At 43.0% G+C, this 57,671-nt stretch carries 49 protein-coding genes and 1 CRISPR repeat array (2 of these 50 only partly in view); of the genes, 33 read left to right on the top strand and 16 right to left on the bottom strand.

Annotation, left to right across the window (positions count from 1 at the left end; genetic code table 11):
• Both LEP1GSC058_RS17275 and pepN read left to right on the top strand, forming a co-directional pair.
• Positions 1–909, top strand: the 3' portion of a protein-coding gene (locus LEP1GSC058_RS17275) for an MFS transporter (RefSeq protein WP_016550681.1). It extends 351 nt beyond the left edge of the window; only the last 909 of its 1,260 coding nucleotides appear in the window; the start codon falls outside the window, past its left edge; its stop codon occupies positions 907–909.
• 64 nt (positions 910–973) lie between these two features.
• Positions 974–3,502, top strand: a complete 2,529-nt coding sequence (gene pepN, locus LEP1GSC058_RS17270; RefSeq protein WP_016550122.1) for an aminopeptidase N — start codon at positions 974–976, stop codon at positions 3,500–3,502.
• 137 nt (positions 3,503–3,639) lie between these two features.
• Here pepN and LEP1GSC058_RS17265 read toward each other — a convergent pair whose 3' ends face one another.
• Positions 3,640–4,785: an alkane 1-monooxygenase gene (locus LEP1GSC058_RS17265; protein ID WP_016550455.1), complete on the bottom strand. Its 1,146-nt coding sequence runs from the start codon at positions 4,783–4,785 to the stop codon at positions 3,640–3,642.
• Positions 4,786–5,603: 818 nt separating this feature from the next.
• On the opposite strand from LEP1GSC058_RS17265, the gene LEP1GSC058_RS17255 reads away from it, so the two are divergent.
• The 3 genes from LEP1GSC058_RS17255 to LEP1GSC058_RS17245 all read left to right on the top strand — a co-directional run bounded on the left by LEP1GSC058_RS17255 (position 5,604) and on the right by LEP1GSC058_RS17245 (position 9,089).
• Positions 5,604–7,292 (top strand): putative bifunctional diguanylate cyclase/phosphodiesterase, encoded by a 1,689-nt coding sequence (locus LEP1GSC058_RS17255; RefSeq protein ID WP_016549388.1) that lies wholly within the window; start codon positions 5,604–5,606, stop codon positions 7,290–7,292.
• 337 nt (positions 7,293–7,629) lie between these two features.
• A complete protein-coding gene (locus LEP1GSC058_RS17250) occupies positions 7,630–8,223 on the top strand; it encodes a TetR/AcrR family transcriptional regulator (RefSeq protein ID WP_016550303.1) in 594 nt (197 codons plus the stop codon).
• Positions 8,220–9,089, top strand: coding sequence for a c-type cytochrome (locus tag LEP1GSC058_RS17245; protein ID WP_016549743.1), 870 nt, complete (start codon positions 8,220–8,222; stop codon positions 9,087–9,089). The genes LEP1GSC058_RS17250 and LEP1GSC058_RS17245 overlap by 4 nt, the downstream gene beginning before the upstream one ends.
• Positions 9,090–9,356: 267 nt before the next feature.
• On the opposite strand, the gene LEP1GSC058_RS17240 is transcribed toward LEP1GSC058_RS17245, so the two are convergent.
• Both LEP1GSC058_RS17240 and LEP1GSC058_RS17235 read right to left on the bottom strand, forming a co-directional pair.
• Positions 9,357–9,740, bottom strand: coding sequence for a DUF302 domain-containing protein (locus LEP1GSC058_RS17240; protein ID WP_016550986.1), 384 nt, complete (start codon positions 9,738–9,740; stop codon positions 9,357–9,359).
• Between the two features lie 60 nt (positions 9,741–9,800).
• Complete coding sequence (locus LEP1GSC058_RS17235; protein ID WP_016549810.1) at positions 9,801–10,160, bottom strand: sulfite exporter TauE/SafE family protein; 360 nt, start codon at positions 10,158–10,160, stop codon at positions 9,801–9,803.
• Between the two features lie 498 nt (positions 10,161–10,658).
• On the opposite strand from LEP1GSC058_RS17235, the gene LEP1GSC058_RS17230 reads away from it, so the two are divergent.
• The 10 genes from LEP1GSC058_RS17230 to LEP1GSC058_RS17185 all read left to right on the top strand — a co-directional run bounded on the left by LEP1GSC058_RS17230 (position 10,659) and on the right by LEP1GSC058_RS17185 (position 20,824).
• The gene (locus LEP1GSC058_RS17230) at positions 10,659–11,051 is read left to right on the top strand and encodes a hypothetical protein (protein WP_016550036.1); all 393 of its coding nucleotides are present in this window, start codon (positions 10,659–10,661) and stop codon (positions 11,049–11,051) included.
• A 432-nt stretch (positions 11,052–11,483) separates the two neighbouring features.
• Positions 11,484–13,196: a hypothetical protein gene (locus LEP1GSC058_RS17225; protein WP_016550576.1), complete on the top strand. Its 1,713-nt coding sequence runs from the start codon at positions 11,484–11,486 to the stop codon at positions 13,194–13,196.
• An 18-nt stretch (positions 13,197–13,214) separates the two neighbouring features.
• A complete protein-coding gene (locus LEP1GSC058_RS17220; RefSeq protein ID WP_016549597.1) occupies positions 13,215–13,670 on the top strand; it encodes an LA_3150 family lipoprotein in 456 nt (151 codons plus the stop codon).
• A 279-nt stretch (positions 13,671–13,949) separates the two neighbouring features.
• Positions 13,950–14,786, top strand: coding sequence for a phosphate ABC transporter substrate-binding protein (locus LEP1GSC058_RS17215; RefSeq protein ID WP_016549845.1), 837 nt, complete (start codon positions 13,950–13,952; stop codon positions 14,784–14,786).
• A gap of 19 nt (positions 14,787–14,805) precedes the next feature.
• Positions 14,806–15,879 (top strand): phosphate ABC transporter permease subunit PstC, encoded by a 1,074-nt coding sequence (pstC, locus tag LEP1GSC058_RS17210; protein ID WP_016550656.1) that lies wholly within the window; start codon positions 14,806–14,808, stop codon positions 15,877–15,879.
• A gap of 37 nt (positions 15,880–15,916) precedes the next feature.
• A complete protein-coding gene (pstA, locus tag LEP1GSC058_RS17205; RefSeq protein ID WP_016551038.1) occupies positions 15,917–16,861 on the top strand; it encodes a phosphate ABC transporter permease PstA in 945 nt (314 codons plus the stop codon).
• A 43-nt stretch (positions 16,862–16,904) separates the two neighbouring features.
• Entirely contained in the window at positions 16,905–17,672 is a 768-nt protein-coding gene (gene pstB / locus LEP1GSC058_RS17200) for a phosphate ABC transporter ATP-binding protein PstB (protein ID WP_016549484.1), read from the top strand.
• Between the two features lie 107 nt (positions 17,673–17,779).
• On the top strand, positions 17,780–18,325 hold the full coding sequence (locus LEP1GSC058_RS17195) for a hypothetical protein (RefSeq protein ID WP_016549841.1): 546 nt from the start codon (positions 17,780–17,782) through the stop codon (positions 18,323–18,325).
• Between the two features lie 7 nt (positions 18,326–18,332).
• Positions 18,333–19,409 carry an ATP-grasp domain-containing protein gene (locus tag LEP1GSC058_RS17190; RefSeq protein ID WP_016549634.1) on the top strand — a complete coding sequence of 359 codons (1,077 nt, stop codon included), beginning with the start codon at positions 18,333–18,335 and terminating at the stop codon, positions 19,407–19,409.
• An 89-nt stretch (positions 19,410–19,498) separates the two neighbouring features.
• Entirely contained in the window at positions 19,499–20,824 is a 1,326-nt protein-coding gene (locus LEP1GSC058_RS17185) for an adenylate/guanylate cyclase domain-containing protein (protein ID WP_039948499.1), read from the top strand.
• Here the strand turns inward: LEP1GSC058_RS17185 and LEP1GSC058_RS17180 are convergent.
• Positions 20,795–21,457, bottom strand: coding sequence for a hypothetical protein (locus tag LEP1GSC058_RS17180; RefSeq protein WP_051133812.1), 663 nt, complete (start codon positions 21,455–21,457; stop codon positions 20,795–20,797). The two genes, LEP1GSC058_RS17185 and LEP1GSC058_RS17180, sit on opposite strands and share 30 nt — an antisense overlap.
• A gap of 71 nt (positions 21,458–21,528) precedes the next feature.
• On the opposite strand from LEP1GSC058_RS17180, the gene LEP1GSC058_RS17175 reads away from it, so the two are divergent.
• From LEP1GSC058_RS17175 to LEP1GSC058_RS17160, 4 genes are all read left to right on the top strand, one after another.
• On the top strand, positions 21,529–22,395 hold the full coding sequence (locus LEP1GSC058_RS17175; RefSeq protein ID WP_016550966.1) for an alpha/beta fold hydrolase: 867 nt from the start codon (positions 21,529–21,531) through the stop codon (positions 22,393–22,395).
• Positions 22,396–22,685: 290 nt separating this feature from the next.
• Positions 22,686–23,513, top strand: coding sequence for a MetQ/NlpA family ABC transporter substrate-binding protein (locus LEP1GSC058_RS17170; protein ID WP_039948762.1), 828 nt, complete (start codon positions 22,686–22,688; stop codon positions 23,511–23,513).
• Positions 23,492–24,538 (top strand): methionine ABC transporter ATP-binding protein, encoded by a 1,047-nt coding sequence (locus LEP1GSC058_RS17165; RefSeq protein ID WP_016550680.1) that lies wholly within the window; start codon positions 23,492–23,494, stop codon positions 24,536–24,538. The genes LEP1GSC058_RS17170 and LEP1GSC058_RS17165 overlap by 22 nt, the downstream gene beginning before the upstream one ends.
• The gene (locus LEP1GSC058_RS17160) at positions 24,535–25,209 is read left to right on the top strand and encodes a methionine ABC transporter permease (RefSeq protein WP_016550016.1); all 675 of its coding nucleotides are present in this window, start codon (positions 24,535–24,537) and stop codon (positions 25,207–25,209) included. The genes LEP1GSC058_RS17165 and LEP1GSC058_RS17160 overlap by 4 nt, the downstream gene beginning before the upstream one ends.
• Before the next feature lie 73 nt (positions 25,210–25,282).
• Here the strand turns inward: LEP1GSC058_RS17160 and LEP1GSC058_RS17155 are convergent, their stop codons facing one another.
• Positions 25,283–26,650, bottom strand: a complete 1,368-nt coding sequence (locus LEP1GSC058_RS17155) for a hypothetical protein (RefSeq protein ID WP_016550995.1) — start codon at positions 26,648–26,650, stop codon at positions 25,283–25,285.
• A 51-nt stretch (positions 26,651–26,701) separates the two neighbouring features.
• Positions 26,702–27,889 (bottom strand): MFS transporter, encoded by a 1,188-nt coding sequence (locus tag LEP1GSC058_RS17150; RefSeq protein WP_016549758.1) that lies wholly within the window; start codon positions 27,887–27,889, stop codon positions 26,702–26,704.
• A gap of 115 nt (positions 27,890–28,004) precedes the next feature.
• Here LEP1GSC058_RS17150 and LEP1GSC058_RS17145 point away from each other — a divergent pair, with 115 nt between their 5' ends.
• On the top strand, positions 28,005–28,322 hold the full coding sequence (locus LEP1GSC058_RS17145) for an ArsR/SmtB family transcription factor (RefSeq protein ID WP_016550775.1): 318 nt from the start codon (positions 28,005–28,007) through the stop codon (positions 28,320–28,322).
• Between the two features lie 344 nt (positions 28,323–28,666).
• Here LEP1GSC058_RS17145 and LEP1GSC058_RS17140 read toward each other — a convergent pair whose 3' ends face one another.
• Positions 28,667–30,115: a RecQ family ATP-dependent DNA helicase gene (locus LEP1GSC058_RS17140; protein ID WP_039948758.1), complete on the bottom strand. Its 1,449-nt coding sequence runs from the start codon at positions 30,113–30,115 to the stop codon at positions 28,667–28,669.
• Positions 30,116–31,326: 1,211 nt separating this feature from the next.
• Between LEP1GSC058_RS17140 and LEP1GSC058_RS17135 the strand changes: the two genes are divergently transcribed.
• Complete coding sequence (locus tag LEP1GSC058_RS17135; protein WP_016549517.1) at positions 31,327–32,259, top strand: ABC transporter ATP-binding protein; 933 nt, start codon at positions 31,327–31,329, stop codon at positions 32,257–32,259.
• Entirely contained in the window at positions 32,256–33,017 is a 762-nt protein-coding gene (locus tag LEP1GSC058_RS17130) for an ABC transporter permease (protein WP_016549851.1), read from the top strand. The genes LEP1GSC058_RS17135 and LEP1GSC058_RS17130 overlap by 4 nt, the downstream gene beginning before the upstream one ends.
• A 36-nt stretch (positions 33,018–33,053) precedes the next feature.
• Here LEP1GSC058_RS17130 and LEP1GSC058_RS17125 read toward each other — a convergent pair whose 3' ends face one another.
• Positions 33,054–33,965, bottom strand: coding sequence for an AraC family transcriptional regulator (locus LEP1GSC058_RS17125; protein ID WP_016549362.1), 912 nt, complete (start codon positions 33,963–33,965; stop codon positions 33,054–33,056).
• Between the two features lie 130 nt (positions 33,966–34,095).
• Here LEP1GSC058_RS17125 and LEP1GSC058_RS17120 point away from each other — a divergent pair, with 130 nt between their 5' ends.
• From LEP1GSC058_RS17120 to LEP1GSC058_RS17095, 5 genes are all read left to right on the top strand, one after another.
• Complete coding sequence (locus LEP1GSC058_RS17120) at positions 34,096–34,947, top strand: NmrA family NAD(P)-binding protein (RefSeq protein ID WP_016550532.1); 852 nt, start codon at positions 34,096–34,098, stop codon at positions 34,945–34,947.
• Positions 34,948–35,265: 318 nt separating this feature from the next.
• The gene (locus LEP1GSC058_RS17110; RefSeq protein ID WP_016550676.1) at positions 35,266–38,247 is read left to right on the top strand and encodes a SpoIIE family protein phosphatase; all 2,982 of its coding nucleotides are present in this window, start codon (positions 35,266–35,268) and stop codon (positions 38,245–38,247) included.
• A gap of 294 nt (positions 38,248–38,541) precedes the next feature.
• On the top strand, positions 38,542–38,934 hold the full coding sequence (locus LEP1GSC058_RS17105; RefSeq protein WP_016549943.1) for a hypothetical protein: 393 nt from the start codon (positions 38,542–38,544) through the stop codon (positions 38,932–38,934).
• Positions 38,935–39,077: 143 nt separating this feature from the next.
• Positions 39,078–40,730 carry an outer membrane beta-barrel protein gene (locus LEP1GSC058_RS17100; protein WP_016549540.1) on the top strand — a complete coding sequence of 551 codons (1,653 nt, stop codon included), beginning with the start codon at positions 39,078–39,080 and terminating at the stop codon, positions 40,728–40,730.
• A gap of 42 nt (positions 40,731–40,772) precedes the next feature.
• Positions 40,773–41,573 carry a hypothetical protein gene (locus LEP1GSC058_RS17095; protein WP_016550502.1) on the top strand — a complete coding sequence of 267 codons (801 nt, stop codon included), beginning with the start codon at positions 40,773–40,775 and terminating at the stop codon, positions 41,571–41,573.
• A 395-nt stretch (positions 41,574–41,968) separates the two neighbouring features.
• On the opposite strand, the gene LEP1GSC058_RS17085 is transcribed toward LEP1GSC058_RS17095, so the two are convergent.
• Positions 41,969–42,424, bottom strand: coding sequence for a heavy metal-responsive transcriptional regulator (locus tag LEP1GSC058_RS17085; RefSeq protein WP_016550518.1), 456 nt, complete (start codon positions 42,422–42,424; stop codon positions 41,969–41,971).
• A 210-nt stretch (positions 42,425–42,634) separates the two neighbouring features.
• Between LEP1GSC058_RS17085 and cobT the strand changes: the two genes are divergently transcribed.
• Both cobT and LEP1GSC058_RS17075 read left to right on the top strand, forming a co-directional pair.
• The gene (gene cobT / locus LEP1GSC058_RS17080; RefSeq protein ID WP_156860699.1) at positions 42,635–44,377 is read left to right on the top strand and encodes a nicotinate-nucleotide--dimethylbenzimidazole phosphoribosyltransferase; all 1,743 of its coding nucleotides are present in this window, start codon (positions 42,635–42,637) and stop codon (positions 44,375–44,377) included.
• 71 nt (positions 44,378–44,448) lie between these two features.
• A complete protein-coding gene (locus tag LEP1GSC058_RS17075; RefSeq protein WP_016549498.1) occupies positions 44,449–45,045 on the top strand; it encodes a TMEM175 family protein in 597 nt (198 codons plus the stop codon).
• 439 nt (positions 45,046–45,484) lie between these two features.
• Here LEP1GSC058_RS17075 and LEP1GSC058_RS17070 read toward each other — a convergent pair whose 3' ends face one another.
• Positions 45,485–46,873 (bottom strand): flavin-containing monooxygenase, encoded by a 1,389-nt coding sequence (locus LEP1GSC058_RS17070; protein WP_039948496.1) that lies wholly within the window; start codon positions 46,871–46,873, stop codon positions 45,485–45,487.
• 151 nt (positions 46,874–47,024) lie between these two features.
• Between LEP1GSC058_RS17070 and LEP1GSC058_RS17065 the strand changes: the two genes are divergently transcribed.
• Positions 47,025–47,678, top strand: a complete 654-nt coding sequence (locus tag LEP1GSC058_RS17065) for a TetR/AcrR family transcriptional regulator (protein ID WP_016549572.1) — start codon at positions 47,025–47,027, stop codon at positions 47,676–47,678.
• Between the two features lie 10 nt (positions 47,679–47,688).
• Here LEP1GSC058_RS17065 and LEP1GSC058_RS17060 read toward each other — a convergent pair whose 3' ends face one another.
• On the bottom strand, positions 47,689–49,185 hold the full coding sequence (locus tag LEP1GSC058_RS17060) for an ABC-F family ATP-binding cassette domain-containing protein (RefSeq protein WP_039948495.1): 1,497 nt from the start codon (positions 49,183–49,185) through the stop codon (positions 47,689–47,691).
• A 557-nt stretch (positions 49,186–49,742) separates the two neighbouring features.
• On the opposite strand from LEP1GSC058_RS17060, the gene LEP1GSC058_RS17055 reads away from it, so the two are divergent.
• From LEP1GSC058_RS17055 to LEP1GSC058_RS17045, 3 genes are all read left to right on the top strand, one after another.
• Positions 49,743–51,353 carry an oleate hydratase gene (locus LEP1GSC058_RS17055; protein WP_016550879.1) on the top strand — a complete coding sequence of 537 codons (1,611 nt, stop codon included), beginning with the start codon at positions 49,743–49,745 and terminating at the stop codon, positions 51,351–51,353.
• 212 nt (positions 51,354–51,565) lie between these two features.
• Positions 51,566–52,570: an NADP-dependent oxidoreductase gene (locus LEP1GSC058_RS17050; protein WP_016549888.1), complete on the top strand. Its 1,005-nt coding sequence runs from the start codon at positions 51,566–51,568 to the stop codon at positions 52,568–52,570.
• Positions 52,571–52,809: 239 nt separating this feature from the next.
• A complete protein-coding gene (locus LEP1GSC058_RS17045) occupies positions 52,810–53,667 on the top strand; it encodes a VOC family protein (protein WP_016549371.1) in 858 nt (285 codons plus the stop codon).
• Positions 53,668–54,144: 477 nt separating this feature from the next.
• Here the strand turns inward: LEP1GSC058_RS17045 and LEP1GSC058_RS17035 are convergent, their stop codons facing one another.
• The 5 genes from LEP1GSC058_RS17035 to LEP1GSC058_RS17015 all read right to left on the bottom strand — a co-directional run.
• Positions 54,145–55,038, bottom strand: a complete 894-nt coding sequence (locus LEP1GSC058_RS17035) for an alpha/beta fold hydrolase (RefSeq protein ID WP_016550705.1) — start codon at positions 55,036–55,038, stop codon at positions 54,145–54,147.
• A gap of 2 nt (positions 55,039–55,040) precedes the next feature.
• Positions 55,041–55,523 carry an SRPBCC domain-containing protein gene (locus tag LEP1GSC058_RS17030; RefSeq protein WP_016550890.1) on the bottom strand — a complete coding sequence of 161 codons (483 nt, stop codon included), beginning with the start codon at positions 55,521–55,523 and terminating at the stop codon, positions 55,041–55,043.
• 4 nt (positions 55,524–55,527) lie between these two features.
• Positions 55,528–55,866 (bottom strand): ArsR/SmtB family transcription factor, encoded by a 339-nt coding sequence (locus LEP1GSC058_RS17025; protein WP_016549690.1) that lies wholly within the window; start codon positions 55,864–55,866, stop codon positions 55,528–55,530.
• Positions 55,867–55,974: 108 nt separating this feature from the next.
• On the bottom strand, positions 55,975–56,157 hold the full coding sequence (locus LEP1GSC058_RS20200; protein WP_016549780.1) for a hypothetical protein: 183 nt from the start codon (positions 56,155–56,157) through the stop codon (positions 55,975–55,977).
• A 175-nt stretch (positions 56,158–56,332) separates the two neighbouring features.
• Positions 56,333–56,665: a CRISPR direct-repeat array (repeat unit 29 nt; unit sequence CTATTCCCCACACACGTGGGGATGAACCG).
• 96 nt (positions 56,666–56,761) lie between these two features.
• Positions 56,762–57,671: the 3' portion of an IS481 family transposase gene (locus tag LEP1GSC058_RS17015; RefSeq protein ID WP_016549654.1), read on the bottom strand. It continues 242 nt past the right edge of the window; only the last 910 of its 1,152 coding nucleotides appear in the window; its start codon lies beyond the right edge, outside the window — the gene reads right to left on this strand; its stop codon occupies positions 56,762–56,764.

Below are 57,671 nucleotides of genomic sequence, written 5' to 3'. Positions count from 1 at the left end.
CCGATTTACTCGGTGATTTTTCTGTCCGGAATCGCGAGAGGATTCTTAAGCCCGAGCGTCGCAGCTTTCCAAACTCAACTCGTTCCGAAAGAAGTGTTCCCTAACGCGGCAACTTGGGGAGGAATCGCTTGGCAGGCATCCTCCGTACTCGGCCCTTTCTTAGGAGGACTATTGATCGGATTCAGCGGAATCGAATCCGCTTACTTTACCGATATGGCCTTGATGATTTTCGCCTTCGGCCTTTTACTATTCATTCCGTCCAAACCTCTGCCCGAAAGCGGTCCTAAGGAATCCATCTTAGTAAGTTTAGCTTCGGGATGGAAATTCGTATTTGGACATCAGGTTATCTTAGGAGCAATCTCTTTGGATCTGTTCGCCGTTCTTTTTGGAGGAGCCGTCGCACTACTGCCGGCTTTTGCGGAACAGATTCTTTCATTAGGACCGGAAGGATACGGAATATTAAGAATGTCTCCTGCGGCAGGAGCCGTTTTATGCGCGTTATTCATCGCCGCCAAGCCGCCTAAAAAAGATTCCGGAAAACTATTGCTCGCATGCGTATTCGGATTCGGCCTTAGCATGATTCTTTTCGCTTTTTCTCGTAATTTCTACCTTTCGGCATTTGCATTAATAGCAAGCGGAGCTTTCGATATGGTCAGCGTCGTGATCCGGCAAACGATCGTACAACTATATACTCCCGAACATATGCGCGGTCGAGTTTCCGCAGTAAATAATATCTTCATAGGCTCCTCGAATGAAATCGGTGCGTTCGAATCAGGAGTGATGGCCAAGTGGATGGGATTGGCTCCTTCAGTCGTTTTCGGAGGACTGATGACTCTAGTGACCGTAGGCTTTGTAGCAACGGTAGCCCCTCGTCTTAGAAAGTTGGACTTGAAGGACGTAACGGGATAAATCAGTCTTCCTAAATCGCAAGAATCCTTGCTTAAACCGAATGATCGAGGTCTAATTTCATCGAATGGATAATATCTTAACCCAACAGGAAGCGCTTTTACGATCCAACCAAATCTCGGACGTATCTTATTCCCTCAAACTTGAATTGGAACTAGGGTCTCAGGAATATTCAGGAGATTCGACTCTTCGATTCGTTTATTCCGGAGGAAAGAAAGGACAGCTCAAAGTGGACTTCGTTTCCCAAAAGATAGAAATTCTTTGGTTGAACGGAAAAGAAGAAAAGAATTACGAGAAAAAGGAATCCAGTCTTCAATTTCCGGCAGAGCTACTCTTAACGGGAAACAACGAACTAAGAGTAAAATATAAAAATACGTTCGATCATACAGGTTCCGGTTTCCATAAGTTCAAAGATCCTGCCGACTCCGCGGAATATATGCATACCGACTTCGAACCCTTCGAAGCGCACCGGCTATTTCCCGCTTTCGATCAACCCGATCTAAAAGCGGTTTATGATTTGGAAGTGACCGGCCCAATTCAATGGACCTATATTCATAATACTTTGCCTTTTTCGGAAGAGATGTTGGCGAACGAAAGAAAAAGGATTCGATTTACCAGAACCAAAAAGTTTTCCACATATCTATTCGCGTTGATCGTAGGTCCCTATGCGGTTTGGGAAGATAAGGCGGGCAATATTCCGTTACGATTGTTTTGCAGAAAATCTCTCGCCAAATTTATGGATGCGCCGAATATTTTCGCGATCACCAAGGAAGCTTTCGCCTTTTTACAAGATTATTTCGGGATTCCATATCCCTACGGAAAATACGATCAAATCTTCGTTCCGGAATTCAATATGGGTGCAATGGAAAACGTCGGTGCGGTTACGTTTTCGGAAAGTTACATATTTAGAGGTCCTAGAATCTATTCGGAATATCTAAATCGAGCGAACACGATTTATCACGAAATGGTTCATATGTGGTTTGGAAATCTGGTTACGATGAAATGGTGGAACGATCTCTGGCTGAATGAAAGTTTTGCCGACTATCTTTCGTACTACTCGATGTCCAAAGGAAAACTATTTTCCGATGCGCTGGAGCACTTCTATGTACGCGAGGAGTGGGCCTATCGGGAGGATCAACTTTCTACCACCCATCCGATCGCCGGGAAGGCGGAAAATACCTTGGAAGCGATCAGCAATTTTGACGGAATCTCTTATTCAAAAGGCGCATCCGTTCTAAGGCAGTTGATGTATTACGTCGGTGAGGAAAAATTTCGGGATGCGATGCGACTCTACTTCAAGCGTCATGCCGAGGGAAATACGGTACTCGAAGATTTTTTAGCAAGCATGTCTGAAATAAGCGGGATCGACGTTCGAGGTTGGAGCCGAGAATGGTTGGAAACAACCGGAGTCAATACTTTAAGTCCAGCAAACAAAAACGGAAGATCGTTTCTCCTACAAAGGCCGTCGGAAGGAAATAATCTTCATAGAACCCACGCTCTGCAAGCGACGCTGTACAGAGAAACCGACGGTAAGTTCGTCCAACTCGAAAGAAAGAGAATACTTATCAAAGGAGAAGAGACTCTTTTAGAGGAAAGCCTGCAACCTACGGCAACGGATCTTTTACTCTTAAATACCGAAGACTACGCTTATGCAAAAACATACCTTCCAACCGAATCGATTTCACTTTTAAAAAAACGTTTAGATACTCTTTCGGATCGCTTCTCTCGACGCATCGTTTGGGGAAGTTTATGGCAAATGGTTCGCGACGCAGAACTCTCTCCGAGAGATTTTTTGGACCTGGTCTTTGACCAAGGGATGAAGGAACCTGATCTCTCCGTTCGAAACAGTCACATACTAACCAAGGCATTGACTGCGATTTCCAATTATCTGCCGCAAGCGGAACGGGAAGTTTGGTCGGAAAAACTGAACGCAATCGCAAAAACGCAGCTCGCAAAGAGGACGAATCAAGAGCAGGAACAGATACTATGGTTTCGAATTCTGGAAAGCACTTCCCGTACGCAAAGCCAACTCGCATATTTAAAACTTCTATTACAAGGTAAGGATTCGATTTTCGGACTTCCGATCGACCAAGAACGAAGATGGGGAATTCTTGCCCGCCTAAGCGCCTTCGGAGATTCCGAGGGATTAAATCTATTATCGCAAGAAGAACAAAAGGACGGCTCGGATTTGGGAGCCAAGAAAGCTTATTTGGCTCGAATTTCTTTTCCGGATTCCAAAATTAAAAAAGAAGCGTGGGATCGATTTAAAACGCCGAAAGAAGGAGATTCCACCGACTTTCTACGTTTCGGTATGCGGGGATTTCAATGGGATCATCAAAAGGAAATATTGGCCCCATTCGTTAACGAATACTTCGACTCTGTGATCCAGATCTACGAAAAGAGAGACCCGCATTTTTCGGGAGCCTTCGGTCATATGTTGTTTCCTTCCTTTGAGCCGGACCCTGCCCTTCTTCAAAAAACCCAGGATTTTCTTAAAGATCATCCGAACCTTCCCGAGCTTTTGCGAAAAGATTTGCAGCAACAACGGGACGATTTGGTACGAACTTTAAGGATTTTGGAAAAATATAAGAAGTAAATGAGAAAGGGCCCTCGCGTTAGGGCCCGTGACTTCGAAGAAATAAGAAGAGTAGAAGAAACGAGAAAAGCGAAGAATTCTCTAAAAGTAATTTCTTTAGAGTGGAGTTCTTCGCCGATCTTTTGCAGAAACTATTTTTAAACTACCGCTACCTTCCCTTTCTGCATAGCGTCGCTATCTTTTCTTCGTTTATCACCGTCTGAAGAACCGTAGTATTTTTGCTTCCAATTCTCCAATCTCCAATCCATAATTTTGTACCATAAACTCGGGAACAAGGCAATCAGGATCATGACTTCGTAGCCGTAAGGAAGCTGTGGACTTTCGTCAAAATGTCGAAGGCTTTGATAACGGCGGCCCGCGTTTGCGTGGTGGTCCGAATGTCTTTGAAGCTGAAATAAAAATGCGTTCGATACGGCGAAGTTCTGATTCCAGGAATGAATCGGAAGAACCTTTTCAAACTTACCCGGCGATACTTCCAAACGCTTCAAACCGTAATGTTCTATGTAATTCACGAGTTCTAAAAGTGAAAAAGCGATCCAGCTTTGAACTAAGAAGAAGGCTAGGACTTCCCATTTTAGAATGCCGGTGAGGGCATAAAAGACTCCAAGCACAGCTCCGATAAAAAGCGCCGGAACGATCATGGAAGTGATCATCTCGTTTTCAAATGTCCAAACCGATCTTCCTTTCTTTTCCAACCGCTTCTTCTCAAGAAACCAAGCATCGGTAAAACTTCCCATCACTGTCCTCGGATAGAACGAATAAAAAGATTCCCCTTTTCGGCTAGAAGCGGGATCTCCATCGGTGGATACGTTAATATGATGCCCTCTATTATGCTCTATAAAGAAATGCATATAGCAAACGGTCATAAGAATAAATTTTGAATACCATTGCTCTACTTTCGTATTTTTATGACCTAACTCGTGAGCTACAGTGATTCCGATTCCACCCGTATTGATTCCGATCGCTAAGACAAAACCGGTCCATTCCAACCAAGTTAAATTATGTGTTTGGACTTCCCATAACGACCAGAGCACTAAGGCAAATTGAAGCCAGGCCCAGACGTAAGTCAAAAATCTAAAATAAAATTCCTGCTGCAATCCGACTACTTCCGCCTCATCAGGGTTAGATGGATCTGAGCCGACTAAAACATCCAAAATCGGTAAAATACCGAATACGACAGTAAACGTGAGGAAGTTAAATCCTCCTCCCAAATAGTAGCCGACAACCGCCAGCGCAGGCACTATGAATGCGACTAGGAACGCGAATCTCTTCCAGTTACTCATTACTCTCTCACCTCTTACCAGTATTCGAAGCAAATCCTATCGAACAAGCTTAGATATTATTTTATTTCGAACGTTTGATATTTATATTAAAAGAAGAAAAAGTTCAAGAAAAAAAACTGAAACTACCCCAGTTTCCCTCTTTTTTCTAACGATTGTTAGTAATAGTTTGATTTTACGCACGAATTTTAAAAAAACTCTGCCAGATCGACAGTATTCTTCAATGAATGCCAATCCATAAGGCTCTTTTCCGGAAAAAAGAGCGAAAGAAACTTGGGGTTTTGACCTGAGACAGAGCGGGCTATTTTCCGAATTTCGGACTATTTCCATCTTAAATTGTTTTGCTCCAAGAAAGAAATTTCCGAGTTCCGGAATTGAGATCGCTCTTACCCAATATTCGTTTCGAATCGAAAATCTCCCGATTCGGAGAGGAACCGCTCGCATTCCGTAATTAAATTCCCTGCAAGTAAAAACCAAAAACTGAATTTGCCTGTGTTGCAGCAAAAGAAAAAATCCACGATCCGAATCAATACCGACGATCAAAACAGATCTTTTCGAAAGAAATAAATACTAACTACGAATCGAGTGCCGGTTCGAACTGGTTTTACCTACGATTAAGCGAAGATGTCGATCCATTATTGATTCTATAACGATCAGTCTACGCCTAAAGAGGTATGCCTGAAGAGATTTTTTATCTTGTGAATGTGGTCAAGGCAGAAACGATGACTTGAAGGTCTGTCTCAGACTTTATAAGACGAAAAACGCAAGATCCAAAGCCAAGTTGAAAATCAAAAATAGTTTTCTGGTTATTCGAGGTCTTCGTGAATCACAAAGATTTTAATCTTTATTCATCATTCAATAAAATCCGTTTTTTAAAATCTTATACTAGTAAGATCATGATCGTAGCCTTTTTAGGCGCGCAAATCCCGCTAAGTTCTTTACTGTTCTTTTTCGCGATCTTTGCAACGGCCGATTCCCAAAACACGATTCATATTATTCTTCTCGCTCTTCTTTCAACGTTTATCGGCACGTTCATTACATTATTCGGATTGCGTAAACTTTTAGCTCCTATCGTTCATACGTCCAAGTCCTTACGCAGATATAAGTCGGAAAAGATTCTCCCGGATTTACCGACGGAATTTCACGACGAAGTCGGAACTCTAATGAGAGATACGGCGAGCACGGTTAAAAAACTAGACGAGCTTGTACATTATTTGGTAAATTACGACGGATTAACCGGTCTTCCGAATCGGACTCTTTTTCTAGAAAAATTTTCGATCGCTTTACGCGAACTTTCCGAAAAAGACAATGCGCTTAGCATGCCGATTCTTTCTTTAGAAGTCACTCGGATCAAAGAGATACGATTCAATTACGGCCTGCACGTCGGAGATTTGTACCTTCGCGGATTAGCTCAAAAGTTGGAAGTCCTACTCGGACAAGAAACCGTGTTAGCTCGCACTGGAGATGGAGAATTTTCTTTTTTCCCGGTTCTCCCCGACTCGAAAGTTTTATCCGATGCGGAGGAATGGGCTAAGAAAATTCAAGAAGCAGCCTCTTCTTCGATACAAGTAGTCAGTCAAAGTATCTCATCCGAAATCAAAGCCGGTATCGCCGTATACCCCTTCGACGGTAAATCATCCGATCAACTTCTTGTTAAATCGGAAACCGCATTAAACCAAGCAAAGCAATCCGGTTTCTCGAAAGTGCAGTCGTATTCGTCCGAATGGAAAATCCGTATGAAAGAGAAATACTTAATGGAGAAGGATCTTATACAATCCATAGCCAAAGAAGAATTATTTCTACAGTATCAACCGCGTATCGATCTACAAACTGGAAAAACTGTATCGGCGGAGGCTTTGGTTCGCTGGCAGCATCCCGATCTCGGAATTGTTTCACCGGCTGTTTTTATTCCGATCGCCGAGGAATCCGGCTTCATCATGGAGATCGGTGAATTTGTCTTGGAAAAGGCGTTGGAGGATTTGGCAAAATGGAAAAAAGCGAATCACTCGCCGATTCGTATTTCGATTAATCTTTCCGCAAAGCAGCTGGAAGATTCGCAGATTCCTAAAAAAATTCTCCGCTCCATCGAAAAATACGAGATCGAAGTAGGAGATATCGAGTTAGAGATTACGGAATCCAGTTTGATAACAAACATGACCTCTGCATTAGAAATTCTAGCTGAACTACACTCATGGGGAATCGCCCTCTCCCTCGACGATTTCGGGACCGGCTATTCAAATCTCGCCTATTTAAGCCGGCTTCCGTTGCGTACCTTAAAAATTGATCAGTCCTTCGTGCGCAGAATCCTAGTCGATTCCAACTCTCTTGCAATTTCGCGAACGATCGTCGCATTAGGTAAGAGTCTCGGACTTAGGATTACGGCAGAAGGAATCGAGACAGAGGACCAACTTAGAAAAATCCGCGATCTAGGTTGTGATGAAGTGCAAGGATTTTATTTTAGCCGACCCATTTCATTTCAAGATCTCATTGAATTTACTCACAAGAAATAGAAAGACGGAGGCTTTCAAGTAGAAGCGCCCGAACTCAGTCTTGGATTCTATGGAATGTCTTCTACCCGATTTTTAGACTCCGAAATGAAGGAGAAAATCTTGTCCTCAAAATATCTAATATTCTTTAACCTCTGCGAATGAAATTATTTCAGGTAAACTAATTGACATTTTTTCAGTTTACTTACTCTTAAGCTCTGTAAGAAATCATCGATGCCGATCTTCGTGCAGTTCCGGAAATACGGAATGGAAATGGTATCGGTTCGTCCCGATTAGCATGTCTCTTTTGCATCCGAAACTATTTCGATCGATTTTTTAAATCGATATTTTTCCGTCTTACATGAATCATAAAATTATTGAAAATAGCTTAGCTTTGTTTTTAGCGCGAGGATTTCATAAGGTGAATATGGATGAAATCGCTGAAGCCGCAGGGATAAGTAAACGAACATTGTATCGCTATTTCCCTTCTAAGGAAGAATTAGTGACTGCGACGCTTGAGCATTTTAAAACGCAAGTGCGTGCGAAATTCATGCTCGTTCTTTCTCAAAAGGAACTCCCACCTCTCCATCGATTCCGACAAATTCTAACTCAAGTTGCCCGTGAACTTTCCAAAGTTTCTCAAAGCTTGATGATCGATCTACAGCGAGAAAGATCCGATATATTCGCTCAGATGGTGGAGTTTCGGACCGCGAATATCAGAAGCCTGATCGGTCTATTAAAAGAAGCTCAAGAAAAGAATGAACTCACTCTCGATCTGGATATTCCGTTCGCAATCGATATGTTACTAGCCTCGATTAATACGTTGCTCGTTCCGGAATATCTCATCTCTCATAACTATTCCTTCGATTCGGGACTCGAGAGAATTACTCAAATTTTCCTTGAAGGAATTAAAATCAGGAAAAACACGTATTCGTCTAAAAGGAGAAAAAAATGAAGAAGATCGGAAAGGGGATAGGAGTATTCGTAGGTGGGATTTTGGCAATCCTACTCATCTCATTCGGATTTGTGTATTTATTAAGTTCGAATAGAATGCAGAAAAGATATTCCGCCGCGACGGGAAGTGAACAATTCACGATACCTACCGATCCGGCAAGTATCGAAGAGGGAAAACGGCTCTATTTTTCACGCGGTTGCGTTGATTGCCACGGAAAAAATCTGGCCGGAAATATCTTCGTGGACGATCCGGCGATCGGACGATTTGCAGGATCTAATCTGACTCGAGAAACGAATACATTCGGATTTGCTCGCGCAATTCGAAGAGGAATCGGAGTAGACGGTCGATCGCTTATCTTTATGCCTTCGACGGATTACAGTGGATTAAGCGACGAGGATACCGGACGTATCATTTCTTTTATCAAAAGCCAACCTAAAGTGGATCAACCTTCCATTCGACAAAATGTAGGGCCGATCGGCAGACTCCTCTTCGTTCTCGGTAAACTTCCTATTTTAGTGGCGGCTGAACTGATTTCGGACGAGAACAAAGCGCCGGAGCGGGTTCACCCTGCGGTTTCGATCGAATACGGACATTATATTTCCGAATCCTGTACCGGCTGTCACGGCTCAGATCTTTCCGGCGGTCCTATTCCCGGCGCGCCTCCGGAATGGCCGCCCGCGCAGAGTATCACCGGCAAAGCATTAAGTAAATGGAATGAACAACAATTCATTCAAGCTATCAAAACTGGCAAAAGACCCGACGGTTCGACTATGAAAGCTCCGATGCCTTGGGAAAATTTCGCTTACATGAACGATACGGAACTGAAAGCGCTTTGGTTGTATTTGAAATCCACCCCCTCGAATTGATAGCAGATGACATTCATAGTTTCCGATGAAAAATATTTTATCGTTTTCTAAAGTATCTAAAAAATGGGCGGCTCCCCTGCGGGGCCGGGCTACTCCGGGTTCGCGGAGCCCCGCTCATCCGAACGCTTCCCAAATGTAGAAAAGATATGAAAATTTCGGGCGTTCGGACTGGCGCCCTGCGCATCCCTGCCGCAACCATCGATTTTCAATAATCATTAAGCGAATTTTGGAATCTTTCCTTGAGCGGAAAAATGAAAGAAGTATCACCTACTTCGAAGAATCGATCATCTTTATCAAATCCGTTTCGACCTGCCTAGCAACTTCCGCAAGATGCGAGGAGTTCGATAAGAATCCCAAAAGAGCCGTAGGCTTGATCATTCCGATCTTCGTTTTTCCTTTTTCCGAATAGACCGAAACCCTACAAGGAAGCACCAAATTCAACTCCATATCGTGACTTAATACTTCATTGGCTTTCTGGGGATTGCAGATTTCGAATATTCGGCATTCATTCGGCAATTCCACACCTTTCTTCCTCATAGTTTCCTGTAAATTATGAATATGTAAAACGCCATATTTCATCTTTGTCACCGCATCCTGCAGATCTTCAGACGCCTTTTGAACGGACTTCTCGGTTTCTATGATATATTTCATTCCAATCTCCTTCTTATTTAATGAAAAACGGACCCGTAAACTTCAACCGAATTCATACATTCAGCTTCTATAAATCATATAGATTCCGATAAGGATCATACAACCTCCGAAAATCCTTTCCAAGAGTTGGGAGCTTATACTTTCGGCTATATTTGCGCCGAAATACCCGCCCGCTATAAAACCCAGAGCTATCCAGAATGCTGACGTCGTATCTACATCACCGGCTTTATAATACACGTATGCGGCTGCAATTCCGATCGGAGGTATCATGGCGGCTAAAGTAGTTCCTTGCGCTAATTTCTGTGTGAAGCCCAAGCCGAAAACCAAAGCCGGAACGATTAAAATCCCGCCGCCAATACCTACCAATCCCCCCAAGAGACCGGCCATAGATCCTATGATAAAAATTAAAATGAATTTCATTCTGTGTTTTACCTTTCCCGGTTATTTTTCAGCACTCGGAATCAAGACCGAAGATTGAATTCTTAAATTCGCTTAAAGGGAACCGCGTCTTCCGTCACTAATAATCGATAATTATCACATTCTTCCATCGGAGTGCAAGTCAAACAAACCGGGTTAAAAAGATATCATTTGAATCGCACGTTCCGAACTGATGCAAAGCCTATGAGCAAGCTCATGCGGCATATTCGGGAAAAAGCCGACTTGCAATCGAAGGCTTTTGTACTGAAATAAGTGATCATATGATACCGTCCTTTCTGACAAATATCAAAATATTCTGATACGATTAACGGGAATATGGCGTTGACTGACTCGACCTATGGATTAAAACAAAATAGCCGAAAAGTCATAAAAAAACTGTGATGAATCTCCCACATCTGAAGCCGGAGTTTCCGATTAGAATAGTTTTTTGGACGAACCGACTGATCGACACCGAATGAACTCAAAGAAAGGAAATTCACTATGAAACGATTATTACTGATAACGATGATCGGCCTCTTTACCTCCTTGTATGCCCAGGGCAAAATGAAGGGAAAACACGATATGGATATGAAAGGCAGCCCGTGCTATGACGATCGGCAGAAATACTGTAAAGGCATCGATCACGAACATGGAAAAATGCATGAATGCCTAAAGGCAAACGAAGCAAAACTTACCGCAGCCTGCAAAGAACATTTAGCCGACAAAGAACAGAGGCATAAGGAAAGTCCCTGTTACGAAGACAAAGAAAAATATTGTAAGGATGCCGAACACAAACACGGCAAAATGCATGAATGCTTAAGGGAGAACGAGACTAAACTAACCCCAGCCTGCAAGGAACATATCAATCAAAAGGAAATGAAGAAAAAGAAATAATTTTTTCCAAATTTACCCGCGGTGGGTTCCATTCCTAAAAACCGACCTACCGCTTTTTCTAATATCTAACTTTCTCGAAAATCGCCTGTAAAGATTACGAGCCATTCTTCATTTTTTTCTTAACTACGTTCGGAATTATTATTAAAAATTCTGTAATCATCGAGTTGATCGATTCTTCCGTAATATCATCTGATCGTTAATGCCGCCCGACCAGTTCTCCAAATTCTCGCCCGCATTAGTCCATTATTCTTGTTTTAAGAATTCCAAATAATTTTAGGACTCCAAAATTCTGAATTTTGGACAATTGTGACCTAATTCTTACTTCGGCGTAATTGATTCGTAACAAGATCCGGCCATTCTGTCACTCGAGACTAAGACACTTAAAATCACCCTCAGAAAAGGGTTCAAAATAAAAACACACGGTAACTCTAAATGAAAAAAAGAAGAAACGGAGAAATTTTACTCCGTCCGATTCAGGATTCTCTCTGCCGCTTGCTCCTACTGGGAATTTATATGATTTGCGTTTCCGCAAGTTTTGCCCAAGGAACTTCGGAAAAGACTCAACCGCAACCGACTGTTCAACCTGCACCGGCGCAACCCGCTGCACAAGAACAGAAAGAAAAGCCCGCTGAAGAATTTATGATCTATGAAGATTCCGAAGGGCAATTGTATACCAAACCGGCTCCCGGCCGAGTTCCGAGTAAATTGAATAAAGGAATCAATAAACACGATCCTAAATTCAATCCCTACCCGAACCACCTAACGAGTCGTCCGGCAGAGCCTCAAAAAGAAAAGCTGACCATTACGGGTCGTATTCAATTTCGGGGCGTTTCCGCACAGGAAGGTTCAAACTTCAGCAATGGACATTCGGATTTCGGTTCAGTGGATTGGAACTTCCGTCGACTCCGAGTCGGCTTCCAATACCAAGGCGCTTCTTGGTGGGGAGCTATTCTAAACATTCGGGGTGAAAACATGTTGAATAACCCCCAGTTAAATAGTTCGACGAATGCGGCCGGTCAGGTCACTTCCGTTTCCTTAAAAGATTCTCGCGGGTTCATTCAGGAAGCTGCAGTTTTCTTTAATCTTCCTTTTATGGGAGCTCGAGTTAGCCTAGGCCAGATACCTACTCAATTCCAGCGAGAATATCTAATGTCTTCGGCAAACTTCATCGCTCTGGAACGTTCTTACACCACCCAAGCATATCCGCAGTTCGACGATGGTGTAGGAATTCAACTTTCTCCATTGAAGGATATTTTCGACGGCAAGTATGAAAAACATCTTACGGTAAACCTGATGGTCGGTAACGGTAAAGGTGCCGGCGGTGACTTCGGAAACGGACGTCGTCAAGACCTTACTTATACTTTCGACGGAAACCAACCGCTGATTACTTCGCCTACCTATTACGGCCGCGTTCAGTGGAATGTCTTCGGCGGACTTATCAAACCGAACGGCGCGAATGTCGGCTGGCAAGAAGGAGAGGAAATATTTCAAAGAGAAGCGAAACTCTCCATCGGTGCGGCTCGTATGCAAACTAGAAATGCGGCATTCAGCAGTTCTCCCGGTTCGACTCTTGCAGTTGACGGTGCGGTTCCAAGAGGTTACGGAAACGTCACCATGTTAACCACTCAAAGCACTCCCGATTGCGGCACGAACGGAAACTTTAACGTTCAGAATAACCAAACGACGCCAGGACGCTGTAGACTAGACCTCGTCGGAAATACTTTCGACTATACATTCACTTGGAAAGGGATCTACCTAAGCGGAGCTTATACAAGATTCTCGGGTGGAGCCTCCAATAATATGATCGGCTGGCAACAAACCGTGGGGTATAATATCGCGATCACGGATAAGTTTTGGCTGATGCCGGTATTCCGTTACGACTATATGCAAGGCGATTTCAATAGAAACGGTCATATGGATCCGAGCGATTATAGAAAGTACTACTGGGTGGGCTTAGATTTCTTCGGAGACAAGCACCTCTTCAAAGCTCAGCTCTTCTATCAACTCCCTGTGCTTGAGCTAGGCGTAAATCCGAACAACGGAAACGCAACGGCAATCAACAACCAGACAGTTTATTTCCAACTCCAAGGAACCTTTTGGACTGGAGTCACTTCACCCGACTATCTGGACACACGTTTAGAATAAATGGAAAGGTACATACGTATGAAATTTCTTAAATTAGCGGTATTCGCTCTGGCAACATCCTTCTCCATAAACTGCCATAGCCATCAAGAAGATACAAGCTCCCTATTATTGGCGTTAGCGGGAGCTCAAACTGCGGACGGAAAGAATTCGATCGTTATTTTCGATACGACCGACGGAATCTCCTTCACCGGAAAATGCTATGACTCGTTCACTGTAGGCGGTCCGACCGGGGTAAGTGGACCGGCGATTTCTCCTACTGCTTACTTCAATATAGCATTGGGTGGAACTGCCGCAAATAACGACTTCCATAAACAGAACACGAGTTCAAGCACCTGCGCCTCCGGGACGACCAATTTAGGTTTCACCGGCGGCGGAGTTCCCGCAATCGGATCAAGTTTCGCATTTAAAGCGTATTACTGTGATCCGAACTATTCCGCCTGCAAATCGGCGCAATGGAAAGCGGCAGGCTTTTAAAGTCGATCACAGATCGGCCGGTTCGCTAACAACTCTATTCAATTCCGTTTAGAGTTGTTCGTTTCTTTTTAAGTTCGGGAAGTCCCCGGACGTTCTTATTCGTCTCGATCCATCTAACCGTGGATTCTTCCGGTTGAATGACAAATCAATCACATTTAGCCGGGAGAAATCGAGATCCTGATGACCGGGAAGAATGCGTAATCTCATCTTAATTCCGCGGAAATCAGTTTGTAATAATACTCGAATAAGGTTACAAATCACGAGGAGAGCTCTTTTTAGATGAAAAATATAACCCTAAAAGTCCTTTTGCTTACTACCGCGCTAATTACCAGCTCCGTAGTCGCACAAGATAAAAAAACAATCACTATCAAAGGTTCCGATACCATGGTCATCCTGGTCCAAAAATGGGCGGAAGCATATCCTGATAAAAAAGTACAATTTCAAGTCACTGGCGGCGGATCCGGAACCGGAATCGCAGCTTTAATCAACGGAACAACCGATATATGCTCCTCATCCAGACCTCTAAAACCGCAAGAGATTCAACAGTTAAAGGAAAAATACAATTCGAACGGGGTCGAAATCAAGGTTGCCGTCGATGGACTTTCCGTTTATGTGAACAAACATAATTCTATTTCAAAGTTAACTCTCGGACAAATCAGGGACATTTTCACCGGTAAAGTCAAGAACTGGAAAGATGTAGGCGGAGAAGATCATAAGATCATTCTATACAGCCGTGAAAATAATTCCGGAACTTACGAGTATTTCAAAGAGCATGTTTTGGAGAAAAAGGATTTCGATCCTGCATCCCAGCACATGGTCGGAACCGCCGCCTTAGTCAACGCAGTCGGTAAGGATAAATGGGGAATCGGTTATGGCGGAGCGGCTTATGCTTCCGACGTAAAGGATATCGCCGTTTCCATCGATGAAAAAAGTAAGCCCGAACTTCCGACCGAGGCAAATATTCTCTCGAACAAATACCCTATCTCCAGATACCTATACTTTTACCTAAGAGAAGTCCCGAAAGACGACACTAAAAAGTTCGTCGATTGGGTAATCGGGAAAGAAGGCCAAAAAGTCGTCCATGACGTAGGCTATTTTCCTTTAAAGAAAAAGTAAAGGGCGGCAAAAGAGTTTAATGGGCAAATTCGAGTCTCTTCTAAGATATCTATTTTATCCTAAAAAAAGAAGAGTGGATAGTATCGCCGAGGCGACGGTTAAGATCGTCGCCGGCACTTCGATTTTGCTCATTCTGCTTATTTTCCTTTTCATATTTAGAGAGGCCTCTTCTCTATTCTTCTCAAAATCGCCGTCAAACGTCTCGACGGAAAGTAATGCACCCGCCAGCTACGGCTCGGCCGCTCCGAGTGAATACAATCCGGACGGTGCATCTCAAACTCAACTTGGACCGAAGTTGGAAGCCAAAGAATCGTCCCAAACTGAAACGGAGCCTTCCCTTTGGGAAAATCTAACGAGCTCTATCTGGCAGCCTATCTCTACGATTCCTAAGTTCGGAATTTTACCGTTAATCGTTGGAACGGCAAAAACTACGTTTATCGCAATCTTGATCGGCGCTCCTCTCGCAATTTTAGCAGCATTGAATGTAACTTTCTTCTTACCGGGAAGAATTCGTGAAGTTATCAAACCGACAATAGAACTGCTCGCAAGTTTTCCGTCAGTCGTAATCGGATTCTTTTGCCTTATGGATGTCGCGACGGTAGTAAAAGAAGTCTTTGATTTGGATTTTCGATTAAACGCAATTACCGGCGGAATCGGCTTAGCAATAGCCGTAACTCCGATCATTTTCACGGTGGCCGAAGATGCGTTAAATACGGTTCCTCAGTCGTATAGACAGGCCTCCTTGGCTCTAGGCGCTACGGAATGGCAAACCGCATATAGAGTGATGTTACCTGCCGCTTTACCGGGAGTATTTGCCGCGATTTTACTCGGAATCGGTCGAGCTTTCGGCGAAACAATGATAGCCTTGATGGCGACCGGAAACGCTCCTTTAATGTCTTTCGGATTGTTCGATCCGACGCGGACGTTCGCTGCCACCATCGGCGCAGAAATGGGGGAAGTCATCTGGGGATCGAACCATTACAATATTTTGTTTTTACTCGGTGTTCTCCTATTCCTATTTACTTTTTCATTGAATGCAGTTACTGAACTTTACGTTAAGAAACGACTCATGAGAAAATTCCAAGGTTCCTAATGATTCTAAATCCATATACTGACTGACGGTTATCCCATTGAAATGGAAGAAAGTCCGCTTAAACCGCAAAAGACGACTCAAAGATAGAATCGGAACTATAATTGCCGAAGGCATTCCGATGCTGGCTACCGTATTGATAGTCTCCATAATACTTATCATGCTCGGAAATTTCGTATTTCGCGGAATCTTGAACGTTTCCTGGGAATTCTTAAGCGCCGTTCCTAAAAATAATAACCTCGAAGGCGGAATATTCCCCGCGATTTACGGAACCGTATATCTTGTTTTTATTATGATATTATTTAGTATTCCGATCGGTACGACGACCGGAATATTTTTGGCGGAGTACACCGCGCGAAATTCCTGGTTCACTTCAATGGTCCGCTTCGCAATCAATACCTTAGCTGGAGTTCCCTCTATCGTATTCGGGTTATTCGGAGTCGGTTTCTTCATTCAATTTGTCGGGAAGGGTGTCGATTCGATCGCAGGAAATCCTTCTCCGGTTTGGGGCAAGCCGGCTATCATCTGGGCCGCCGCAACCTTGGCCGTCTTAACCCTACCCGTCGTGATTATATCGGTAGAAGAAACGATGCGAAGCATTCCCAGGGAAATGCGGGAAGCAAGCCTCGCGTTGGGCGCAACGAAATGGCAAACGATTTGGAAGTTAGTGCTTCCGAATTCGCTTACCGGTATTTTAACGGGGGCAATTCTTGCGATAGGACGCGGGGCGGGAGAAGTCGCACCGATTCTCTTCGTCGGAGTCGTATATTCGCTTCCCGATCTTCCCACCAAATTAACCGACCAGTTTATGCAGTTAGGATATCATTTATTCGTATTGGCGACTCAATCGCCCGATGTGGATAAAGCTCTTCCGAAACAATATGCGACGACTTTAGTCCTTTTAATGCTCACGTTCGGAATGAGTTTCTTTGCAACGTATTTTCGCTATCGTATTCGCAAAGGGAAACACAAAGCAAATACATAGTAAATTCGCTTAACAAAAGAATTATGCGAGGAGAAATTCGCAGGTGAAAGACAGCCATAAGGTAAAAATCAAATCCCGCCACTTCAACTTTTTCTACGGGGAAAGCCAAGCTCTGCACGATATCTCCTTGGACATTCACGTAAAAAAAGTCACGGCTTTTATCGGTCCGTCGGGATGCGGAAAATCCACGTTCCTCAGATCCATCAACCGAATGAACGACGTCATCGACGGAACTCAAACCGAAGGAAAACTCGAGATCGACGGGATAAACGTCTATGATCCGTTAATGAACGTAGTCGAATTAAGAAAACGTGTCGGTATGGTGTTCCAGAAATCATTTCCGTTTCCCAAATCAATTTATGAGAACATTGCGTTCGGCCTGAAGCTGAATTTCAAACTTCCAAAGAGCGAAATGGATCAGATCGTGGAGGAAAGTCTTCGCAAAGCCGCGCTTTGGAAGGAAGTTAAAGATCGTCTAGACGACAGTGCCTTGGGACTTTCCGGAGGGCAACAGCAGCGACTTTGCATAGCAAGAGCGATCGCGATGAATCCCGAGGTTATTTTAATGGATGAACCTTGTTCCGCTTTGGATCCTATTTCGACGAAAAAGGTGGAGGAGTTTATCAATGAATTTAAGGACTCCTATACGATCGTAATCGTTACGCATAACATGCAACAAGCGGCTCGTATTAGCGATTATACCGGCCTCTTCTATATGGGAAAATTGCTCGAGTTCGATACCACCAAAAAAATCTTCAATGACCCGTCTAAAAAGGAGACCGAAGATTATATCTCCGGTAAATTCGGTTAGCCGGTATTTTCAATATTTATCATTTTTGAGACTAAAACCGATCCCAAAAATAGCTTTTCAAGCCGGGTGATGTAACCTATAAAAAGACCGGAACGAAGCTTGTTGTGATGCGTGTAAAATCTCCAAATCTAGTAGAATCTCTTTCCTCAGTTCTTCTGCAGCTTGCCGACGTCGTCGCGAAAGTTTCGACCGACCAGTATGCTCTCGCTTTACCGGTTCTTTCCGGCTCCTCAGTGGGAAAACATGTCAGACACTCTCTAGAGTTTGTCGAGGCTCTCTTAAAAGGGCGGGAAACGGAAATCGTTTCGTATGATCGTCGAGAGCGAAATCTTTTATACGAAAAATCACCGATTGCCGCGTCGGCAAGGTTAGTCGAATTAGCGTCCATCTTATGCGTTTCGACTTGGTCCGGACCGATGAGGCTCTCCTACACTGCGGACCCTTACTCGGGAGAAGAAGGTAGAACGGAATCTTTTTGGGAACGCGAGCTTTTATACGTGCAAGAGCATACGATTCATCACGATGCGATGATAAGAATCGCTTTGGAATATTTAGGCAGGAAGGATGTTCCCGATAGTTTCGGCTTCGCATTTTCCACGATACAATTCGAAAGATCCACACAGATTCTTTCGGGCTGGGATCCAGTTATATAAAATTCGGATGAATTCGGATCCTTGCGATGAGGAACTATTAAAGCTTTCGGACCCGATGGAATTTTGGCCGACTTGGAAACTGTATCTTCCCTTAATTCCTTGGATCGCTTTTTTGAGTTTCCGCTCGATTCGATTGGGTTCCCTATCCTCTTTGGGCTTCGGAACAATCGCGGCAGCCAATCCCGGGATACCGTTAGGCGGGTTAGTAGGCGAATCAAAGTTCGAAATTCTGAATCGGCTCGATCAAAATTACGTTTTAAAAAACTTTCTCATCGATATTCCCTTCCGCACTTCGGAAAACATTCTCGCACAAATGAAACTGATCGGCTTGAATTTTCCGATCGTCATAAAACCGAACGCAGGCCAAAGAGGTCAAGGGGTTAGACTTGCAAGGAGAATCGAGGACCTAAACTTCATCCTGTCCGAATCCAACGTTCCGTTACTCGTTCAGGAATTTCATCCGGGTCCGTACGAAGCCGGTATATTTTATTACCGCTTCCCTACCGAACCCGCGGGAAAGATTTTTTCCATCACTAGAAAAGCTTTTCCCCGAGTCACGGGCGACGGCCGCTCGACGCTGGAAGAACTAGTACAAATGCATCCTAGATTTCGCATCCAGATAAAAGTTTTCAAAGAAAGATTCCCTCAATTCTGGAACCGAGTCTTACCAAATGGAAATATTTTTCAACTCGCCGAGGCCGGCAATCATTGCCAAGGAGCCTTATTCCTTGACGGAAAGGATTGGATTACCCCTGAATTGGAAAGGTCGATAGAGGAAGCGACTCGACCGTTCGAAGACTTTTACTTCGGAAGATACGATATTCGCTTTTCTTCGGTGGAAGAATTAAAATCCGGAAAAGGATTCAAAATCATCGAGCTGAACGGAATAACTTCAGAATCGACCAATTTATACGATCCACGATTTTCCTTCAGAGAGAGATACGCGATCCTATTCAAACAATGGCAACTTCTCTTCAAAATCGGAAGAGAATCCAAAGGAAAGAAAGCCGGGCTATTTCCTATTTTACGAGCATTATGGGAATTCTATAAAGGAGATAGAAAAGTTCCCGACCTTTCTAATTAAGAAAGGAAGGAATAAAAAATTGCTTTCTTCGATTTGTCTTAATGCGAATATAAGAATCTTTTTCTCGATCGGATCCGGAGGCTAAAACTTTGAAACATAGGTTCTTAAACTTAATTTTCTTCCTCGTCGGAGACCCTAAAAAAAATTCCCTCGAACATAGATTGTTCAACTCCGTCGCCCTGATCAACGGAGCACTCAATATATTAGGCTCGATTTTTCTTCCGGAAAACGAATATTATCTTCGCATATTATTCTTAAATTTAATATCCGGAGCGGCCTTGCTTCTAATGTATTATCTTTCGCGAGTGAAGAGTATTTATTATGCATTGTATTGGCCGTTTAATCTCACGATTCTAATTTACCTTTCGTCCGTTTGGTTTCTGAACGGCGGTTCTCAAGGCGGAAATCACTATTATTTTATACCGGCTTTAGTAATCGCGACGATTCTGCTCAGGGATCATAATGTATTCTTAGTCTATGGACTCTATGCATTGTTCACGATGGCTTTGTACGGAATAGAATACGTTCATCCTAATTTCATAGTGGCGGCGGAAACTAGGGGGATCAAATACTCCGACCTAGCGGGAAATTATCTTTTCGTCCAAATACTTACAGGAATATTAATATTCATTTTGGCGCGAAATCTGAACGTGGAGCGGGCCAAGTCGGACAATTTGCTTCTAAATATTCTTCCTGAGGCGATCGCGGACGAATTGAAGAGAAACGATAAAGTCCTTCCGGTGCGTTATGAAAACGCATCCGTACTTTTTACGGATATGGCCGGATTTACGCAAATCGCGGAGACTATGACTCCGGAAGAACTCTTAGGCGAGCTGGATTCGTTCTTCAAATATTTCGATCGAATCTCCAAGCGTTACGGTTTAGAAAAAATTAAAACGATCGGCGATGCCTATATGGCTGCCGGCGGTTTGCCGGTTCCGAATTTTACTCATGCAGTCGACGCGGTACTTTGCGGACTCGAATTTCAGGAGTTTATGAGACAGCAGAAAATAGAAAAGGATAGGGAGGGATTGCCGAGCTGGTCATTGCGCTTGGGAATTCACACCGGAAGCGTAGTTGCGGGGGTGATCGGTACGGAAAAGTTCGCGTATGATATTTGGGGCGATACGGTTAATATAGCAAGTCGAATGGAAAGTTCTGGAGTACCGGGGGAAGTTAATATTTCGAAAGAGACGTATGATCGAGTGAAAGATTTCTTCGATTGCGAATCAAGAGGATTGGTAAAAGCGAAAAACAAAGGGGAAATAGAAATGTATTTAGTCAAGGGAATCAAAGCGGATCTTTTGGACCAGGGAACCAAGGATACTCCGAGCCATGCTTTCTGGCGTCTCTATTCCGCTTTGGAAGCGAAAGAAAAAACAAGATCAGTTGAAGTGATCCCATCCTCCGAGTAAGGAGGAAGAATCGACCTTTGCATCGTAGGGGATCTCCTCTTCGTAACCTGGGTTTTTTTCTTTGTACTCGTTTCGCTCGTTGATTTGATTTGCAAAACGTTCCTCCACGTTTGGGGAGATTGATTGAGGCGGAAATCGATCCGGATTATCCTCGATGTAACGAAGATAAGAACCGAGAATCTGCAAGAGGAGGTCCAACTCGGAGGAAAAAAATCCGTAGATATTTCCTAAAGCCATATTTCCGCTGCGGTAGGAAAATACGGATGCTAGAGAGAATAGTTTTTTGGGCGCAAGAATCTCCAAGCTTCTCCACGCGTTTGTATCTCTCGTTGCTAAGGAAAATGAGAGAAACTCGGCGTTGATTTTGGAAATCGTTACGATAGGCGCATTTTGACCGATATACGGTTGATGGGAACGGACGATACCGTCGATTTCGGCAGGATCATCCAAAATGAAGGAGAGACAAGCTTGAGAATAAACGTCATCCAATCTTCTAGCGACGAGACCTGCGAGATACACACAAATCTCACCGCCCGGCTTCGAAGACAAAGGGCTCAAAAAATTTTCGAGCAACAAAACGTGGCTCTCGAAGGTTCCTTTCCAAGAACCTTTAGGAAGTTTCGACAGGTCCATACGATCCTCCCAGTTCCTTTCTATAAGAACGATCCTTTTCGCAAAAAGTTAAGCAAATTTCGAATTTTTTTATGAAGCTTTATAGATCCTTTACTCTAGTTTTGATTCTTTTTTCGTTAGAAAGCTGTACATCCTTTAAGGAATGGAGAATGACCGAAGAGGAAGCCTTCGAAGATTTTTCCAAATCCGGGATTCCGTATCGGGATATCGCCTCATCCGATCAAAGCCTGGATACGATCCATTCGGTAGTAGTCGGGTGCGACTATAATTCTCCCCGAGATATTATAGTCTTTGTGCATGGTTCTCCTGGAAATTGGATCCACTATTGGAGCTATTTAAAAGATTCGGAATTGCTTCAAAGATATTGTATGATCAGCATAGATCGCCCCGGATTTGGACGATCCGGAGATCCATTGCCTGATATTAATCTTCAGGCTAAACGAATTATAGATTCCTTATCTTTACTCCGGCTTCCTCCTCCGAAAAAAAAATATGTGCTGGTCGGACATTCCTACGGGGGCCCCGTCGCGGCCAGAATTGCGGCGCTGAAAGAAAGTAAAATCACTCATTTAGTTTTATTGGCTGCGGCCCTAGATCCGGAGAAAGAGGAATTAAAATGGTACAATCGGATCGCGGACACGAAAATAGCGCGCTTGCTGCTTCCATCCTCTTTGATCGTAAGTAATGAAGAAATGATCCCGATGAAAAGGCAGTTGAAGGATATTGAATCGGATTGGAAAATGATCCGATCCGCAACCTATATCGTGCAAGGAGGAAAGGATACGTTAGTGGATCCCGAAAATACGGAATTCGTTCGACGCCTATTTCCCAAGGGTTCGGTTAAGGAGGAAATTCTCTTACCGAATGGGGATCATTTTCTACCGTGGAACAGTTTTCCGCTTATTAAACGAATCCTATTAGATATTGCCCGAGAATGAAAGGATAAGTCGAAAATTTCGGTTATAGCCGATTCCTTCCCTTCTCTGAAAATGAAGCGCGAGAAGCAAGCGCGTCGATCAACAAGATACTCCATTGGAACGAATCCGAAGACGACTCCGTCGGGAATTTCGGCTTATACTTTCGGGTTTTGTATTTACGTTTCTTACGAATATGGAAACACTATCCGGATTGAAATTTCCTTTCCGAAAAATTGAAGCACAGTGAAACTATGTAATACTTTATCGCTTAAACGAATGAGAAAAAGAAAATGTATTTTGGAGATTTTATTATGAGCAAAAAAATAATAATCGCATCGATTATCGCCTTCGCATTTTTATTCGGATGTAAAAAAGGTGAGGCGCCAAACCTGCCGGGGGATAGAAAAAATTTAAAAATCGGAATCTGCCCGGGTCCGTACGGTGATCTACTTAAGAAGGCTGTTTTTCCGATTCTGGAAAAGAAAGGATATCGTTTCGAAATCGTCCAATTTAGCGATTACATTCAACCAAATTTAGCGTTGGCAAGCGGGGATATCGACGCAAATCTTTTTCAACACGTTCCGTATTTGAAAAAGTTCTCCGCCGATAAAGGGTTAAAGTTGGCGGCCATTATCAACGTTCCGACTGCACCAATGTCCGTCTTCGCCGGAAAGACGAAACACCCCAAGGACTTAAAAGACGACGGCTCTATTGCTCTTCCTAACGATCCGACAAACCAACTTAGGGCGTTAAAGCTTTTCCAAGAACTCGGCTTCATTAAAGTAAACCCGGAAGCGAACCCTGCGAAGGCTTCTCTAAAGGATATAGCGGAAAATAAAAAACGGATCAAATTTTTGCCCTTGGAAGCCGCTCAGCTTCCTCGCTCGCTGGAAAGCGCGGATTTTGCCGCTATCAACGGAAATTTCGCAATCGCATCCGGATTAGATCTGACAAAGGCGGTCATCTTGGAGACTTTAGCGGAGGAGCACAAAAACATTATCGTAGTACGGGACAGTGAGAAAGATTCCGTTTTTGCAAAAGATATCGTAGAGGCGATAAAATCCTCCGAATTCGCCGCAGTCATAGATAAAGATTTTAAGGGATTCCAAAAACCAGAATGGTTCGGACAGAAAAAATAGACGGGTCAAAGAACGGAAAAACGATATTAGAATTTCAGAATGTATCAAAATCGTTTTTAAAAGCGAATAATCACGCCGTAAACGATGTAACTCTTTCCGTTCGAAAAGGAGAGATCTTTGGAATTATAGGGCAAACCGGAGCGGGTAAAAGCACCTTGCTTCGCTTTGCGAACCTTTTGGAAACGCCTGATTCCGGCCGAATACTATTCGAAGACAAAAATATCACACGATTAAAAGGCGCCTTACTTCGAGAGCATCGAAGAAACGTCGGGATGGTATTCCAACAATTCCAGCTTTTTTCCAATAGACGGGTATTCGATAATATAGCTTTACCTCTCAAAGCGGCAGGTTGGAAACAGAGCAATATCAATGATCGGGTCTTCGAACTTTTGTCCTTGGTTGGCATTCACGATAAAAAAAATTCATACCCCGCGCAGCTAAGCGGAGGCCAGAAGCAGAGAGTCGGGATTGCAAGAGCCCTTGCAAATCGTCCGCATCTCCTACTCTGCGACGAGCCGACGTCGGCCCTCGATCCTGAAACAACTAGATCCATTCTAAGCCTATTAAAGGAGATCAACAAAACTCTAGGGGTGACCATCCTCTTAGTCACTCATGAAATGGATGTAGTGCGCGACGTTTGCGATACTGTTGCAGTTATGGAACAAGGAAGGGTCGTGGAAAGCGGTTCCTGTTATTCCCTTTTTGCCGATCCCTTAAATCAAGCTACGAGAAGACTTACCGGTAGCGTATTATCGCAGTCTATTCCTGCAGAAACTCTCGCCAGAACTACGGGGAGAATTTTACGTATCGTCTTGAAAAACGAAGTTGCGACTCAGCCGATTTTAGGAAGGGTAATTCAAGCGACGAATATCGTCCCGAATATTCTGCACAGCAACGTGGAATATATTTCGGGTCAACCTATCGGGATTTTCTATTTAGAAACTGATCCGGATGAACGAATCACTGAAACGATTCGATCAGCTTTTATCCGGTACGGAGCAATCGTGGAGGAAATCTCTAAGTGAACTTAGCAAAATGGTACGAACTATTGCCGGACCTCTATCAGGCATTCGGACAAACGTTTCTGATGCTTGGGATTTCGCTGACTGCGGCATTGATTCTCGGAATCCCGCTCGGGTTTCTGATTTTTTTAACCGATAAAGGAATCTTCTTAAGAAATAAAATGTTGAACGGAATATTAGGCACGCTTGCCAATCTTGTCCGATCGATACCTTTCGTTATACTATTGGTCGCCTTGCTTCCGATAACGTTAACCATTACAGGAACTACAATCGGCCCGGTCGCAGCCTCCGTCCCTCTCTCGGTTGCGGCTATTCCGTTCCTTGCCAGACTTGTCGAATCCTCTCTGCGAGAGATTCCTGACGGAGTTTTAGAAGCCGCAGTATCGACGGGTGCCCATCTGATTTTAATCATTCGCGAAGTCCTTTTTCCGGAAGCATTGCCCGGAATCCTTTCCGGAATCACGGTGACGACGATCAGTTTACTCGGTTATTCGGCAATGGCAGGCATCGTCGGGGGCGGAGGAATAGGAGATTTGGCGATTCGATTCGGGTATTATCGTTATGAAGACGACATTATGTTTTCTACGGTTGCTGTTTTAATCGTAATCGTTCAGCTCTTTCAATGGGCTGGCGATAAGTTGCGCAAGAAGAGCGACAAACGGGTGAGAACATAGACATCTTGGCGAGCCGAATGAATGATATCCTTTGCGATAACTTAACGCGAGGGATATCATTCTTGGATCATCACTAAATTCGAATTGAGTATCCGAAAGCCCAGATGACGCTGTGAAGCGGTATTTTTTGCGCCAAATGATGATTTACTAACGCTTGTTTTATGTTCGGATCCAAATTCGAATTTGCGATCGAACTTAGTACGAACTCATTCGCTGTACCGTAACTCTTGGACGGATCGACCGTCAAACCGTCGTTCGTATTTGCCGGTAAAGGCAAGACCGTACTTGCACCCGGAACAACGCCGACGCTTTGCCCGCCTACGATATTCGGATAATAATAGTTATTATCTATCATATAAGTGTTCGGCCTATAAACGTCGGTCAAAGAAGCGAAGAAAGAAGCATATTTTACCAAGAGTTTAAAATCTATATTTTTGAACCCTGACCTTTTATCGATATTGTCGTTATAATACTGATATCCTGCGTCGATCCCGGGCTGAACCTTAAATTCTTTCGTTATCTCGTATTCATGATGCACGGAAAACCGATGAAAGGTTGTTCCATTGAACGCATTCGTGGGATAACCGGAGTCCGTATCGTTCTGCCCGCCTACCGAAGCTCCGCCTATTCTTTCGGAAGTGAATCGAATATTAAAGAAATAGGAAGGATTTAGATACGTCAGAAAGGGAAGATTCCAACCTACCGTAAATAATCCTAATGCGAAAGTAGGCTGATTATTCGCATAATAAATCATTCCCGCATTAAAGTCCCCAAGACGATTTGTTTTCCATTTATACATAAGAATGGTAGCCAACGAGTCCCTTAATCCGTTTAGCTCCTTTCTTTGTTTATATACCCCGGGATTCTGCAAAGCTTGATTTAAGTTCACGTCCGGAGCATACGGAGCTGCTTGAAATCCCCCGTCAACATCCCGATTGGACCTTCCGTTCAGCGGCGAATACTCTCGAATCGTAAGATGCAGTCCTTCTAAATTCGTGGGAATATTGACCGCCGTATCCAATATAAGAGACTTGGGCATGCTGGAGTATTTAAGATCCCCCCGTCTAGCGTACGCGTTTCCATACAAGCTATTCCCGTTTATGAAAACGTCGTTTGTCACCGACTGACTCCACGTTAAGTCGAAGTCCCGCTTTTTTTCCGATCCGGGAATTTCCATAACTTTCACGGTGCTCGTGACGCTTGTCGGCTGTTCAATCGTTTCCGATTTGATATGACTAACTATATCCGACTTAGGGATTCGAATCGGAATCCCGTCTGCTAAACTAAATATATAGTAATCGCTCCCTTCTTTTTCGAATTTTAGATCCGATATTTTTTTACCGGACTTCAGGACGATTTCATCCGCCGAGATCGACTGCGTTACCATTATTAAAAATAATGCCAACGATTTGAATGAGAAATTTTTACCATCTATCTTCATAGAATTCGAAGCCTCCAAAATAATAATCCAATTATTTAATATTCTACGGTATTACGTGTTCCCGATTAATGATCGTTTTCTGAATAAGGGCCTACCGGACGTGATAATCAGAAGAATCAAACCCGATAACTCGAACGCAGCGCCCGCTATCCCGAGGTTCCCGACCGACGAGTGTGCGACGACAGTCGAACCTACTAATGATCCCAACGAAATTCCGATGTAAATCGCCGATGCGTTCAATGACAGTAATACGGAAGACGATTCTGGTTGCAGAGATACCAGCCTGGATTGCTGCGCGGGCGTGAATGCCCAACCGGCCAAACCCCAAAAAACGATTAGGAGTAAAATAACCGCGGTCCTGAGTTGAAGCGAATCGATCAGCTCCATATAAGATAAACTTAAAAAAGCAAAAAAGAGAACTAAAGAGGCAGTTAATGCGACATTCTTCGCTCCTCCCTTATCGGAAGAATATCCGCCGATTTGATTTCCTAAAGCTGATGCGAAGCCGAACATCATCAGTACGAAACCGATCCCGCTCGCGGGAAGTCCGATCGTACGTTGCAGATACTCGGCAAGATACGTATAAACGGTAAATGCTCCGCCTAATCCGAAAATCGTTAAGAGAAGAATATTCAGAAACCGAGTTTGCCGTAAAAAGGATAGACGCTCCTTTAAAAGAATTGGTCGAGAAGGAGACTGCTCAGGCAGAAAGAATAGCACACCCAGTAAGCTTAAGCTCGCAAGAGCGGCAACCCCCAGAAAGGTGGACCTCCAACCGAATTCGCTACCTAGAAAAGTTCCAAGAGGAACTCCAACCACCAGAGCGACGGTCATGCCGCTATAAACGAATGATAACGCTCTGCCTCTCCGTTCAGGCTCGACTGCATTAGCCGCGTAGGCGCTCGCGTTTGGCATGAACAAGCCTGCGGAAAGTCCCAAAAAGATACGGATCAACAGCAAACTAATAAAACTATCCGCGTACGCCGAGAGGAGATTGGAAAGAGTAAAAGCGATTAATCCCAAAGAGAGTATGGTCTTTCTATTTAAGTTTCCGGTTATCATTGCGAGGATCGGAGAACCGAAGGCGTAGGTGAGAGAAAAGGCCGTAACTAGGTAGCCCGCTTTTGCAACCGACACGGATAGATCAGAAGCCATTAGCGGTAAGATTCCCGCGATCATGAATCCTTCGGTTCCTATCGTAAATGCGCCCAAGGCTAAAGATGACAAAAAGGCAGGCATCCTGGATCTCCAATAGTTCAATAATATTTGAACTATTGGACAATCAAAATTTTTGTCAACCATTAGTTCAATAGTTCTTGAATTTTAGAACTGTCCAGAATACTAGAGATAACCCATGTCAAAGCCGTTTTCACATCCAGCCTTGGATCAGATCGAACTTTCCGCAATTTTTGAAGCGGTTAGTGATCCTATACGCAGAAAGATTCTTTTAAGGCTCTCCGAGTTAAAGGAAGCAAACTGTTCTACTTTTTTGGAATATGCCCCCAAAACGAATCTCTCCTATCATATAGGAAAACTCCGAGAAGCTGGAATTACCAAGACCCGCGTAGAAGGGACTCAAAAGTTCCTATCCTTGCGCGAACAAGAATTGGAACAAAAATTTCCAGGATTGTTAGAGGTCATACTTAACAGTACACGCTCTGAGAAAGACTAAAAAAGTTTTTCGGAACGCGAACTTATAGAATCTAAGAACACCGATCGCCGGTATAGAGAACCTTTGCAGTTAGTCTCGATTTTGGACAAAAATTCAACGCACTAAACATCCTCACATAACACTCCGGATTCCAAATTGTAGAAAATAAAACCTGAATCGGCGTACGATTTCTTCCTTTATCTCCACCTATTCTTCTAGTAATCCTGTATCATTCGATCCGAATGTCTCAATCAGAAAGACGCAGGTGAAGACTGTTTGTGACAGCCGATACGGAATATTTAACGACATTATTTGCATCCGTCTACCGAACTTAGAGTCGCGATCGCTCTTTTCACAAATTCGATCTAAAAATCATGGCCCTTATTTTTGCAAATATCGCAATTATTGCAATTCGGAAGATTCGCGCCGAAGTATTCATAAACGAATTCCCTTCTGCATTTTTCCGATTTTAAATATTGAAGCATTTGGTAAAGACGTGTGAGACTTGCCTTCTTCCTTTCCTCTCTCAATTCCTTTGAAAGAAGTTCCACTGGCAATTCCCGTTCTATTCGCAGCGAATTTCTTTCCAATTCTCCGGAGGTTACACCGTGTCGTTCCAATAAATTTAAGACGGTCTGCAATCTGTGATCGCCTCGATTTTTATGCACTACTTTTGCCTGTAATTCTTCATAACTAATGGAGGAAAGTCGATCCCCAAGCTGACGCAAGATTTGGAAGGTTCTAAGGATAAAGGATTCATCCGGATTCTGCCATTCTATAAAATCCATCAACACGGCCAAATCATCTTGATTGTAAAAAAGATGGCAATCGGACGGATTACCGTCGCGCCCTGCCCTACCGATCTCTTGATAATAGGCCTCTAACGAGGACGGAAGTTCCGCGTGAACGATCGTTCGAATGTTCGGTTTATCCACCCCCATCCCGAAAGCATTCGTAGCCAAAAGAAGACTGTCCTCCGATTTTAAAAATTGGTTCTGAATCTTTCGCCGTTGATCGGGCGGCAACTGTCCGTGATAAAATTTATAAGGGATTTTTTTTAGATCCAACTTCTCGGCGAATTTTTCTAAATTCTTGATAAGGTTAAAGTAAACGATGGTGTTTCCGCTTTTCTCTTTTAATAAATCTAGGATCGCTTCGCTTTTTGAAGGTTCATCGAAGAAAGTTTTGACGTCCAAAAACAAATTCGGCCTGCATATTCCTTCGTTATAAATTCGAATTTCGGATTCGGATAATCCGATCTGCCGAATAATATCCGACTGTATTTCCCGAGTCGCGGTCGCGGTAAGAGCAATCGTAACAGGATTATGTAATACGTCTCGGAATTCGGAGATCTTGGTATAATCGGGACGGAAATCATGCCCCCACTGACTGATACAATGCGCCTCGTCGATCGCTAACAGTGAAATTTTTCTTGTTTGTAACGAATTGATAAATTCGGGCTTTCGAAACCGTTCAGGAGAAACATAAAGAATCTTGTATAACCCTTTCTTTATGTTTTCATAACGCTGAATTCTCTCCGACTTGGATAAGGAAGAGTTGATGAATTCGGCTTCGATCCCGAGCTGTTTTAATTTTCCGGTTTGATCTTGCATAAGAGCGATCAGAGGAGATATTACGATCGCTAATCCATCCAAGATCAAGGCGGGCATTTGATAGCAGATCGATTTCCCCATTCCTGTGGGCATCACTACAAGACAATGCCTGCCGGATACGATATCCCGTATAATTTTCTCCTGCGTAGAACGGAATTCGGAAATTCCGAACAATTGCTTCAATGCTGAAATAGAGGGCATTACAGTTACAATATCTCGAAGCCCGGATTCGACAAGCCTTTGGTCGATTCTCCGTTCGCTGAAAATAGGACTCGTCCAAACCTTAAAATCATCGATCTGTCTAGCTGTAATATATGTTGCCGATACCTTAGGATGAGTCCGTTTTGAGATTACGAAGCGTTCCGATATGTCTAGCGGGAGTTCCTTTTCCGTTACTCTCTCGATCGCTACAAAAAGGCCTTCTCCGGGAAGATCCTGACGGAAAATTCCTTTTTGAAGAAGTTCCTCGCCCTTCATATTCCAAGCGATTCCCGCAATGACTGCCGGAAGGAGATCAACCAAAGAATCCACGACCTCGACAGAATTCTTGGAAACATCGCTCCAACTTAAAATCTTCTTAGGATTCCCTTCCCTAACGGCAAGAACGATCACCGAAGAAACTGGCGATGAATGATTTGGAAGTTTTTTAGCCCCAATCCTTATGGACAAAGTCTTTTTCCACCACGTATACTTGCACGTTCGTCGATAGGATATCCGCCTCTCATCCACCGAGGATCGCTTTAGTCTGGGCGCCGGATGGACCGTAAGATTCTTAATCGTAATTTCTTCCCCCGTTTTTTCCTTCCAATAAGTCTTAAACGCAGGAATGATTTTGGCAAAAACCGGCTTTGCAACTCCGTAACCGACTAGAATCAGCTCACTCCCTTTTTTTTCCTGACTAGCCAAGGGAGAAAAATCCCAACGAGAGCGCGAGGATCAAAAGAATTAAACTATTTCGTTTCATAATAATAAGCTCCAGGCAAAAAATTTCAAAAGAATCCCTCGGCTTTGTTAGATACCGAAAGCTCTGTTGATGAGATATTTTTATCTGTTATATTATATTTATTATAATAAATAAAACTTTTTTTATAAAAATAGTACAAAATTTTTACTATAACAGATAAAATTCCTAATAATTAGTTACTGTGAAAATTGGAAAAAGAAAAAAAGAAACTGGCCCGCACCGGTTCGCTTAACATCCTCAATCTTCGAGAAGAATTTTCCAAGATTGAGTTTTTTCCTAATAAGGAAAAAACCGAGACCTGTCCAAAGAAAAGGAATCGAATATTTTCAAGGATGAGTTCTTGACTCCAATGATAAGAGAAGAAAACGTTATTGCCAGATACGTAATATTCTCAAATCGGAACCTCGACTAAAAAGCCGCCGATGAAACACCGAAAGGAAACGAGTGAATGCAAATAAAACCCGTCGTCTCGATCAAAAATCTTTCTAAAACATACGCCTCCGGGTTTCAAGCTCTAAAGAATGTAAGCTTGGAAATTCGCGATGGGGAAATTATAGCCTTATTGGGACCGAATGGAGCCGGTAAAACTACGTTAATCTCCATCATCTGCGGGATTGTAAATCCTAGCTCTGGCTCAGTTACAGTCGCAGGGCATGATATCATTCGCAATTATCGACAAACCCGCTCTCTTATCGGACTTGTCCCCCAGGAACTGACTGTTCACGCATTCGAAACCGTCTGGGCGACCGTCAGCTTTAGTCGCGGCCTGTTTGGGAAACCGCCAAACCCCGCTTATGTGGAAAAAGTATTAAAATCCTTATCGTTATGGGAAAAGAAAGACCAAACCATCATTACTCTTTCCGGAGGTATGAAACGACGAGTATTAATCGCCAAGGCGCTTTCCCACGAACCTTCAGTATTGTTCTTAGACGAACCCACTGCCGGCGTCGATGTGGAATTAAGGAAAGATATGTGGAATATCGTACGATCGTTGCGCGATAGCGGAGTGACTATCATTCTAACGACGCATTATATAGAAGAAGCGGAAGAGATTGCCGATCGGGTAGGAATTATAAATAACGGAGAATTGATTCTCGTTGAAGAAAAAAGCGAGTTGATGCATAAACTCGGAAAGAAACAGATCATCATCGACCTAATATCATCTTTGAATTCTATTCCTAACTCTCTCAACGGTCACGAATTAGAAATCACTAATAATGGCTTACAACTGGTCTATACTTACGATAGTAACGGAAAGCAAAACGGAATCACCTCTTTCTTGGACGATCTGCGCAACGCCGGTATCGGTTTCCGAGATTTAAATACGACCCAGAGTTCTTTAGAAGAGATCTTCGTTAAATTAGTAAAGGAGTCCAAATGAATTTTCACGCAATCAAAGCGATTTATGCTCTCGAAATGTCCCGGACCAGAAGAACTCTGATGCAAAGTATCGCGTCTCCCGTTATTTCCACTTCGTTATATTTCGTCGTGTTCGGCTCCGCCATCGGATCCAGAATCCAAGAAGTAAACGGAGTAGCATACGGATCCTTTATCGTTCCCGGTCTCGTCATGCTTACGCTTTTGACGGAAAGTATTTCCAACGCCTCCTTCGGAATCTACTTCCCCAAATTTACCGGAACGATTTATGAAATCTTATCCGCTCCCGTCTCCAGCCTGGAAGCCGTAATCGGTTTCGTCGGAGCGGCTGCTACTAAATCCGTTATCCTGGGCGTCATAATGTTAGCTACCGCATCGATGTTCGTTCCCATAAGAATCGTGCATCCGTTTCTAATGGCATTCTTCCTAATCTTAACCTGCATATCATTCAGCTTATTCGGTTTTATCATAGGAATTTGGGCGGATAACTTCGAAAAACTGCAAGTCATTCCCATGCTCATCATTACCCCGTTGGTGTTCTTGGGGGGAAGCTTTTATTCCGCGAATATGCTTCCTCCATTTTGGCAATCTATCACGCTCTTTAATCCGGTACTCTATTTAGTCAGCGGTTTTCGTTGGAGTTTTTTTGAGATTTCTGACGTAAGTGTTGAAGTGAGCTTGGCCATGATTTTAGTATTCCTGACTAGCTGTTTGGCCGTAGTGACTTGGATTTTCAGAACCGGCTATCACATTAAGAAATAATAAACTTTTACACATTCTTCCCAAAGGAAAACACTACTAAGCGCCCACTTTCATACGGGATCCTTCGCCGAATCTGGGCGAGGATCCGTGGATCCGTTTATACGCTTTGGAAAAAGCAAATGCGGAAGAGTAGCCGACAGTTCGAGCTACTTCTTCCAAAGTCGTATTTTGCTCCCGGAGAAGGGTCTTCCCTTTTTCGATCCTCAGTCTCGCGAGATAATCCATAGGAGTGCAACCGAGCGCCTCTCGAAATCGATTCGCCAACGAAGCTCGCGAAATACCGACGACTCGGGAAAGTTTCTCCAAAGTCCAGCCGTAAGACACTTTTTTGTGCAAGGCTTCCAGCACGGATAAAATTTTTTCATCCTTAAAAACGGTTCTCCAGCCCGGAGAAGACGACGGGTGAATTTCCAACCAATGCCGAATAACGTAGTATAAAAGAATATCGGTCAATCTTTGCAAAATCAAATCCGATCCTATGCCGGAATCGATTTCCTGAGAAATTAAAACCAGGGTCGTCTGCAGCGGATGATGGGAGGAAATTTCTCCCGACCGCACCAATATATGGTCGGGAAGCTCGAAGAAAAATGGATGTTGAGGAAAATCAGGCACCTCATACCTAACGGAAACAAAAGTCGTTAAAGGAATCTTATTCGACTTCGTTTCTTTCTCCGCAACTTCCTTGAATCGCAGGAGGTTCATGGCTTGTTGATCAGGAGACGATACAAGATCATGATCAAAACCTTTCGCAATGAACAGAATATCTCCCTTATCCATACGTATGGACTTACCTTTAAATCGTACGTAGCAGGAACCTTGCGAAAGCATATGAAATCCACCGCTCTTGTCGCAAGGGAACTTTAATCCCCATGCTTTATACATGGAGGTTCTAGCCAGAAGATCCGCTCTCCATCCCGCACCGGTCAATATTTCAGAAAGTAAGTCCATTTTTATAGTATTCGGGAAAATATCTAAAAGTCTATTCATTTATACGATTGGATATGTCTTTTAGATTCAAGGACATAGCCAAAAATCGAGAATCGGAGTATATTTCTAAATAAATAGGAGTGAAGAATTTATGAAAATTTTCGTATATGGCGGGACCGGCCTTGTTTCAGGCTTTATTGTAGATTTACTTTTAGCGTTAGGACACGAGGTATATGCCGGGACCCGCAAGCCGGAAAAAGGGGACAAAAAACAGAATCTGCATTGGGTTTTTGCCGATGCCCTCCAGCCGAATAAGGGTCTAGAGGTTTTAGAGAAGGTAGATCGGGCATTTTTTCTTTCTCCGCCGGGATATACGGATCAATATGCTATTTTGAATCCGTGGTTGGAGAAAGCTAAATTAAGAAAACTAGATAAAGTTGTACTAATGTCAGCAATGGGCGTGGATCAGGCGCCGCCGGAAGCTCCTTTCAGAAAACTGGAAATCGCGTTTGAAAATTCCGGACTACCCTTCACGATTTTAAGACCGAATTGGTTTATGCAGAATTTCCACACCTTTTGGATTTCGGGAATTCTGAAGGATAAGAAAATCTATTTTCCCGGAGGCGAAGCAAAAACCAGCTTTATCGATGCGAGGGATATTTCATCCGCAGCTGTATCCGTTCTTTTAAACGATTCGTTTAATGGAAAAGGAATCGCACTCACGGGTCCCGAAGCATTGACGCACCGGGAAGTAGCGGAGAAAATTTCAAGCGTGACAGGATTGGCCGTAAGTTACGTGGATATCACTCCGGAAGACTTTAAGAAAGGACTATTACAGGCGGGTCTTCCGGAAGATTACGCCAATTTTATGGTCTATATCGCCGGAGCGCTCAAAGAAGGTTATTCTTCTCCCGTATTGACGAGCGTTAAGGAACTGACCGGAAAAGAACCGATCCGATTCGATAAGTATGCTTCGGACAACAGGGCAGCTTGGTTGAACTAGATTCAATAGAGAGCGGCGGTTTACCGTTGCTCTCTTGCAATAAAAATGTCAAATCCTTGATACACCGAATGGATTAATCACAAATATATATATAATTTCGGATGAAAATCCGGGACTCTTCCGTCTAACCGTTCGCTGCGAATAAATCGCGGAAGCGGAATACTTTCTTTTTCGCACAACCCATAATCTTAAATACGATTTCGTAAGATGAACATAACGCAATTTAGAACATCTCTCTCCTATTTCGACTTGCTGCATATGGGTAAAATAGAATGAACTTGACTTTCCATAATTTCCTCATAATCTTTCAAATCCATCATGTATGATTCTATTTTGTTTTCTCATCATGCTATCGGCGTTTTTTCACTTTTTCTTTTAACTTGCGTTCTCTCCGGATTCCTTATCTTCAAGAAAAACAAGACGCTTCCAACATATTATTTAATCATAATGTATCTTGCCTACGGAACCATGTTCCTGGGATATTTTATTTCGTATTCATTATTCGATCCGATATCCGCATATCATCGATACCTAACGGTGTTCATGATATTCGGAATCATCGCCTTTATCGGATTTTCCTATAATTTTCCTAAAAATATCCATCCAAAAGAATCCAAAATTGTCATTATCCTTAGCTTAGTCATCGGTTTGGGAGCGTGGTTCCATTTTGTTTATAAGACTTACGGCAAAGAGAAAGTCTTTTCGTTTACTGCTCATCAATTCAGCTTCGATTTCGGAAAAGAAGCGAGCGCGGCTATTCTTTTATGTTTCATTATCAGCATAGTTATATTAGTCAGAAAAATTCTATTTTACTCCTCGTATTCCGGTATTCTTCAAAAGTGGAAAGATTATTTCGCAGGATCCATCTCCGTTATTCGCATCCCAACTCAATTCGCGTTAGGAATTCCTATCGGAATTATTAAAATCGTCTTCGCCAAAGGAAAAGAAGCGATCGCACTACGAGCATTTTTATTCACGGTAATATTAAATATTCTGAATGCGTATAACAACGTATTAAACAAATCCGGTGCGATTTCGTACGATACGTTTGCCATCGCGTATTTCATCCTATCGGTAATCGCGATCTTCTTTATTCAGAGCGCATATTTAAACCATTCTCCAGAGCCAACCAGCTTTATGGTGAAGATTCTCTCAAGCGCGGTCGTTAGTTTGATTTTAGCGTTAGGAGCCATTAGCTATGTAACCGTCTTTGCGATCGATAAAGCCAATGAGAAAGAAAATATCGTAGAAATGAATGCCGTTAAAAAAGCGATAGAGAATGGGGACGGCATCTATCCCGATAACGTTAAATATATCCTTTCCCGAAAATCCGGATCCGGATTTTTCGACCATAATTATAATATAGTATTTTCGAATGATTCTTCTTTCAACTCATCGACGTTACAGAAAGGAGAAGCTCAATACAAAAAACAGGAACTTCATGAATTAATAGAGCGGAACAAGAATAAATACAGAAATAAATCGGAAAGTGAAATTCTATCCCTCTCCTCGGAAGAGTTAAAGGGAATTCAGCTGCCTCTCCATACTAGATTGTACCGAATGGCCGGAAGTTTTTATACTCATTACGACTTTGAAATCGGTCGCACGAGATACGAAGTGGGCTTTAGTTATCGTGAATTCAGGGAAGTCATTCATAATGTAGCCCGCTGGCTAGTCTTAATACAGTTAGGAACAACGATTTTTATTTTGATATCTTTTCCGATATTGCTACACGTAAGCCTAGTCAATCCACTGAATAAATTATTATCCGGCGTTGAAAAGGTAAACCACGGCGATTTGACCGTCAACGTTCCGATTAAAACCATGGATGAAATAGGTTTTCTATCCCTGTCCTTCAATTCTATGGTCGACTCGATTCGAACCGCGAGGGAAGAACTGCAGGACCACGCAGACCATCTAGAGGAAAAAGTGGAGGAACGAACCAAAGAAGTTCAGGAGAAGATGCGGGAAGTCCAGCAGTTAAAGATCCAGCAGGACGGTGATTACTTCCTGACTTCCTTGCTAGCAAAACCGCTTTTTTTTAATGCGAACAAATCCGCGATTGTGAATACGAATTTCATAATTAGACAAAAGAAATATTTCGAATTTCGCAATAAGCAAGGAGAACTTGGCGGAGATATCTGCCTAACCGGAAATTTGAGGCTTGGTACGGCCGATCGATTCAAAAAATACACCATGGCGATGAACGGCGACGCGATGGGGAAATCGATGCAAGGAGCAGGCGGTTCCTTGGTTATGGGAGTCGTTATGAACTCCATTATGGCGCGATCGGCCGCAAATAAAAGAATCCTAGACAGGACTCCGGAAGAATGGTTAACCGACGTCTATCATGAAATTCATTCGGTATTCAAAAGCTTCGATGGAAGCATGGTTATCTCAGCCACCACCGTGTTGATCGATGACGAAAGTGGCGAAATGTTTTATTGGAACGCGGAGCATCCGTTTTCGGTCTTGTATCGTGACGGCAAAGCATCCTTTATCGAAACGGATCTAGAGCTTAGGAAGTTAGGACTCGATTCGGAATACGAATTTAAAGTTAAAAAGTTTCAATTGCACGAAGGTGATGTCGTCATACTTGCTTCGGACGGAAGGGACGATCTTTTAATAGGTACTAATAACGGAAAAAGAATCATAAACGAGGATGAAACGATTTTTCTCGGAGTAGTAGAGAAAGCGAAGGGGGAAATCGACGAAATCGAGCATAATATCCGACAAGTCGGAGAGATTATCGACGATTTATCCATACTCCGAATCGGCTATCAGGAAGTTGGAGCGCAAACTCTTACGAACGGAAACTCCGAGAGAGATGATTCGGAGGAAAAGACAACCATACAAAATTTGTATAAAGAAGGACGAGAGCTATATAAAAACGGAGAAGTCCAAAAAGCGATATCCATTTTGCTAGACGCGTATACGACCGATTCTTCGAATCAAAGACTGAATAAGCTATTAGGTTTGATGAGCTTTAAGGAAAAGGACTACCCTTTGGCGGTAAAAGTTCTGAGTCGGTATTTATCATACGATCCTGATACGGCCGAACTTTGGCATTATCTCTCTATCGCGGAAAAACGATTAGGAAATCTTGCAAACGCTTTGGAAGCCGCGACAATGGTCAACAAACTCCAACCCTTAAATGTTCAAAATTTGATACATCTTTCGGATCTAAATCGCCTGCTAGGCAACAAGGACGAAGCTATCGAATTCACGAAAACCGCGGAGGAGATCGATCCGGAAAACAAGAACGTAAGAAAATTGAAAAAACTTTTAGAGATCGAATAGAGGAAAATTAATCTATTCGCTTGTAAAGGAATCGACGTGACACCGAGTTTGTACTGCTAAAAGCCGAGCATTCGAGAAAACTCACACCCGCGATATTCATTCTGTCTCTTATCGAAAGCGAAATGCTTCGCATAAGAAATTTTGATACGCGAAATTAGTTGCGATATTTTTTATTTGACTCCACGTAGATATACGCCTAGCATGATAGCAGCTTACTGTTTTCTTGTCTAGATTACAATTTTGTAAAAAAACAGGATTCTTTCTTGTTCGCCTTTATCGGAAGTATCGAGAGGAATGAAAGCTATTTCAGCCGTTTTACGGCGCTTCCATATGATACGGTTTATTTATTCAATTTTCATACTCGCGGTATGTTTCCTAAATTCACCCAATGATATCCAGGAACGAATCCTACAAGCGGATCTTGTCTGGGTAAAGAGCGGTTCCGAAAATATTTCCGTTCCGTGGCAGAAGTATAGACTTAATTACTTTGCCAACGTCCTTGCGGTCTTCGATCAGAACGAAGGTAGCCAACAAGTCGAGAAAGACAAGGCAAGCCATTCCGACAGCCGAGTTTTTGCACGAACTTTAACTTTTTTATTCATAGAATTTCTCGATACTCCGATTAAGCCGCTCGCATGCGTGCCGAATCTTTTTTCGAGACCGCCTCCCGAATCGCTCCTCATCTAAGCAATCTCATCGCCTTCTTGCGAGTACGTCTATTTGTCCAAACCCGGACAGATAGTCGAAAAAAACGTAGTTCTTTGCAGACGCTTTTTACTCCGAATGTAAAGCTACGTTTCCTTAATAAGAATTTAGAAAGTGTCATCCATATGAAATTCGTAAAAAGAATATTCTTCCTTCTATTGATTCAATCTATCGCGATATTCCCGGTCGTCGGACAAGAAGAAATCAAAACCGAGGATCCAGTCGAGAGACCTTCCGAAGGTAAAACTCCGGCGAACGAACCGAGCCGGGCAAAACCGGATGTAATCAAGTCGGAAGCAGGAAAACTTCTCGATTCGTTGGATATCCACGGATTTGTGGATGTATATTATCAAGACAATAATAATCAATCGTCCGGAACTCAAACTGACACTTCGCGAGGTTTTGAAACGTACAATCTTCAATTTACGGTCAATCTTATCAAATTAGAAATTCAAAAACACGCAGATAAGAAGGATCCTTGGGGATTTCGCCTAGACTTGATGAACGGAACGAATACGATCTATCAAGAAGTCCCTCGCAGTCAGACGAATTCCATTAACAACATGAACGCATTTCAGCAGGCATATGTATCTTTATATCTAGACTATCATAAAGGATTTACCGTCGACGTCGGAAAGATGGCGACGCACATGGGCTATGAAAAGATAGAATCTAAGAATAATCCGAATTATACGATAGGAGCGATATTTTTTAATACCACATCTTTCCTGCATACTGGCGCGCGCATAAAGGGTAAAATCACGGATGATTGGGACATTGCATTCTATCTTTATAATAGCGGATTGGGCTCCGGATATCAAAACGCGTCTTTTCTTACTTCCACGAATCCGGTATCGAATCCGACCAACACGAATATAGTGATCGACGGATTTAGACAGCAAAAAGCGTATGGAACGCAAATTAAAGGAAATCTAATTAAGGATAGACTGTTATTTACGTATAACACTCTTTTTAGCAGCGATAATCCCTTCGCTCGTCAAAACCCTTCGCAAGAATATCTCGGCCAGACGATTAACTCTCAGACGGGAATCCAAAATTCGGCGCCCGTACAATCCCGAGGGAAATTTTTTCAGGATATGTGGAATACCAACGAAGTCATACTTTCCCTTACCTTAATGGAAAAGTGGACGCTGGATTTGGATTGGGTGCACGGCGAAAAGGGAGGAAGCGTATCGACAAACAATTCGCTCTTACAACAGGAATATAATCCGAACGGAGTCATCAACGCATCCACATTGTTAACCGGGCAAATTACGCCGGTCCATATCAAATCCATTTATAACGCCTACGGGGTATGGTCGAAATATAAGATCAATGAGAAGCTGGATATAAACGGAAGATTCGAATACATCGACGATAAAAGCAATAATGGGGCTCTAATTTCCGGTCCTGGCGTTGCCGGCAATCCAGCCGAGAAGCAGTATGAAAAGGATTTTTATTCGAACGCGGCAGACATCATCCTTCAATCCTTGAACTTGAATCCGAACTCACCGGCATATGGACCGTACAATCCGTTGACCCTACACACCGTTATGGTCGAAAGAATTGATAAGAATCAAAGAGATTATTCGGGATTTCGAAATTACGGGCAATACCATACTTTAACTATCACTCCCGTTCTGAATTGGACACAAAACCTTCAATTTAAACTAGACATTCGAAGAGATTGGGCGGACGGCTTACAATTCGTGGATAGCGGCGGACATCGACTTAACTATCAAAATGGACTTACTCTTGGAATTGTTGCAAAGTTTTAATTACAGCTCGGTATTTTTCGTCGTATATAAGGATATAAACCTTTGAACAAAAAATATTTCCTATATACTCTCAATATATTTCTGTTTGTTAATGTCCTTATTCTTCCTTCCGGTTTTTTGTCCGCACAACAGGACCTTTTCAACGTTCCCGCAATGAAAATCACCGAAAAGGGAAAGAATTTCATACAGGAACAAATCATTTTTTATCCGGTTCAAACTCAATTTGATACGACCTATGTGCACGGTTTGGGAAATAATCAGGAGATCGGAATTAGCGCATTTAATTATTTTTTAACTTCGCCATATACCAATAGCCCGGCAACAAACATCTCCGCTTCGTTAGGGCCTTACCCGACAGCGGCGCCTAATTTCCAATTCGTTTATCAAAAGAAATTCGAACCGACAGAAATTTTTCATGTAAGCGTCGGAACAAAGACGGGAATCGCGTCCGGTGCAACGCCCGCAAGTTCCAGCTTTGCAACCTATAATTTCTTGGTAACTTCGACGAAAATAGAGAGTCTTCGCACAACACTCTTTATCGGAGCTTATTCGGGGAACGCCGCTTTTTTTGGATATTACAAACATCGGCTTTTACCCGGCTCCGAGTCTAGTATTAGTCTTGTCGGAATGATGTACGGAATAGAAGTCGATATTGTGCCCGAAAAATTTAGGCTCGTTTGCGATATGATCGCAGGAGTAAACTCCGTAGGTGTGTCGGTTTGCGGCTTTTCTTATGATTTTAGTAAGTCTTTTTTCATTTCCGTCGGGTATCAAATTCCGAACCCTAAGGATGGAACGTTCAATCCTCATGCTTTATTGATAGAGCTGAACGCCTATTTTTAATCGGATGTCGGATCCTACCGATACATTCACATTCTATTTTCATAATACATTAAAATTTCCATCACAGGAAAGACACCATTGACGTTTTGGGATGAAATAATTCGGCTGTAATAGTAAAATAAAATAGCAGAAGCCCGGCCGACTTGCTCGCGGAGACAAGGGCGCTCATTAAAAGTTCTCTCGGAGGGACACCCGTCAGCCGACCGGAACTATTCTTATAGATTCTGCATCCTGTCCCCCCGCAGGAGTTCCGTCCCTCTATATCCTTGTCATTAACCAGAATAGTAGGAGAGGAAAATCGTCGACGCATATCGGTAGATTCGATCGAATCTTTATTGATCTCTGAAATGTTTTCAGCTAGTTGGAGTTCTTTTAATATATCGGAAATTATCTCCTTAGTTGCCGCAACATTCGGACAATTTGTTTCGTATATTAATTCTATCTTCAAAATTGTTCTCCAAAAGATTTAGAATCGGACAAGGATCGGTTACGTTCGTCATTTCGCATGCGTCGTGCATTTCTAGTAGGATTTTTTCGAGTTTCCTAAGTTCCGAAAGTTTACGACGAATTTCGCCCAACTTATTTCCGATTTTCGATTTTATGCGGGAGCACTGATTCGAATTTTGCATCTTCAAATCTAATAGCTCTTTAATCTCCTCCAAATTAAAGCCTAACCTCTGGCTTCTACGGATGAAACGAATTCGAAGAACCGCCTCGGCATTATACAATCGATAGCCGGCAGGACTCCGAGCAGGCTTGTTTAGAAGATTCAACGACTCGTAGTAACGGACAGTTTGAACCGAAACTTCACTTTGATTTGCCACTTGGCCGATTTTCATAAACTTTTGCATACAGTTTAATCCCTATAGCGAACTATAGAGTCAATACCCGTTTTTAAAAAAGCTATTTTTAGCGGTCATATTCCCCTTGGTTCTCATCAAGACAGACTTGTACATTTGGCAATTTATGACTACGCAATGAGCGGGAATATTCATAATTATCCGCGGGAGAACCTATGATTTTTGGATGATTTTGGATTTTCATTGCTAATTATGGAGTATATGAACAGCAAAGCCGACCTCTCTTCCAATCTAGAACAAGAGGATTTTAACGATTCCGAAAAGGCATCCGTTTATAAGGCGATATATAGTAGAAGGGATATCAGAGCATATACGAGTAATCCGATCGATGAAGATATCATTTATAGACTGCTCGATGCCGCACATCATGCCCCCTCGGTCGGGTTTATGCAACCCTGGAACTTTGTAATAATACAGGATGCATCGATAAGAAAAAGAATTTACGATCATTTCATAGATGTAAACGAGCGCGCGGCTAATCTGTATCAGGATGATCGTAAAGTAAAATACTCGTCTTTGAAACTCCAGGGAATTTTAGACTCACCGGTCAATATACTCTTTACTTGCGATAGAAATCGCGACGGTCAAAACGTTCTCGGAAGATCCACCAATAAGGATACGGATATTTATAGCACGTGCCTGGCGGTTCAAAACTTTTGGTTGGCTGCGAGGGCGGAGGGATTGGGCGCCGGGTGGATGAGCATTCTCGAGTCAGAATTCATTCGTGAGTTATTGGAAATCCCCGAAAACGTTTTACCTATCGCATACATGACTTTAGGCAAACCGGTATGGACGCCGAAAGAACCGATGCTGGAATCCGTCGGATGGAAACATCGGGAAAATCTTTCCGATCTCGTTTTTAAAGACAAATGGGGAATCAAGTATAACCCTTATTCGCTGAATCGAGATATTGCAAAGGAAACTTTTCCTATCTCCTCTCAAGAGAGATTAGACTCGCTTACTAAACCTAAACAATCTCTTGGTTTTATCGAAGAATGTATAATAAAAATAGCAAATACTCAAAAAAAGCAATTCCCATCATCAAAAGAAAAGGCGATTTTCCTTTTCGCCGGAGACCATGGAATCGTTTCGGAAGGAATAAGCGCCTATAATAGCGATGTAACCGCGCAAATGATGTATATGTACATTGCAGGAGGTGCCGCGATCAATTCGATAGCCAGAAAAAATCGAATCGATTTAGTTTTGTTTGATATGGGAATCAATCATGATTTTAATAATGCACCAGGAATGAAGCATTTGAAAATCAGAAATGGAACTAGAAATTTTTTAGAAGAGACGGCAATGACGCAAGAAGAAGCGGGGCTTGCGTTCGAAAATGGCAAAGATGTCGTACGAAAATTAGGGACAAAATACGATATGATAGGTCTCGGAGAGATGGGTATCGGAAACACTACGGCATCCACAGCAATCGCTTCCGTTCTTTTGAATAAGGATCCTCTGACTCTTACCGGGGCAGGCACCGGCATTGGAAATTCTACCTTATTAAAGAAAATTGAAATTATTCAAAAGGGAATTTCGAAACACGGAAGCCGAACATTAAACGAATGGCAAGCCCTCGTTTGTTTCGGCGGTTATGAAATAGCGGCGATGGTCGGAGTTATCGAAGAGGCATATTCCTTAGGAATTCCCGTTGTATTGGATGGGATGATCACTAGCGTAGCCGCCTTAATTGCTTATAGAAGGAACCCCGGAATCGTTTCAGTACTCATTGCAGGTCATATTTCAAGGGAGCCCGCTCACCGATTTATATTAAACGAACTAGGCTTAAGGCCGGTTTTGGATTTGAACTTAAGCCTAGGGGAAGGATCGGGATCCGCGCTTGCAATGGGAATTTTGGATACCGGATGCGTGCTTTTTCGAGAAATGAAGACTTTTGAAGAAGCTAATATTAGATTTGCAGAAAACGAAGACGCGCGACTTTAAGAAATCGGACGGATCATATTGCCATCACGGGTCCATCCAGATACGTCAATAATCAAAATGGGAGGAATGAGATGACTAAAGCAAGAATGGAGGCTTTTAGTGACGCCGTTTATGCAATCGCATTGACGATTCTAGTTCTCGAGCTTAAAATTCCGACGGTCGAACCCAATCGACTATTTCAGGCTGCTCTGAATCAACTACCGAAACTTCTAGCGTTTATCTTAAGTTTTGTTATCGTTGGAAAATATTGGGTCGCTCATCATTCGATGCTTAATTTAATCAAGCAGGTCAACCATGTCTCATTGTGGTTGAATTTATTATTGTTAATGTTTGTCTGTTTTATCCCCTACCCGGCGGGAATATTGGGCGAATATCCATACAGTCAATTTGCGATTATCTTATATTCGATCAGCCTTTCATTCGTAAATATAGCCGGAGCTATTTTTTGGACATATACGACGTTCAAGGAAGAGAATACGATCGGAATAAGCCGAGAATTTAGAAAATACGTAATTTGCATTCATTTGTTTCCGTTAATTCCGTATTCATTGGCGGTTTTATTTACTTTCTATTCGATGACGGTTTCGTACATACTCATAGTGATCGTCCCGATATTATTCATTATTCCTAATAGATTTATAGTCAGGACTCCCCCGCCGTTACCATAGATTCATTTATCATTGTTGAAGAAGATCTTTCCGAATCCTCTAAAGCCAAGACTTCACGCTAGCTTTGGTATCTTGACGATCGAATTTAGAGAATTTTAATCTTCAAGGGTTCTTAGATTTCGGGTTATTAAAAAATTCCGAGAATTCGCTAATAAAATGATGGCGATTCAAAAGTTTCACAAAATTAGAATTTAAGATAAGTCTCTCCATAATCGTCAAGCGGTGAGTTTTCGTATTATTCTTCAAAGTTTAATTTTTTCGGAAGCACGCAGTATTGAAAGAATAATGGAATCGATTGCATTTAAAGAGCAAATCCATCTTTATCCGATAATAGAGATATATTTTCTTCATAAAGCGATAACCGAGCTCTAAAAAATATTAGAGCTCGGTAGTATCATTTCGATTCACTCTTCTCTTTATATTTTCCGATAAGTGAAATTCATCGTACTGAAGTCGACTCTTTTGGGCTCATTCTTGAAAAAGATTTGTAAAGAAGCTTATTCCCACCGGGCGGTTTTCCGATGTCCACTCCCGCCTTTAACAGATCCGATTTTAAATCCTTGCGGAAACCGTGATAATCCACTTCGACCGCATGACGTTGACCGCCTCCGAAACTAAAATGCGGATGATCAATCTCATATTGAATGGCGGCTTTCAAATCCTTCGGCCGTTGGTATCTTCCTAAGATTTCTAAACACGCCAATTTTGCTTGATAGTCGGCCATCGGCCAAATGCAACCGACGGGCTGGAATAAACCTATAAAATAAAGATTCGGGTAATCAGCATGCATCATCTTTCGGTAAAGGGGAATTTTTTCCGCGTATTGAAAATCGATAAAAGATTTATCGAAAAAAGGAAAGGTTGTCCAAAATCCCGTACAGGCACAGATAATGTCATAACGTTCCTTCATCCCGTTAACGAACTCTACTTCCTTACCGTGCAACGCTTTGATGGCGGGCCTCGGTACGATTCGCCCATGGCGAATAAAGTCTAATAGATCCGAATTTAGAGTCGGGTGATGACTGAGAGCGAGCGTAGTATTTTCGGGCAACCCGTAACTTTTATACGAACCTTGAAGAAGATGGAGAAGCTTTGTCAACGTGTACTGTTTTATTTTTGCCGGAATCCATCCCGGAGTCAATGCAGCAAATACGTCGGAAGGCATTCCGAATAGGAATTTTGGAAAAAACCATTGAGGGCTTCTCATGGAGAGTTTTACGCTTTTCGCAACTCTGGCGGATTCAACGGCAACGTCGCAAGCCGAGTTTCCACCGCCGATAATCAAGACATCCTTACCTCTCCATTCTTCCGTCACGCCTTTAAAATCGTGAGAATGCAGAAACTTACCGGTAAACTTTCCTTCGTATTCGGGAAACTTAGGATTCCAATGGTGTCCGTTTGCGACCATGAGGACGTCAAAGTTCTCGGTTTTTTTCTTACCGGCCGCATTCAAGAATTCGACCTTCCAGTCGCCCGTCGGAGTACGGGTTATCTTTTGAATCGTATGCTTAAACCGAATCTTATCATACACTCCGAAATGCTTCGCGTAAGACTCGAAATAGGCCTGAAGCTGCTTATGATTAGGGTAGTCAGGATAATCGTCAGGCATCGGAAAATCTTCGTATTCCGACCAAACCTTGGAACTGATAATGTGGGTATTTTCGTAAACACTAGAGTGACCAGTCTTAGCATTAAAAACCCAATTTCCGCCTACCTTATCATTTTTCTCGAAAACCACCACGTCCAATCCGTACTGAACGCAATTTTTTCCTGCTGCAATTCCGCTGGGCCCGGCTCCGACGACGCAAACACGTTTATTCGGCTGCATGAAATTTTTCCCTTCCCTTTTTATGAGAGCATTCATTAATTTAGTCAAAAATCCAACAAATGTCACGTTTTCAAATATCTTACTTTTGTCGGATTTCGGAGCAAGAAATTTTTCGCTCCCGAAAATATTCTAATTTAAAGAAATATAACAAATGTTAGATAATTCTTCCAAATCATCGAGAATTTTATCGGAAAGCAAATCGCTTTCGCGTTCTAGAACGCCTTTACAGGAACGTTCTCAATTGAGAGTTGCCTTAGTTCTCGCAACCGCAGAAAGGATTCTGGAAAAAGTTGGTCCGGAAGAGACTTCGATACCGGAAATCGCCAAACAGTCGGGCGTTCCTAGAGCGAGCATTTACCAATTTTTTCCCGACAAGTATGCTCTGTTTACAAGGCTCGCAGAAATACACTTGGCAAAGGTAGGCGAAATATTGGCGCGTAAAGCCTCCAAAGATACGAATATCTCCTGGAGAAAATTAATCGGAGTGCTTGTGAACGCCGCATCGGACTATTACGATTCCACACCGGTCGCGAGCATGCTCATCCTAGGCGGACCTTTTAGTAGAAATGCTTATCTTGCTCAAGAAGTCACGATCGATACGATTGGCGCCGGAGTTCGGATACAACTTTCAAAACTGAAAAAGCCGTTGCATCTCCCTAAAAAACCGGATATTGCCACTCTCGGAGTCGAGATCGCCTTCGCATGTATGAAACGAGGTTACTATAAGGAAAATAGAATTTCCAAGGGGATTCGCGAACAAGCGAACAATGCCGTTACCGCTTATTTTTCGCATTGGGCAAAGTGAGAATAACGGATCAGTTATCCTCGTCCGCCCAGCCCACATCCGATAAAAAGTCGTCATACGACCCGTCAAATATGCGAATCGTATTATTATCAAAAACGATTAATTTAGTAGCTACAGCCTTTAGATGCATTTCATTGTGAGTAACCATAATTACGGAACCGTCGAACTCGTCTATCGCTTCGATTAAAGAGTCGCAAGACTGCATATCCAAGTGATTGGTCGGCTCGTCCAAGTATAAAAGATTACACGGCGTAACTAAAATTTTTCCGAGAAGCACCCTACTTTTTTCCCCGCCGGAAAGAACTTTAATTTTCTTTAATGCTTCATCGTCGGAGAACATCAATCCGCCGGCTATGGTTCTAGCCAACCATTCCGAACAGGACTTATCCGCATTCATGATTTCTTCAACCACGGTGGAATTCTCGTTTAGATTCAATTTATTAGTCTGTCCGAAATATCCTTCCTTTAATGTAGGATGTTTTTGAACTTTTCCTCGAGTCGGCGATAATTCACCTGCGAGAAGTTTCAACAGAGTCGACTTCCCTTTTCCATTCTTTCCTATAATACAGATCCGATCTCTCTTTCCGACCGAAAGAGAAAAATCTTCTATCAAATACGGTTCCTTACCTGTATATGAAAAAGAAAGATCTTCCACTGAAAGCATTTGATTCGCTGCAAAAGGTGCGCTATTAAAATATAATTCCAAATCTTGAATGGCCTCTAATGCCTTCATTTCCCCTTGCTTTTCCAATCTTTTGACTCTCGATTGGGCCCTGCTTGCAAAACTCGCCTTGGCTTTAAATCGGGCGATGAATATCTCTTCCTGCTTTCTCTTCTTAGCTTCATTCAATCGGGTTCTTTCGTAGATTTCTTCCGCTTGATTGATCTGATTGTAAAGCTTGTCGGTGTCGCCTTGGACTTTGATAGCTTTGGACCGATGAATCGCGGCAGTGTGGGAAACGACGCTATCCATGAAACTTCTATCATGTGTCACGAGAATGATCTCCCCCTCCCATTCTCTAAGAAATTCCTCCAACCAACGAATCGTCACGATATCCAAATAGTTATTCGGTTCGTCAAGCATCAGCAAATCGGGTCCGGAAACTAGAAGTTTTGCAAGATTCATTCGGATCTGGTACCCGCCTGAAAATTCCTCGGGGTTCCTTTCCATGTCGGCTTCGGAAAAACCCAGACCGGAAAGTATTTTTTCCACCTGCCAGGTTTCATATTCTTCGCCTTCTGGGAGTCCAAGGGCGCATTCTTCCAGCACGGTCGATTTCGTAAACTTCAAGTGTTGTTGCAAATGGCCGATTTTATAGCCCTTTGGGACGGTGATCGTTCCCTCGTCGGGCTCTACCGATCCTAGAATCATCTGAAACAGAGTAGATTTGCCATGGCCGTTGCGACCGACGAGTCCCAATTTTTCTCCCCGATTTAAACTCAAATTCAGATCATCAAAAAGCATCTTCGAGTTATACGTCTTCTGAAGGTTGGATATCTTGATCATTTAGGATTGCGCTCGCGATTGATATTAAAACCAAGGTTTTCGATCTGGGTAAGATTTCTATTCGGATTTAAGAGAAAGAACGAGAAATCTGCCGATTAACCGGAAAGACGGGCGGGGTTTCGTAATGGCAGTCTGAATTACCGTGCAAAGTTAAAAACTGCAAAGGGACGAAAATAGAAAGCCCACACCTATAATTTTACGGAACCTAAATAGCAAAGAAATAAAATTGCCGACTTCTTTCGCTTCATCAAAAAGATTAAACGAAATAATGCAATCGTCCAAATATTTCAAAAATTATAATAAAATAAATTAATCAATATATTCTAAACAAATAATATTGTATATTTTCATAAACTTATTAAATATTCGATAAGCAATATCTCATTCCATCCATTGATAAAAATCACTCGCTAAAGTAATCCGCACTGCCCAAAGTAAATTGTCTATTCAAACCAATTCATAAACATTGAATTATACGAATATTCAGATACCGTATTATTAATCGATAAATCTGATAGATAGTAGACCCGGCAAAGTATGGATCTTCGGAGAAAAGAATGAAGAAAGAGCAGAAATCGTCTTACAATGGTAAAGAAAAAATCGAGAACCGTGCATATTTAGTGGGAGGCGGAATTTCTTCCCTATCGGCAGCCGCGTTTCTTATCCGAGATGCCGGATTCCCCGGCAATAAAATCAGTATTCTCGAGGAATCAGCCATAAGCGGCGGCAGTCTGGACGGTAGCGGAACTGCTCGAGAAGGTTATGTAATTCGAGGAGGACGAATGATGAACTTATCTTACCTTTGCACATACGATTTATTTTCTTCCATCCCCTCGTCTTCGGACCCTAGCGTTTCCGTATATCAAGAAATACTAAATTTTAACCGTAAAATCAAATCTCATTCCTTAAGCAGGGTAGTAGAGAAAGGACGAAAAATAGACGTCTCTAAGATGGGGTTCAATCATAAAAATCGAATGGAATTACTCCGACTTTTAGTGAAATCTGAAGAATCCTGCGGAAACGATCAGATTCGGGATTTTTTTTCCGATTCGTTTTTTGAAACGAATTTTTGGTATATGTGGGCGACCATGTTTGCGTTTCAGCCCTGGCATAGCTTAGTCGAATTTAAACGTTATTTGCATAGATTTATCCACGAGTTCCCTAGAATCAATACTCTTGCCGGCGTAGATCGTACCCCTTTAAATCAGTTTGATTCGTTAGTCTTACCGCTCCAGAAATGGCTGCAAAGGAATGGGGTCAAATTCGAATACGATTGCAAAGTGACCGACATCGATTTTCAAATAGATACGCTGCGAAAAAAGGCCGTTGGAATTCGTTACACTCAGAAAAGGAGGAGTAAAAATATTTCGCTTAACGATAATGATCTCCTTCTGATTACGTTAGGCTCAATGACCGAAGGCTCGGATCTAGGATCTATGAAAAAGGCTCCGAAATTGCTTTCCAAAAAGGACGGAGGATCATGGCCATTATGGGAAAAGATAGCGAGTAAGAATAATGAATTCGGACACCCGAAAATTTTCGACGAAAGAATTTCGGAATCCAAATGGGAGTCCTTCACCGTCACATTCAAAGATCCGTCTTTCTTTGATAGAATGGAGCAGTTTACCGGCAACAAAGCCGGGACAGGTGGACTCGTCACTATCAAGGACTCGAACTGGTTGATGTCGGTCGTACTCGCACACCAACCCCATTTCCTTAATCAACCTCCAAATATACAAGTATGCTGGGGATACGCACTCTTCCCGGACAAAATCGGAAATTTCGTTCATAAGCGAATGTCGGATTGTTCGGGTGAAGAGATTTTACGGGAATTACTCGGCCATTTGCAATTCGATGACGATCTAAAGAAAATTATAAAACATGCGATTTGCATTCCTTGCATGATGCCCTTTATCACTAGTCAATTCCTGACGCGCGAATCAGGCGATCGTCCGGCAGTCGTTCCGAAAGGCGCCGTTAATTTCGGATTCATGGGTCAGTTCTGTGAAATTCCGGATGATGTCGTCTTCACGGTGGAATATTCCGTCCGTTCGGCTCAGATGGCCGTTTATTCTTTATTGAACGTAAAAAAAGAAATTCCGAAAGTTTATAAGGATCCGAACACGTTGAAAATGCTTTTCGAAGCGACTAAGACAATGTTTCGGTAATAGTTTTAGTATCAAACCGAAGGCAAAATTACTTCTCTTATTAACGCACGAAAATCGACTACTTCTCATAACGAATCCGGAAAGAAGCGAACTCTTTCCGGATTCTACGATTAAAATTCAACTCTCAAGATACTTTCAATTTTTCTCGCTTTACGCGAATCCGACTAAAGGATAAAACAGCTTCGCGATTCGCGATGAGGAAATAAATCACAATGATCAATCACCAATACCGTCTTGCTGCTCGTCCTGTCGGCTTACCGAAACAGACAGATTGGACATATACCGAAGAACCGACACGTTCTCCTTCCGACGGAGAAATTCTAGTTAAGATATTATATATTTCTTTAGATCCTGCGATGCGTGGTTGGATGAACGACGTAAAGTCGTACGTTCCACCGGTGAGAATCGGAGAAGTGATGAGAGCCGGAGCAATCGGTAAAATCATCGAATCTAAGAACCCCGACTTCAAAAACGGAGAGTACGTTTATGGGGTTTTTGGAGTACAGGAATATGCGATCTCCAACGGAAGAGGCGTAACTCGAGTGGATTCCTCGCTCGCGCCTTTGCCGATTTACCTTGGAGCTTTAGGAATGCCCGGAATGACCGCATATTTCGGACTCTTAGACGTAGGGAAAGCGAAGTCAGGGGATGTCGTCGTCGTATCGGGCGCTGCAGGTGCGGTAGGAATGATTGTTGGACAAATCGCAAAGATCAAAGGATGTCGCGTAATCGGCATAGCGGGAGGAGCCGACAAATGTAAATACATCGTGGACGAACTCGGCTTCGATGCGGCGATCGATTACAAATCGGAGGATATAAAGAAATCGCTTCGAAAACATTGTCTGAAAGGGGTCGACGTATATTTCGATAATGTCGGGGGAGAGATTTTGGATGCAGTCATGACGCGATTGGCAAAACATGCAAGAATCGTAATATGCGGAGCCATCTCGCAATACAATAATACCGAGGCTCCTCAAGGTCCACGAAACTACATGGCCCTTTTAGTTTCTCGCGCACGGATGGAAGGCTTCGTAGTCTTCGATTATGAAGATCGATATGCGGAAGCCGCCAGGGAAATGTCAGGTTGGATGGCGGCGGGAAAGCTTAAGTCCCGAGAGGATATCGTTACAGGTCTCTCTACTTTTCCTGATACTCTCTTGCAATTATTCAAGGGCGGTAATACCGGAAAATTAGTCATCGAAGTCGCATCCGATTAAGCCGGAAGTTCATTTCGTTATAATCGTTCTTTCGGCTTCCCGCAAAAAAGACTTGATTGAATTCATTATATAACCAATAAGGTATATAATGAATTTATTTGGTCTTCGAGCGTGCGGCAGTCAAACTGCAAACGAGATTCGTAGTTAGCGACAAACCGTAATGTTTTGAACCCTATAAGCACGTTTCAGAGGAAACCGCTATATTAAAGCGCGGGGATAATGGAAACCGAGGAAAGACAATGAGAAAGATCACGCCGTTTTTAATGTTTGATAATAATCTAGGGAATGCGGTGGACCTTTACACATCGTCGTTTCAAAATTCGAGTGTTGAGAGTCGGAATGGATCCGGAGAAACGATGCAATCCGCTACCTTCTCCCTAAATGGGCAGGAGTTCCTTACGTTTAACGGTGGACCTCATTTTAAATTCACTCCCGCAATTTCTTTTTTCGTAAACTGCAAAACGGCAGACGAGGTGGAACGGTTATGGTCCAATCTAAGTAAAGATGGACTTATCTTTATGGAATTAAACGCGTATCCTTTTAGCGAAAAATTCGGATGGGTTCAGGATAGGTTCGGAGTTTCTTGGCAGTTGAATTTATCGAAACAGGAACAAAAAATCTATCCGTTTTTACTATTCTCGGGAAAGCAGCATGGAAGAGCCGAGGAAGCGATTGGCTTCTATACGTCTCAATTTCCCGATTCCAAGATCATTAACGTACAACATTATACGATAAACGAAGGAGGAAAAGAAGGAACGATCAAGCGGTCCTCGTTCTCGCTCGCCGGCCTAGAATTCATGGCTATCGATAGCGCCATTCCGCATCCGTTTACTGTCAGTGAGGCGATTTCTTTTTTTGTGCGATGTGAAACTCAGGCGGAAATCAACGAGCGTTGGGAGACGCTTTCAGCCGGAGGTGAAAAACAAAAATGCGGCTGGGTAAAAGATAAGTTCGGCATAAGCTGGCAGATCATTCCTCCGATCCTAGGAGAGTTGCTACAGGACAAAGATCCGAAAAAATCTCAACGAGTCCTTCAAGCTATGTTGAAGATGGACAAAATCGACATCGCCGAATTGAAACGAGCGTATGAGAGTTGAATCCAATTCCGATAAATTCCAGATTTTCTTCGAAGAAATGTCGAAAATAAATTAGATTCGCTTTGGGCGTTCCCCGCCGCAGAATCCAATTTTACTTCCCTTTCGTTCAGGTCAAACTGCGCGGGTCGGGCCTCTACAGGTTCGGGCTTTCGCCCTCATCCCTCGCCGCTCGGAACTAATGAAAGAGAATTAAAACCGATTCGGCTCGGGACGCGTTGCGCCTTTCGGGTCCCTAACGCGGGATACACCAGGCGGATCTCCGCCAAATCTACGATTGCAAGCTTCTCCTCTTAGAACGATCGAATTGGCCGAAACTTTCGAAATCTTTTTTGGATCGGAATTACGTCTGGAATTCTATCTGAAATCGTTTTATGGATTTCTGAAATTTCTCCGCTATGAATCGATCCGGCGTAAAAATATTCCGTTTTCAGACAAAAGATTCAAGGTCGAGAGGAAGGTCCATTATAAATACTTAAATTAATTCGGAGATCCCAAAAAATCCTCGATTAATGCGGCAGTCAATTCGTGATACCGATTCTTATCTTGAGACATGATGGCTTCTCCTAAATAATCTCCATGTCCGCCCGGTAGAATCAGAAGCCTTGAATCCGGAAACAAACGAACCAACTCGACAGCATGTTCCGGTTTTGGAATGTCCCTATCTCCAAGAAGGATCAGAACCGAAGCCTTAACCGAACGAATTACATTCTCCTTCACATCCGGAAAATTGCGCATCCTATCCACATCCTTATCGAACATATTCCTTAATTTTTGGGGATCCGGATTTACCTTTAAAAAAGCGTCCTTGAGAACCTGAGGCATATCGGAAAAAGTGGCACGTTTCATGGAAGCCCAGAACTGCGGAGAAGTTCCTTCTCTCTTCGTCATGGAGGAAGCGAACACGATCTTGCGAACTAATTCCGGATGGTGGATTGCGACTTGTAAAGCAACGCTTGCACCGTTACTGAAGCCTAGGATATCCGCTTTTTCCACTTTTAGAAATTTGAGAAGAGCCGCTACATCTTCAGCTGAAGTTTCAAATCTTACCGGTCCTTTTCTATCAGTCGTTCTTCCATGAGCCTGTTCATCCAGTGCGATCACTTTTCGATGCTTCGCGAATATCGGAAGGACCTTACTATACGTAACTTCTATAGTGGATCCTCCCCCATTGAGTAATACAAGGGGAATTCCATCGGTCTTACCGTGGACTTCGTAATATAATCGCATTTCTCCGATCGGAAGATGCCCTTTTTCAATGGGATGAGATTCTATCGCAGACGGAGTATCCCTGATAACAAAAGGACGATTGGAAGCGCAAGCAACGATAAAAAATAGGCCGACGATATTTGCCACGTAGCTTAATATTTTCATGATTATTTTCCTTCCTGTTTTCTTAAATAGTCGGCTAATTTGTCTATAAGAGCCATTGTGCCTTCTCTACGAGAGGCAACACCTTGACTCCCAACCGTATCGTCCAAAAACGCCACTTGCTCGGTAAACTTAAGCCTCGTGTTTGTCTTGTCCATCTCTTCGATTTCCACCGAAGCAATAGACACCGAATGCAAAGTCTTATGTACATGCATATCGTAAACGAACACGATCCTTTCGTTCGGAAGAATATTATAAAATTCGGCTCTATATAGAGTTTCTCTCCCGCTTGCAAAACGACCATGAAGAATTTCCTTTCCACCGACTTGAAAATCCAATTTGCGATCCACAAGCGTCCAATCTCCGGGGCCGATAAACCACTGGGCCTTCGCGTCCAAATTAGTCCATGCCGAGAAAACCGCTTCCCGGCTGGACTTGTATACTTTTTCTATACTAAAGATTTCATGTGCGACTTTAAGTTTTTCCATTCGATCATTTCTTTCCTTTTTCGGATTTTTCTAGAAACTCGCCTAAACGATCCAAATTTCTTTCCCAGAATTTTTTACGTTGCAAGAGCCAAGTTTCGATTCGTTCCAATGCGGTCGGCTCCACTCTACAGGTCCTTACCCTTCCGATTTTCTGCGTTTTGATCAGACCGCTCTCTTCCAATATCTGAATATGTTGGATGACTGCAGCCATACTCATCTCCAACGGAGTTGCAAGTTCGCTCACGGACGCTTCTTTCTTACTCAATCGTTCTACGATCGTGCGGCGAGAAGGATCCGATAACGCGTAGAAGATTCTGTCCAGTGAAGGCGAATTGTTAAGCATTTACTTAAGTATTGAAGAAAGCGATAATTAGTCAAGCATTTGCTTAAGTATTCTTGGGGGAACTGCCGTTGTTAAAATAGGGTAAAAAAGGAACATTCAAATCCCCGCTTACACGAGCGAAGGCAAAAACCGCGTGACACTCAGTATCAAGTATTTCTGCTCCTTAAACCGCGGCAGGAGATTGTCTACGGCACCGTCTTTTCTTACTACTCGATCCACAAAAATCATAAAGAGTTCTTTAAGCGATGTCGCAAATATATCGAAGCGCGTTAGGAGATAAAAGGTGCGCATCACCCTTTCCGATCTGCTCTTCCCTTCTCCCGCGACAGGAGTTACGGAATAACGCGTTTTTTCGTCTTTTTTTATTGGGACGAAAAGAAAGGGCGGATTCGCTTCGCTCTGAATTAGGCCATAACCCCGATAATTAATAGACATAATACATCAATTTGCTATACAAATTCTTAGCCTATTCCCCACACACGTGGGGATGAACCGGGGGAGTTGAGTTGGAAACTTGATTCTGCTCACTATTCCCCACACACGTGGGGATGAACCGCCACCACCGTGGAGCAGGATTTCACGTATATCCTATTCCCCACACACGTGGGGATGAACCGAAAACCGTTGGATGGCTCAAGTCGATGTGGTACTATTCCCCACACACGTGGGGATGAACCGTGGTAGGAGAAATGTTAAAGAGGGTCGTAGAGCTATTCCCCACACACGTGGGGATGAACCGTATGGACGAGAATTGTCCCGCAAATATCTTCCTATTCCCCACACACGTGGGGATGAACCCGGGGGGCGTTTGGCATTACAATCTACGTCCACCTATTCCCCACACACGTGGTGTACGTCCTGGAACATAGGTAACACTTTAGACCGGAGACATGGGTTACACTTTCAAAGTCCTAGATATTTTCTTTGTGTTCTCATTCAAATAACCTATTTTCACAAAGCTGAAGTAAATGGCCCATATACCGTCGTCGACAGGTTCAAGGCCGATATTCTCTCCACCTAAACTCTTCGTAATAAAGAATCTTTGATTTTTCCAATAAAAATTACCGTCATCGACTTTACGAATTTCAAAATGATCCGGATAAAATATCTCGGATAGACGATTCGGATAGGATCTTAGGGAAGGTTTATAGATCTTCGCAGGCGGCTTTTGACCTAACGCCTCATGGGGACGATCATGGTTATATTCCGCTCTAAAACGATCGAATGCCTTTTGCTGCTGTCTCATATTAGAACGAATCGGATAAACCGCTTCTGCCTTCAACGTCCTATGCATTCTTTCATGCCTTCCGTTCTCTTGTGGTTTCCCCGGATGAATCCTTTCCGGAAAAATACCTAATTTGATCCACCACATTGATAATAGGGAAATTCCCGACCCGGCAGCAAACGGAATTCCATTATCCGTTCTAATCGCATTCGGAAGGCCGTATTCTCGAAAACACTTCTCAAATTCCTTCTTTGTTTCGTAAGTCCTTGTGCCTGATAGCCCTTTGCAACTTAGAAGAAACCGACTGTAACCGTCGGATATTGTTAAGGGATAACAACGGATTCCGTCTCGCATTTTAAAATCACCTTTGAAATCAGCACACCAAACCGCATTCGGATGATCATAACCTCGGAAAGGTTCCGAAAAACGAACCATTCCTCCTCTCTTCTTACGGGGCTTTACTAAACCTCTTTTCTTAAGAATACTGCCGATCGTGCTCGCTGCAGGCCAAATAATTTCCGGATGACTTCCCTCAAGTACTACAAGCAATTTGCGAGGTCCCCAAGTAGGGTGCTGCTTA

Origin of the sequence: Leptospira fainei serovar Hurstbridge str. BUT 6, from assembly GCF_000306235.2 — a bacterium.
Lineage (GTDB): Bacteria > Spirochaetota > Leptospiria > Leptospirales > Leptospiraceae > Leptospira_B > Leptospira_B fainei.
This window is presented reverse-complemented; position numbering and strand designations above follow the sequence as displayed.

Coding starts and splice junctions, on each gene's coding strand:
- LEP1GSC058_RS17025 (WP_016549690.1), bottom strand. CDS start 55,866: ATGCTTAACAATTCGCCTTCACTGGACAGAATCTTCTACGCGTTATCG.
- LEP1GSC058_RS17110 (WP_016550676.1), top strand. CDS start 35,266: ATGTATGATTCTATTTTGTTTTCTCATCATGCTATCGGCGTTTTTTCA.
- LEP1GSC058_RS17190 (WP_016549634.1), top strand. CDS start 18,333: ATGAATTCGGATCCTTGCGATGAGGAACTATTAAAGCTTTCGGACCCG.
- LEP1GSC058_RS17130 (WP_016549851.1), top strand. CDS start 32,256: ATGAATTTTCACGCAATCAAAGCGATTTATGCTCTCGAAATGTCCCGG.
- cobT (WP_156860699.1), top strand. CDS start 42,635: ATGAACAGCAAAGCCGACCTCTCTTCCAATCTAGAACAAGAGGATTTT.
- LEP1GSC058_RS17220 (WP_016549597.1), top strand. CDS start 13,215: ATGAAATTTCTTAAATTAGCGGTATTCGCTCTGGCAACATCCTTCTCC.
- LEP1GSC058_RS17225 (WP_016550576.1), top strand. CDS start 11,484: ATGAAAAAAAGAAGAAACGGAGAAATTTTACTCCGTCCGATTCAGGAT.
- LEP1GSC058_RS17140 (WP_039948758.1), bottom strand. CDS start 30,115: ATGCCCTCTATTTCAGCATTGAAGCAATTGTTCGGAATTTCCGAATTC.
- LEP1GSC058_RS17215 (WP_016549845.1), top strand. CDS start 13,950: ATGAAAAATATAACCCTAAAAGTCCTTTTGCTTACTACCGCGCTAATT.
- LEP1GSC058_RS17105 (WP_016549943.1), top strand. CDS start 38,542: ATGAAAGCTATTTCAGCCGTTTTACGGCGCTTCCATATGATACGGTTT.
- LEP1GSC058_RS17150 (WP_016549758.1), bottom strand. CDS start 27,889: ATGCCTGCCTTTTTGTCATCTTTAGCCTTGGGCGCATTTACGATAGGA.
- LEP1GSC058_RS17050 (WP_016549888.1), top strand. CDS start 51,566: ATGATCAATCACCAATACCGTCTTGCTGCTCGTCCTGTCGGCTTACCG.
- LEP1GSC058_RS17240 (WP_016550986.1), bottom strand. CDS start 9,740: ATGAAATATATCATAGAAACCGAGAAGTCCGTTCAAAAGGCGTCTGAA.
- LEP1GSC058_RS17165 (WP_016550680.1), top strand. CDS start 23,492: ATGGTTCGGACAGAAAAAATAGACGGGTCAAAGAACGGAAAAACGATA.
- LEP1GSC058_RS17065 (WP_016549572.1), top strand. CDS start 47,025: ATGTTAGATAATTCTTCCAAATCATCGAGAATTTTATCGGAAAGCAAA.
- LEP1GSC058_RS17135 (WP_016549517.1), top strand. CDS start 31,327: ATGCAAATAAAACCCGTCGTCTCGATCAAAAATCTTTCTAAAACATAC.
- LEP1GSC058_RS17235 (WP_016549810.1), bottom strand. CDS start 10,160: ATGAAATTCATTTTAATTTTTATCATAGGATCTATGGCCGGTCTCTTG.
- LEP1GSC058_RS17195 (WP_016549841.1), top strand. CDS start 17,780: ATGCGTGTAAAATCTCCAAATCTAGTAGAATCTCTTTCCTCAGTTCTT.
- LEP1GSC058_RS17265 (WP_016550455.1), bottom strand. CDS start 4,785: ATGAGTAACTGGAAGAGATTCGCGTTCCTAGTCGCATTCATAGTGCCT.
- LEP1GSC058_RS17180 (WP_051133812.1), bottom strand. CDS start 21,457: ATGGACCTGTCGAAACTTCCTAAAGGTTCTTGGAAAGGAACCTTCGAG.
- pepN (WP_016550122.1), top strand. CDS start 974: ATGGATAATATCTTAACCCAACAGGAAGCGCTTTTACGATCCAACCAA.
- LEP1GSC058_RS17070 (WP_039948496.1), bottom strand. CDS start 46,873: ATGCAGCCGAATAAACGTGTTTGCGTCGTCGGAGCCGGGCCCAGCGGA.
- LEP1GSC058_RS17245 (WP_016549743.1), top strand. CDS start 8,220: ATGAAGAAGATCGGAAAGGGGATAGGAGTATTCGTAGGTGGGATTTTG.
- LEP1GSC058_RS17125 (WP_016549362.1), bottom strand. CDS start 33,965: ATGGACTTACTTTCTGAAATATTGACCGGTGCGGGATGGAGAGCGGAT.
- LEP1GSC058_RS17060 (WP_039948495.1), bottom strand. CDS start 49,185: ATGATCAAGATATCCAACCTTCAGAAGACGTATAACTCGAAGATGCTT.
- LEP1GSC058_RS17085 (WP_016550518.1), bottom strand. CDS start 42,424: ATGCAAAAGTTTATGAAAATCGGCCAAGTGGCAAATCAAAGTGAAGTT.
- LEP1GSC058_RS17155 (WP_016550995.1), bottom strand. CDS start 26,650: ATGAAGATAGATGGTAAAAATTTCTCATTCAAATCGTTGGCATTATTT.
- LEP1GSC058_RS17170 (WP_039948762.1), top strand. CDS start 22,686: ATGAGCAAAAAAATAATAATCGCATCGATTATCGCCTTCGCATTTTTA.
- LEP1GSC058_RS17175 (WP_016550966.1), top strand. CDS start 21,529: ATGAAGCTTTATAGATCCTTTACTCTAGTTTTGATTCTTTTTTCGTTA.
- LEP1GSC058_RS17100 (WP_016549540.1), top strand. CDS start 39,078: ATGAAATTCGTAAAAAGAATATTCTTCCTTCTATTGATTCAATCTATC.
- LEP1GSC058_RS17055 (WP_016550879.1), top strand. CDS start 49,743: ATGAAGAAAGAGCAGAAATCGTCTTACAATGGTAAAGAAAAAATCGAG.
- pstC (WP_016550656.1), top strand. CDS start 14,806: ATGGGCAAATTCGAGTCTCTTCTAAGATATCTATTTTATCCTAAAAAA.
- LEP1GSC058_RS17035 (WP_016550705.1), bottom strand. CDS start 55,038: ATGAAAATATTAAGCTACGTGGCAAATATCGTCGGCCTATTTTTTATC.
- LEP1GSC058_RS17045 (WP_016549371.1), top strand. CDS start 52,810: ATGAGAAAGATCACGCCGTTTTTAATGTTTGATAATAATCTAGGGAAT.
- LEP1GSC058_RS17230 (WP_016550036.1), top strand. CDS start 10,659: ATGAAACGATTATTACTGATAACGATGATCGGCCTCTTTACCTCCTTG.
- LEP1GSC058_RS20200 (WP_016549780.1), bottom strand. CDS start 56,157: ATGCGCACCTTTTATCTCCTAACGCGCTTCGATATATTTGCGACATCG.
- LEP1GSC058_RS17250 (WP_016550303.1), top strand. CDS start 7,630: ATGAATCATAAAATTATTGAAAATAGCTTAGCTTTGTTTTTAGCGCGA.
- LEP1GSC058_RS17030 (WP_016550890.1), bottom strand. CDS start 55,523: ATGGAAAAACTTAAAGTCGCACATGAAATCTTTAGTATAGAAAAAGTA.
- LEP1GSC058_RS17075 (WP_016549498.1), top strand. CDS start 44,449: ATGACTAAAGCAAGAATGGAGGCTTTTAGTGACGCCGTTTATGCAATC.
- LEP1GSC058_RS17120 (WP_016550532.1), top strand. CDS start 34,096: ATGAAAATTTTCGTATATGGCGGGACCGGCCTTGTTTCAGGCTTTATT.
- LEP1GSC058_RS17145 (WP_016550775.1), top strand. CDS start 28,005: ATGTCAAAGCCGTTTTCACATCCAGCCTTGGATCAGATCGAACTTTCC.